Genomic DNA, 57,671 nt, shown 5'->3' with positions numbered 1-57,671 from the left:
GTACGGCGGCGGACGCGACCTGAGCCGGCTGGCGGAGGACGCGCGGGACGCAGAGGCGGCGTGATGGCCGGTCGGGTCTACCTGGCGGACACCTCGGTCTACGTCCTTCAAGGGCGCCATCCGTCCGTCCGACGGCGTTTCGAGACGTTGCTTGCGGAGGGACGCCTGGCCGCTTGCCAGATGACGTCGCTGGAATATCTGAACAACGCGCCCCATCCCAAGGGGTACGAGATCCTCTGGCAGGCTCTGCACGGGCACCGGTGGATGGACGTGACGGCGGAGGCCATGGACCGGGCCCTGGCCGTCCACCGGATGCTGGCGGCGGACAGTCAGCACCGCAACTTTCGGCTGCCCGACCTCATCATCGCGGCGACGGCGGAAGCGCACGGCGCGACGGTGCTTCACTACGACGCCGGCTACGACCGCATCGCCGCCGCCACGGGGCAACCCACCGAGTGGGTCGTCCGCAAGGGAAGTGTGTGACGAATCAAGCGAACGAAAGCGGCGCCCCGCACCGGCGCTCCAGCCGGGGCTTTCGCACACCTGTCCGGTAGCGTCTCCTGGTCCAAGATCTCGGCGTACGACAGGAGAAGCTCGCGCATGGGCAAGAAGACGATCCACGTCTCTGACTTCAGCGGCACGGTTCTGCAGCCGGGCGACGAGGTGGTGCGCGTCGTCGTGCTGGAGCACCCTGACCTGGTCGTCGGGCCCGTGCAACTGGAGGCCACCCCGGTCGAGGTGGAGAGCATCGACGACGCCGCGCTCGACGTGGCGGTGGTGGAGATCCACGACCGGCACGGCCGGGGCGAGCCGCGCCGGCTGGTGCTGACCGCCAGCGAGTTCGACGCGATGGCCACCGACGTGCCCATGGCGCAACTGCTGCGGACCGCCGAGCGGGTGAAGCCACCGAAGGCGCGCCGGAGCGCGGAGAAGATCGACTACGGCACCATCGAACACGCCGGCAGGCCGCACCGCGGCCGGGTCACCGAGGAGGAGGCCCGGCTGGTGCGGGAGCGGCTGGACGAGGTCAACAAGTGCCTCGCCGACGCCGGCATCCGCCAGGTCGACCCGGCCGACCCCGAGCACGCCGCCCGGTACGGCTTCCCCGCCGCCGACTGACCCTGGGACTCTGCCGGCCGGGTGCACCCCGCTGATCCCCGCTGCGGGGGATCCCACTCCCCCGCGCCGGGGTCAGCGCTGCCGGGTGGCCTCGGTGAGGGCCGCGGTGACGCTCGCCTCCACGGACGCCTTGTCCAGCCCGAGGCCGGCGAGCACCCCCTTGCCGTCCTCCTCCTCCAGCAGGGCGAGCAGGATGTGCTCGGTGCCGACGTAGTTGTGGCCGAGCCGCAGCGCCTCCCGGAAGGTCAACTCCAGGACCTTCTTGCCGCGCGCGTCGTAGGGGATGAGGTCCGGGACCTGGTCGGCCGCCGCGGGCAGGGCCGCGGTGACGACTTCGCGCACGCTCTCCAGGGGTACGCCCCGAGCCACGATCGCCTTCGCGGCCAGCGCCTCCGGTTCGGCCAGCAGTCCGAGGACCAGGTGCTCGGGGCCGATCTCCGCGTTTCCGGCGGCCCGCGCCTCGTTCTGTGAGCTGACCACCACGTTGCGGGCGCGATGGGTGAAGCGGCCGAAGCCGGCGTTGGGGTCGAGCGCCGCGGCGGTCTCGGCCTTGGCGGCGGAACGCTTCTGCGCCGCCTGCTTGCTCACGCCCATGCTCCGCCCGATCTCCGTCCACGAGGCGCCGGAGCGACGGGCCTGGTCGACAAAGTGGCCGATCAGGTGGTCGGCGACGTCGCCGAGGTGGTCGGCCGCCATGACGGCGTCGGCGAGCTGGTCCAGCGCGTCGGTGTGCACCTTCTTGATGGCCTCGATCAGATCGTCGAGCCGTACCGGGTTGCTGATCTGCACGGGATTCGTCATGCGTCAACCATAGGTTGACGCCATCGCCCCGTCAACCACCAGTTGACGCAAGCCGGCTCAGGGCTCGGACCAGGCGGTCTGCACGACTCGGGCGCCGTCGCGGCGGCGCACCAGCGTGCCGCGACCGGGTGGCATGGGACTGGGCCGCAGCCCACCCAGGAGGGCGCCCTCCTCCCGGTTGCCCGACATCAGCAGGCCCGGCGAGTCCAGCTCGCGCAGTCGTTGCAGCACCGGCTCGTAGAGCGCCCGGGCGGCGCCGCCGACCCGACGGGCGGTGATCAGGTGCAGGCCGATGTCGCGGGCCTGCGGCAGCAGGTCGTGCAGGGCGCTGAGCGGGTTGCTGCCGCCGGTCGCGACCAGGTCGTAGTCGTCCACCAGCAGGTAGAGGTCGGGGCCCTTCCACCAGGTGCGGGTCCGGAGCTGCTCGGTGGTGACGTCCGGCCCGGGGAGCCGGTTCAGCATGGCCTCCCGGACGGTACCGAGCACCTCGGTGAAGGCCTGGTTGGAGACCACGTATCCCAGCAGGTGCTCGCCCTCGACGGCGCCGAGCAGACTCCGGCGGTAGTCGGCGATCACCAATCGCGCCTGCGCCGGCGTCCGACGCGCGACTAGCTGACGGGCCACGAGCCGCAGCAGGTTGCTCTTGCCGCACTCGGCATCGCCGAAGACGGTCAGGTGGGGGTCAGCGTCCAGGTCGAGGTGAACGGGGGCGAGCGCGGCCTCGTCGACCCCGATCGGCAGGCCGGCGGCGGACGGGTCGGTCAGCCGGTTCAGCTCCGTCACCGACAGCCGGCGCGGCAGCAGCCGCACCGGGGGCGCGGACGCATCCGGCCACGCCCCGGCGATCCGGTCGGCGAGGGCGGCCGTCGACTCGGTCAGGTCGTCGACGCCGTGCCGGCCGTCGATCCGCGACAACGCGGTCAGGAAATGCAGCTTGCCGGGGGCCAGGCCGCGCCCGGGCGAGCGGGGCACGTTCGCCGCGGTCCGCCGGTCAATCTCCGACTCGATCGGGTCACCGAGCCGCAGCTCCAGCTTGGTGCCGAGCAGGTCGCGCAGCCCGATCCTGATCTCCGCCCACCGGGTGGCGGTGAGGACGAGGTGCACTCCGAAGCCCAGCCCCCGCTGCGCGAGGCCGACGACGGTCTCCTCGAGCTCCTCGTACTCCTGCCGGATGGCGCTCCACCCGTCCACCACGAGGAACACGTCGCCGAACCGGTCGTCGGCGAACTCCCCGGCCGCGCGCCGCCGTCGGTAGCTCGCCATGGACTCGATGCCGTGTTCGGCGAAGCGCGCCTCCCGCGCGTCGAGGACCGCGGACACCTCGGCGACGGTACGCCGGACCGCCTCCGCGTCGCGGCGGCCGGCGACGCCGGACACGTGCGGCAGCCGCTCCAGGCCACGCATCGCCCCGCCGCCGAGGTCGAGGCAGAAGAACTGCACCTCCCGCGGCGTGTGGGTCAACGCCAGCGAGGCCACGATGGCCCGCAGCATCGTGCTCTTGCCAGACAGCGGCGCACCGACCACCACGACATGCCCGCCGGCCCCGGCCAGTTCGAGCAGCAGCGGCGCCCGCCGCTGCTCCCTCGGCACGTCGACCACACCGACCGGCACGGTCAGGGTGCCGGCCGCACCGGCCGTGGTGAGGCCGCGATCCGGGTGTTGGGTCAACGGGGGCAGGAGCTCGTCCAGGCTGGGCGGGTCGGCCAGCGGCGGCAGCCAGATCTGGTGCGCGGCGAGCCCCTTCCCGCGCAGCCGGTCCACCACGATGTCGAGCAGGCTCCACCCGGCCAGCTCGGGCGGCACGGCGGCCTCGGCCTCGCCGGCGGGCAGCCCGGAGACGTACGTCGTCCGGAACCGGGTCATCCCCGCGCCGGCCTTCAGATAGCCGTGGCCGGGGGCGTTCGGCAGCTCGTACGCGTCCGGCACGCCGAGCACGATCCGGCTCTCTACCGCGGAGAAGGTCCGCAGACCGATCCGGTACGACAGGTGGGTGTCCAGACCGCGCAGCTTGCCCTCCTCCAGCCGCTGGGAGGCGAGGAGCAGGTGCACGCCGAGCGACCGGCCGAGCCGCCCGATCATCACGAACAGGTCGATGAAGTCCGGCTTGGCGGCGAGCAGCTCGCTGAACTCGTCACAGATGACGAGCAGGCTGGGCATCGGCTCCAGCTGCTCGCCGGCCGCCCGGGCCCGCTCGTAGGCTGACCGGTTGGGGAAGTTGCCGGCCGACCGGAGCAGCTCCTGGCGGCGGGCCAGTTCGCCGGTCAGCCCGTCGGCCAGCCGGTCGATCAGCGAGAGGTCATCGGCGAGATTGGTGACGATCGCGCTGGTGTGCGGCAGTAGATCCAGCGAACCGAAGGTGGCGCCGCCCTTGAAGTCCAGCATGAGGAAGTTCAGGTCGCTGGACGTGTGCCGGGCGGCCAGCGCCAGCACGATCGTGCGGAGCAGCTCGCTCTTGCCCGACCCGGTCGCGCCCACCACCAGCCCGTGCGGACCCATCCCGTCCTGGGCCGATTCCTTGAGGTCGAGGTGGACCTGCCGCCCGGTCTCGTCGATACCGACGGGCACCCGCAGGTGGTCCGGTCCGACCGGCGTCCGGTGCCCTTCGAAGCTCCACAACGCGGCATAGTTCGGCAGGTCGAAAAGGGCCAGTAGCTCGTCCCGCAGCCCTTCGGCGACCGGCCGGACCATTCCCGATCCGGCGCTCGAGGCCGGCATCCCCCAGGCCTCGGCGATCACCGCCACCAGTCCGCCGGCGCCGTCCGGCGTCCCGGCCTCGGCCTCGGGGTCGATCTCGCGGTCACCGGCGGCCAGCTCGGGCAGCGCGATCCGGAAGGTACGCCGGCCGTGGATGGCCCAGCCGGGCGTGTTCAACGGGAGGCGGGCCGCCTGGTCGGGGTTGACCAGCGACTCGTGCGGCTGCGACAGCCGGGTCTCGATCCGGGTCTGCGGCAGCTCCCGCAGTTCCTCCGGGATCACCCGCCAGCTGCGGTCGAGGACGACGACGTGGAAGCCGTACCCGAGGCCCTTGTTGGCGAGGTCGACCAACCGGGGGGTGAAGTCGGGCAGCAGGGTGGCGAAGTCCTGCCACCGGTCGACGACCAGGAAGACGTCGGGACAGGCCCCGGCGTCGAGGTCCGCCCGGCGGGCGCGCAGGCTGGTCGGCGACTCCAGCTCGTACCGGCGGAAGAGCTGCTTGCGGTCCAGGACGTCCTGCTCCAGGCGGTCGAGCAGCTTGCCCACCTCGGTCACCTCGTCGTCACCGAGGACCGTGCGGACGTGCGGCAGCCGCCCCATCGGCCCGAGCCAGTTCCCGCCCGACTCCAGGCAGTGGATCGCCACCTCGTCGTCGGAGTGGGTGAGCGCCAACCCGCCAATGATGGTGCGCAGCAGGGTGGTCTTGCCGGTGCCGGCGCGCCCGACGACGAGCAGGTGCCCCTCGGAGGACGCCAGGTCCAGCCAGACCGGCTCGCCGGCGGGCTGGTCGATCCGCTGGGCCTGGCCGACCGGCACCTTGAGCAGCCCGCGCCGACGCCAGTCGGTGGCGCAGAGCTTCACGTCGCCGGCCGGCTCCAGCGGGCCGAGCAGATCGCCGAGGCGTGGTTCCCGCTGGTCCCGCCGCCGCCGCTGACGGTGCTGCCCGTCCCGGGACAGGGCGATGTGTATCTCGTCGCTGGCGCTGCCGAACTGGCACGGCGTCTGCGCGGAGCGTTTCGGCAGCTCCAGGTGCACGTACCGCCACAGGTCGTCCGGGGTGATCCGGCCCTGCCCGGTGATGTCCGCGGCGCCGGTGCTCAGGCCCTGGATGATGATCTCGGTGAAGGCGGAGCGCAGCCGGGGCTCGGTGTCGGAGGCCGGCCTCCCGTCGTCGGCCCTCTCCACCGAGTTGGTCGCGGTGATGACGTAGCGCCCGTACCCGGTCCGCAGCTCACCGTCGATGGCCAGGTCGTCCGTGGTCTTCAGGCCGTGCCCCTCGAACGCGCCGCTGTAGCAGCAGTCGAGCAGGAGGACCGAGCTGGCCGCGTCGGACTCGTCGAGCAGTTCGCGGATGAACGAGGCGGAGATCGCGGTCGAGGAGAGGTGGTCGACCTCGGTGTTGGCGACCGCCAGGTGCAGGCGCCCGCGCTTGCTGCTGCGGACGCCGTGGCCGGAGAAGTAGAGCAGGACCAGGTCGTCCGGCCCGGCCGCCCGGAGCATCGACTCGATCGCCCGCTCGATGGAGCTCTTCGACTCGTTCTCCAGCAGCACGGTCTGGTCGAACGCGCCGACGTCCGCGTCGGCCAGGAGGCTGAGCAGGTCGCGCGCCTCTTCGCGGGGCGCGTAGAGGTCCGCCAGGGACTCGTCGATGTACCGGTCGTTGGCGATCAGCAGCGCCCGTCGCTGACCCACGACTCAGCTCCCGGTGGAGACGCCGTTCCCGGTTGGTCCCGCTAGGGCCGCGGTCGTGGAGCCGGTGGTGGTCGCGGAGGGCCCGGCCAGCAGCCCTGCCAACTGGTCGACGAGCTGCGGATCGACCCGGGTGGCTCCGGTGATGACCAGCTCGTTGTCACCGCTGCGGAGCATGATCGAGCGGGCCTTGATCCGGTCCGCGTACGCGATGGCGATCTGGGCCAGGGCCCGCATGGTGGTGGCCGAGAAGAGGCCGCCGACGACCAGCATCCCCAGCTCCCAGGCCTGCTGCGACTTGCCGTGCCCGTCGGCCGGCGACTGGGCGTACGTGATCCGCAGCCCCCGGACCGTACGCAGGTCGTCGGCGAGCCCGGCGGTGAGCGCGTCGATCCGGTCGGCGGGCAGCGCGGTGGACGGCTCGATCAGCAGGGAGAGTTCGGACACGGCGCACCTCCGGCAGGACGACAGTCTACATTCAACACCACCGACGCGGACGGCCCCGGCCCGTCCCGGACCGGGGCCGTCGGGAGACCACTAGGCGACGAAGCGGGTGCGATGGGCGGCGGCGGATGTGCCGCTGGCCGGCACCCGTGTTCGGGTGCCGGCCAGCGGCTTGGTGCTCTGTGTCAGTTGTTCCAGTGCTGGGCGACCAGGTCGGCGGCCTGCTGCTCCCACTGGGCGTAGGCGTGCGGGTAGGCCGACACCTGCACCGTCTGGGCGGCCTCGGTCAGCGGCATGTCGTGCCAGCCGTCGACCTGCTTGAGGCCCTTGAGGAACGCCATGGTCGAGTACTGCGGGTCGGTGATCTGCTCCGGGGTGCCCCAACCCGAGGACGGACGCTGCTGGAACAGGCCCAGCGAGTCGTGGTCGTTGCGCTCCCCCAGGTGACCCAGGTTCTCCAGCTTCGACTCCTGCAGGCTCGTGGCGATCGAGACCACCGCGGCCCGCTCGTCCATGCCCGACTTCTTCGTCGCGGCGATGATCGCCTTGACGTTGCCGATCTGCTCGTCGTTCAGCTTGATGTGGGACTGGGTGCCCTGCACACCGTGCGGAATCAGCTTGCCGGTGTCGACACCCGGCTTGTCCGCCTGCACCACGGCGACGGGCTTGGCGTCCACCGCGGCGGCGTGAGCGGTGGCCGGGCCGGCGAACACGCCACCGGTGAAGGCCAGACCAGCGATACCGAGCACGCTCTTACGCAGCATCGTGTTCATGATCAAAGCTCCAATTCGGGGGTCAGGCACACCCACCCGATAGGGGGCCGGGTAGATGCGCACGCACCACGGACGGGCGCTCAAAAAGTCTTCGGGGGAAAGATCCGACCGCCGGGCGGGGCTGCCACTCGCGGCGCCGGGACCGTGTGTAACGACCGGCGGCCCACCAGCATTCCGGGGCCCGTCCACCAGCCCCCAGATCAGGGGGCGGTCCTCGGTCGTACGCCAGGTATAACGACCCCGCCCCGGCCACGATTCCGGCCCCACAATGCCGCCGGTCACACCTGCCAACCGGACAATCCGGCACCAAATCGCCCAGATGGCTACGTCCCCGCCGCCCGGACAGCCGAATACGCCGGACACCAAGACCGCCCGGCGCCACGCCGCTCGCCGGATCGCATTCCGGACGGCACGAACCAACCGCCTGAATAGTCAGCTTCGCGGGAAGTAGGGGCCTGGCAGGGTTGTCAGGTGCGTCCCGCGATCGGCACGAGGGTCTCCCCGGCGAGGGCCGTTCCGTTGGCATCGAGTGGGGTCACGAGAACAGCAACGTCGGTTGGCGCGACGACAGCAGCAGGAGCCAGAAACAGCCCGGCGTGGACGTTTGCTCGCACGGCCGTCCCCTGCGACCTGACCGACACGGCTTGTGTTCCGGGCACCGGCACGTTGCCGACGAGCCCATTGAGGACCTCACTGACGCTGTACTGGTCGCCGCCACCGGCCGCTGCGACGGCTGCTTCGTGCCGACCAGAGGTGACGCTTTCGACGTACCAACCTGACGGTCCCGTCCAGAGACGCAACGTCTGGTTGCCTCCGAGGGAAGTCGTGTCGGCGATGGTGAAGCCGGCTGGCGGTTGCCACCCACGTTCAGGTTCCGGCGACCGCGGTGCGAAGACGATGATGGCGGCAATGGCCAGCGAGACAGCCGAGAGTCCGAGGATGCTTCGCGCGTTTGAGCGGGCCTTGGCGGCGTCCACGCCGCGATCGTCGCACCAGTAGGCCAGGGGCTCCAGACAGTGACAGCAAGGTCAGCCAGGATGAGTCAGTCGCCGGTCACTCTCGCGGTCGCGCGGGCGTCGAGTAGTCGGTCGAGGTTCAGGGCGGTGCCGATCAGGGAGAGGTGGCTGAACGCCTGCGGGAAGTTGCCGGTCTGCTCGCCGGTGGGGGCTATTTCCTCGGAGTAGAGGCCGAGGGGGCTGCTGTAGGTGAACATCTTCTCGAAGGTCAGCGTGGCGTCGTCGAGACGTCCGGACTGTGCGAGAGCTTGCACGTAAAAGAATGTGCACATGGTGAAGGTGCTCTCGTTGCCGGGCAGGCCGTCGGGTGAGGCGTTCGGGTCGTACCGGTAGACCAGGCTGTCGGAGACCAGTTCTGTGTCCATCGCCCGCAGCGTCGACTGCCACATGGGGTCCATGGGCGACACGAAGCCGAGGGAGGGCATGGCGAGCAGTGACGCGTCCAGGACGTCGGTTGCATAGTGCTGCACGAAGGCACGGCGTCCGGGGTGGAAGCCACGGGCCATGATCTGTTCGTAGATCTGGTTCCGGCTACTCACCCACCGGCTGGTGTCGCCCGGTCGTCCGCGTCGGTGCGCGAGGCGGACCGCCCGGTCGAGGGCTACCCACGACATCAGGCGCCCGTAGGTGAAGTCCTGCCGGCCGCCGCGGGTTTCCCAGATCCCGTCTTCGGGCTGGTCCCAGTGCTCGCAGAGCCAGTCCACCACTCGCACGGTGTCCATCCACCCCTGATGCGGGCTCTGCAGGCCGTGGCTGTCGGCGACGTGGAGGGAATTCAGTGCCTCGCCGTAGATGTCGAGTTGCAGTTGGTTGGCCGCCCCGTTGCCCACCCGCACGGGTGCCGATCCGCGGTAACCCTCGAAATGGTCGAGCACCTCCTCGGTGAGATCCGGTGAGCCGTCGACCCGGTACATGATCTGCAGCGGCACCTCCCGTTCCCTGGCCTCCCGGATCCGGTCGTCGACCCAGCGCAGGTACTGCCACGCTTCGTCGGTGAAGCCCAGCTTGAGCAGGGTGTGTACGGAGATTGACGCGTCGCGGATCCAGGTGTAGCGGTAGTCCCAGTTGCGCTGGCCGCCGATTTGCTCGGGCAGCCCCGCGGTGGGCGCGGCGATCAACGCGCCGGTCGGCGCGTACGTCATGAGTTTGAGCGTGATCGCGGACCGCTCGACCATCTCCCGCCACCGGCCGGTGTACCGGGAGCGAGCGAGCCACCGCCGCCAGAAGTCGCGGGTCTGCACGAGCAGCTCACGTACCTCGCCGGGACTGATCATGCGGGGCGGATCAGGCGATCCTGTTTCCAGGACCGCTCCGCCATAGTCGCCCTCGCGCACGGTGCCGACGATGGATATGCCCTCCTTGCTACGTTGGATCTCCACGCCAGCCTCGGGCCTGCCGTAGCTCACGGGACTCAGGGTCACCGTGAGACCAGGACTGCGGAAGATGTCACCGCCCGAGTGCACCTCGAGTTCGTGCGGATCCCGCCCATAGTTGAAGCGCGGTCGGCAGTCGAGACGGAACCGCATGGTGCCACGGACCATCCGGAGCATCCGCACCAGGCGGTGGCGGTCGGTGGGGCGATCTCCCGCGACGGGCATGAAATCCACGAGTTCACCCACGCCGTCCGCGCTGAGAAAGCGGGTGATCAGGATCGGCGTACCGGGCAGGTACAACTGCTTGCTCACGTACTCGACGCCATCCGGCGACACCTGGAAATGCCCACCCTTGCGCCGATCGAGCAGGCCGCCGAACAGGCTCGGCGAGTCGAAGCGAGGTGCGCAGAACCAGTCCACCGTCCCGTCCATCGCCACCAGCGCCGCGGTCTGCAGATCACCGATCAAGCCGTGGTCCTCCACCGCAGGGTACGAGTCCACTCAGCCCTCCCCACCCTCATCGCACCGACTGCGCCGACTACCCATGGCTGGACGGGGCACACATCGGGCTGAAACGACATCTGGGATGCCCAGAGGTCATGCGCTCCGCAGGTTGCGTCGGATTTCGGCGTACCGCCACCTGACGCCGCAACCCGACGTCGCCGGCTGCTGCGACGGAGTAGACGGCGAGGTGCATGCTCCGACATGATGAGGGATCTCTTCCCTGGGGCGCTTTATCCGTTCGTCGGGAACTAGGCCGCATTGCAGGCTTGGCTGGTCGTGCTGTTTTAGCGACCGGTTGGGGTTCGGCCGCGGTCAGGCACCGGCTGCGACTGCGACACCGAGGCACGGCAGTGTCACTCCTGTAATTACGTGCATGAGACGCCGGAATTTTGGTCTGGTGACCTGGGAGCGCCCCTTGTCGATGGCCCACACGAAGCAGCAGAACCAGGCGCCTGACACGGCCGCCCATACGACGCCGAGGGCGATGCAGGATGCGAGCACCGGGCCCTGCGCTGTGACGAACTGTGGCAGCAGTGATACGGCGAAGACACCCGCTTTGGGATTCCCGAGGCTGGTGGCCAGGCCGACGACCAAGGAGCGCCCGCCCTCTCCGGGTTTCCGTTCCTCGACCATCTTTAGCAGCGCGACAGCCGGCTGACGCAGCGACCACAGGGTCTGCGCGCCGAGGGCACAAAGCACGGCGGCACCGCCGATTCGGATGGCCAGGTACGCGCCAGGGTTGGCGAGCAGCACCGCTGACAGCCCCACTGCGGCGGCGATGGCCCATACCAGGATGCCCGTGGAGGCGCCCACGACGGTCAGCAGTCCTAGCCCTCACCCCCGCCGCCGTCTCCGGGCAGCTCGCCCGGGCAGAACGGGACTGGAAGGTGCCCCTGGTGGTCAGGGGTCCGCGAGGCGCCCGTCTGACTCCGCCCGGGCATGTTCTCGCCGATGCCGGCGACGTCATCAATGAGCAGTGCGGGCGGGTCGCCGATCGACTCACCGCCCTCATCGGCCCCCTGTCGCGGCGGCTACGGATCGGCACTTTTCAGACGGCCGCTCAGCACCTGCTACCGCCGGCGTTGACCGCGCTGCGTCACCAGCACCCCGATGCCGAGCTGTCAATCGTGGAGATCGCCTCCGACCATGGCATCGGCCTCGTTGAGGCGGGAGACCTCGACGGCGCCGTCATCTCCAGCTACCCGGCCGATATCACGCCTCCACCGACCGTTCGCGCGCATCGGCTGCTGACCGACCCGCTCGCACTGTGCCGGCCCGACGATCACCCGCTCATCCGTCGCCAACGGAAACCGCATGGGCTGCGGCTCGACCAACTTCGAGACCAACCGTGGATCGTCATCATCGCCGGGCACGCTGCCCGCCAGCAGTTCGACCAGGCCGCCGCCAACGCAGGCTTCACCCCACGGGTGCAGTTCGAGACAGAGAACTACAACGTCGCCCAATCCCTCGTCGGCACCGGCATCGGCGTCGCCATGCTCTCCCGACTGACCATCGCCCCCACGCCCGGAGCCGTCCACCGCGAGCTGACCCGGCCCCGCCTACACCGCCAGATCTACGCCGTCACCGCAGCCGACACCACCTTGACTCCGCTCGCACCGCGGTTCACCACCCTGCTGAGCCAGGTCAGCACGGAACTCGCCAACGCTTGGGCAGCACACCCAGTAGGGGCCTGATCCGCGTACGAGTCCTTTGAACATCCGCTCGCCGCGAATGTTCCGCGAGTCGCGCTGCGGCCGCGGTCACTTCAAGCTACCTCCCAGCTTGGCTAATTACTGTCGGTGACGACCGACGACCGGGTGGCGGCCGGCTGGGACGTAAGGGGCTGGAGCGGGTGCAACGAAGATCACGACGAATTCTGATCGGTGTGCTGGCGACACTGCTGGTGCTGGGCGGGGGGATCGTCGCCATCGGGGCCTACGGCCGTTCGCTCAACGACAACCTGGCCCGCACGGACGCCTTCGCCGGGCTCCCGGAGAGCGCCCGCCCGACGCAGGCGGTCACCGGCGCCATGAACGTGCTGCTGCTCGGCAGCGACTCCCGCGACCCGGACACGACCGCGAACTCCCGGACCGACACGATCATGCTGCTGCACCTCGACGCCGACCACAAGAAGGCGGAGGTCATCTCGATCCCTCGGGACACCTGGGTCTTCGTCCCGAAGTCGACCAACGGCCGGCACGGAGACACCATGGCGAAGATCAACTCTGCGTACGCCTGGGGCGGCACCCCGCTGATGGTGCAGACCGTGGAGACCTTTACCGGCGTCCACATCGACCACGTGGCACTGATCGACTTCGCCGGTTTCAAGCAGGTGGTCAACGCCCTCGGCGGCGTGGATCTGAAGATCGAAAAGAACATCACCTCGATCCACCCGCCGTACCGGACCTTCAAGAAGGGCACCCAGCATCTGGACGGCGCGGAAGCACTGGACTACGTACGCCAGCGTCACCAGTTCACCGACGGCGACTTCAGCCGGGAACGGCACCAGCGGGAGTTCCTGCAGGCACTGCTCGACCGGGCGGCGAGCATCGGCACCCTGTCGAACCCGGTCAAGCTCAACGCCTTCCTTCAGGCCGTCACCAAATCGGTAACCGTTGACAAGAACTTCGACCTGGTCGACGTCGCACTGGAACTGCGGGACCTGCGCAGCGAAGATCTAACCTTCCTGGGCAGCCCGAGCGCGGGGAGCGGCACCAGGAATGGGCAAAGTGTAGTGCTGTCGGACACCGCCAAGGCCCGAACGCTCTACCAGGCGGTCGCCGACGACACGGTCCAGGAGTACGTGAGGGGAAGCACGGCGCCGAAGCCGTCCCCGACCCACTCCGCCAACTCCCGTCTCTAACTCGGCCTGATCTGGGCCTTCGTTGGCGTAGTTCGGACAGCCGCAGGCTCCCCGCTACTCCCCATCTGGCCCCGCGGCGCCACGGATTCTGGATGCGTTCAAGAAGAAACTGGAGCATACTGCGCAGAGTGCCCACGACCTCGGACTTCGAGCGCATGCTGCGTGGGGCCGCGCTCCGCGTGACCCGTCCGCGGCTGGCGGTGCTGACCGCAGTGCACGCGCATCCGCACGCCGACACCGTCTCGATCTTCGGTGCCGTGCGCAGGGAGCTTCCCGAGGTATCCCACCAGGCCGTGTACGACGTGCTGCGTGCGCTGACCGCTGCGGGGCTGTTGCGGCGCATCGAGCCGTCCGGCTCGGCGGCTCGCTACGAGTCGCGGGTCGGGGACAACCACCACCACGTTGTATGTCGGTCGTGCGGTGCCATCGCCGACGTCGACTGCGCCGTGGGCGAGGCTCCCTGTTTGGCCGAGTCCGACAGCCAGGGCTTCCGGATCGACGAGGCTGAGGTCACCTACTGGGGCGTTTGTCCCGAGTGTCTCGCGGCACCACCAATCAGTTGACTGAACGAGACATCAAGACAGGAGAAGGACCGACGTGTCTGATCGCGGCAGCGAAAGCGAGAACCCAGTAATCCCCTCCCCGGCTCCCAAGCCGACCAAGCCCAAAGCGAACCAGGACTGGTGGCCGAATCAGCTGAACCTGCAGGTTCTGCACCAGCACTCGCCGCGATCCAATCCGATGGGCGAGGACTTCGACTACGCCGAGGAGTTCAAGACCCTCAACATGGAGGAGCTCAAGCAGGACATCCTCGACGTGATGACGACGTCGCAGGACTGGTGGCCGGCCGACTACGGCCACTACGGACCGCTCTTCATCCGGATGAGCTGGCACGCCGCCGGCACGTACCGCATCGAAGACGGCCGCGGCGGGGCCGGCGACGGCGCCCAACGTTTCGCCCCCCTCAGCAGTTGGCCTGACAACGCGAACCTCGACAAGGCCCGCCGGTTGCTGTGGCCGGTCAAGCAGAAGTACGGCCGGAAGATCTCGTGGGCCGACCTGCTGGTCTACACCGGCAACGTTGCCCTGGAGTCGATGGGCTTCAAGACCTTCGGCTTCGGCTTCGGGCGAGAGGACATCTGGGAGCCCGAGGAGATCTTCTGGGGGCCTGAGGACACGTGGCTCGGAGACGAGCGCTACAGCGGTGACCGGGAACTCGCCGGTCCACTCGGCGCCGTGCAGATGGGCCTCATCTACGTGAATCCGGAGGGTCCCAACGGCAACCCGGATCCGCTGGCGGCCGCCCGGGACATCCGGGAGACCTTCGGCCGGATGGCGATGAACGACGAGGAGACAGTGGCGCTCATCGCCGGCGGCCACACGTTCGGCAAGACCCATGGTGCCGCCTCGGCCGAGTACGTCGGCCCCGAGCCCGAGGGTGCTCCAATCGAGAGCCAGGGCCTTGGCTGGAAGAACACCTTCGGCAGCGGCAAGGGCAAGGACACGATCACCAGCGGGCTCGAGGGTGCGTGGACGCCCACCCCGATCACGTGGGACAACAGCTTCTTCGAGACCCTCTTCGGTTATGAGTGGGAGCTGACCGAGAGCCCGGCCGGCGCCAAGCAGTGGAAGCCGAAGGACGGCGCCGGGGCGGACGCCGTGCCCGACGCGCACGACCCGTCGGTCAGGCACGCCCCGATGATGGCCACGACCGACCTCGCGCTGCGCGTGGACCCGATCTACGAGCCGATCTCGCGGCGCTTCATGGAAAACCCGGATCAGCTCGCAGACGCGTTCGCCAAGGCGTGGTACAAGCTGTTGCACCGCGACATGGGGCCCGTCTCGCGCTACCTCGGCCCGTGGGTCCCGGAGCCGCAACTGTGGCAGGACCCCGTCCCGGCGGTCGATCACGAGTTGATCGCGTACGAGGACATCGCGGCCCTCAAGGACAAGGTCCTCGCATCGGGACTGTCCATCTCCCAGTTGGCCTCGACCGCTTGGGCGTCGGCGGCGAGCTTCCGCGGCACCGACAAGCGCGGCGGGGCCAACGGGGCGCGGATCCGCCTCGCGCCGCAGAAGAACTGGGAGGTCAACAACCCGGCCGAGCTCGCCACGGTGCTGCAGACACTGGAGCAGATCCAGCAGGACTTCAACAACTCACAGTCCGGTGGGAAGAAGGTCTCACTTGCTGACCTGATCGTCCTAGGCGGATGCGCGGCGGTCGAGCAAGCGGCGAAGAACGCCGGCCATGACATCACGGTGCCGTTCGTGCCGGGCCGTACGGACGCCTCCCAGGAGCAGACCGACGTGGAGTCGTTCGCGGTGCTCGAACCGACCGCCGACGGGTTCCGCAACTACCTCCGAGCCGGAGAGAAGCTCCCGGCGGAGGTCCGGTTGTTGGACCGGGCCAACCTGTTGACGCTCAGCGCTCCCGAGATGACGGTTCTGATCGGCGGCATGCGGGCCCTGAACGCCAACGTGGGGCAAGCACCACACGGTGTCTTCACCGACCGGCCCGGGTCGTTGACGAACGACTTCTTCGTGAACCTGCTCGACATCGGCACGGACTGGAAGGCATCCACCTCGGCCGAGAGCGTGTTCGAGGGTCGCGATCGTGCCACGGGCGAGGTCAAGTGGACCGCCACCACCGTTGATCTCGTCTTCGGTTCGAACTCCCAGCTTCGAGCGATCGCGGAGGTCTACGCCAGTCACGACGCGCAGGAGAAGTTCGTCCAGGACTTCGTCGCGGCGTGGGGCAAGGTCATGAACCTCGACCGGTTCGACCTCGCCTGATGCGACGGGGGCCCCGGTCACCGAGGACGTGACCGGGGCGCCTCCGTCGCCGCAACGGACTCGTGCGGTCCCGCCGAGCACCTGGGATCGCATCCGAGAGCACCGCTGAGCCGGGGGCGTTGCTGGCCCGACGCCGGCGCCGCTGTGGTGCCGGGCGCCGACCAGATCGCCCCAGCACAGCCGCCAAACGGCCACGAATCCATCGCCCGAGGACTCGGACGCGCAGAGCCATCCGCTTGACCCACGCCGGCAGCGACGGGCCGACGGCGTGCGGCCCAGCAGGGCGAGCTTGCTCCGGCCGCTGACATGAACGGCGCGAATGCGGGAAGAAGCGGTTCTCCGTCGTGAGCGGATCAGGTCGAGGAGGGCAGTCGTACGAGTGGGGCGAGCATGCGGGTGGTGATCCCCACGCACCTGTTCTGCAGCACCTGTGCGATGTGCTCCTGCGGGCTCTCTTCGGGCCGGGCCGAGGGGCCGGGCGCCGCGTACGGCTACGCCGGGATGGGCCCCTATCAGGCGCCCAGGCCGACCTGCGCCGCTTGCCGTGGGCCGACGCGAACCGCCCACAGGTGCCCGGGGAGCCCGGCGACGCGCACGAGGACGACTTCGTCCTGACTCGCCGGTGTATTGGGCGCGATCGCGCTCGGTCACCTTTGTCCGGTACGACGCCTTCTGACCGATTCTCCGATCGCACCACACGCTCGCCGGCGGATCCCGGAGATGCCGACGGTTAACGGGCGAACAGGCGGGGCGGGTGCGGAAGGGGGTCTTGTGACTGGGAAGGCGCAGGCGGCCGGCGTGGCGGCCAGGCCCGTACGAACCGCCGCGTGGTCGTGGTGGGCCGACGTGATCGCCTCGGCCGGCGCGTTCAGCCTGCTGATCGTAGTCGCGCTCTGGGTGCGGGGCGGTGGTGTGCAGGGTCTTCGTGGCTGGGCGGCGGGCCTGACGTCGGTCGGCCGGTTGACCGGGCTTGTCGCGGCCGACCTGCTGCTCATCCAGGTGCTGCTGATGGCGCGCGTGCCGTGGATCGAGGGCACCTACGGACAGGACACACTCGCCCGTTGGCACCGCGTCGTCGGGTTCGTGTCCTTTGATCTGCTGCTCGCGCACATCGTGCTGATCACGGTCGGGTACGCCGCGACGGATGGGGTCTCCGTGACAGGCGAGGCGTGGAGCCTCGTCACCACGTACCCGGGAGTGCTGCTGGCGGTGGCCGGGGCGGCCGCCCTGGCGATGGTCGTGCTCACCTCCCTGCGGGCCGCGCGGCGGCGGCTGCGCTACGAGGCGTGGCACCTGCTGCACCTGTACGCCTACCTCGGCGTCGGCCTGGCGCTGCCGCATCAGCTCTGGACCGGGGCCGACTTCACCAGCTCCCGGGCCGCGACGTTGTACTGGTGGACGGCGTACGCCGCGTGCGCCGGCGCGGTGGTCGCCTTCCGGCTCGGGCTGCCGGCCTGGCGGACGCTGCGGCACCGGCTCACGGTCGCCTCAGTCGTCCCGGAGGCTCCCGGCGTTCACTCGATTTACATGCGCGGACGCCACCTGGACCGGTTGCCGGTACGCGCCGGGCAGTTCTTCCAGTGGCGCTTCCTCAGCGGCCCGGGTTGGAGTCGCGGCCATCCGTACTCGCTGTCCGCGGTACCGCGTGAGGACATGCTGCGGATCACGGTGCGTTCCCGCGGCGAGGGCAGCGAGAAGGTATCAGAGTTACGGCAGGGTACCCGTGTGCTGATTGAGGGGCCGTACGGCCGGCTGACCGCCGCCCGGCGCACGGCTCCCCGGGTCACCATGATCGCGTCCGGGATCGGAATTACCCCGCTGCGGACGTTGTTGGAATCATTACCGTACGCGCCGGGCGAAGCCACGCTGCTGTTCCGGGCGCGCTCGGCAGAAGACCTGGTGTTTCGCCAGGAACTGGAGCGCCTGACGGCCGTCCGTGGCCTGCGCGTGGAGTACCTGTTGGGGCCGCGCGGGCGGGCGGGCTCGTGGTTGCCCGCCGGCTTCGCCGACGACGCAAAAGCCTTGCGTGAGCTTGTCCCGGACATCGCGCAGCACGACGTGTTCGTCTGCGGACCGGATGAGTGGATGCAATCGGTGGTCCGGGCGGCGCGGCAGGCAGGCGTGCCGGCGGAGCACATTCATCTTGAGCGCTTTACCTGGTAACTCCACCACCCATCCTCATGGGCACTCACAATCCTGAGGAGGACGACATGCGCAAGATCACTATGTGGTTCCTCGCCACGATCGCCGTGGTGGTACTTCTCTTCAGCTACCGGACGTCGACCGGACTCGGCGGCTCGCCTTCGGCCGGGACCTTTGGCGGCGCAAGCGCGCCGGCCGTGGAGACCGGCCCCGGTGCGGCGGCGGACCCCAAGGCGTCACGCGGCACCGTCACACGGTCCGGTTCCACCACCGTCGCCGACGGTCCAGTCGTGCAGACGAAGCGGGGGCCCGTCCAGGTGCAGGCCCACCTCAGCGGCGGCCGGATCACCGACATCACACCGGTGACGGTGCCGGACGAGAACAACCGCTCCCGCGAGATCAACAAGCATGCGGTGCCGCAGCTGCGCGCGGAGGCGCTCGCCGCGCAGAACGCGCAGGTCGATGCGGTGTCCGGGGCGACGCTGACCAGCGAGGGCTACACGAAGTCGCTCCAGGCCGCGCTGGACTCCGCTCAGTTCAAGGCCAAGCCGTGACCAGGCGGGCGTTCGTCGAGCAGATCATGGGTCTGCCCGTCAGCGTGCATGTGCGCGGTCCCGGTGCCGACTCCCCGGCGGCGGCGAACGCCGTCGCCGGGGCCTTCGCCGAACTGCGCGCGATGGACGCCGTCTTCAGCCCGTACCGCCCGGACAGCCGGCTGAGCGCGCTGAACCGGGGAGAGCCGGTACATGATCCGTTGGTCGACGCCGTACTCGACCTGTGCGAGCAGGCGCGGCAGCGTACGGGCGGCTACTTCAACGCGTATCTTCCCGAACCCGGCGGTGGCACCCGCTTCGACCCGTCCGGCCTCGTCAAGGGCTGGGCCGTCGAGCGCGCCGCGGAGCACATGGAGGGGTACGAGTTCTACCTGAATGCCGGTGGGGACATGACGGTACGCGGATCCTGGCGCGTGGGCGTGGAGGATCCGGCACAGCCCGATCAGCTCCTCACCACCATCGAGGTCGTCGACGAAGCCGTCGCGACCTCGGGCAGTGCACACCGCGGAGCGCACATCGTCGATCCGCACACCGGCGCCCCCGCTCGGGGCCTGCGCTCGGTCACCGTCACCGGCCCGTCCCTGACCTGGACGGACGTGTACGCGACCGCAGCGGCTGCCCAGGGACCTCAGGCGGTGACATGGCTCGCCACGCTACCCGGGTACGAGGCCCTGCTCGTCGGCGACGACGGTGCCCTACTGGCCACGCCCGGCTGGCCACTACCCGCGTAACCTGGGCCATCGCTCCCCGACCATCACCAAGTCTCCGCGGGTCAAATCTCGGGCAAAGCCGGCAGGACGGGCGGGAAGATGACGACACGCGGTGCCAGCCCGCTGAGAAGGCCCGGGGAGCCGCGGCGGGCGAACTTCCTGGAGCTGTTTCTTCGACCTGGTGTTTGTCGTCGCGCTCGCCCAGCTCTCGCAGGCCCTGACGCAGGCAACTGAACATGTCGATGTCGAGCACCTGATCGGCCACGATCTTCTTCAAGCGCACGACGTACACGAGCGATGCTGGCGGCGATGACGGCGACCGCTGTGGCGACCTTCATTGGGTCCATCAGCCGGCCCCCGGAACGAGCCGCACCGAGGCGAGCACCTCGCGCAGCTGCTCGACCGTTACCCCGGGCTGCAGCAGCGGGGCGAGCGCCTCCGCAAGAGCTTGCTCGTCGACGTCGGCCAGGGGCCGCGCCTGCAGCTCCTTCACGCCGCGGTAGGTGTCCTGCAGCGCCACGCCGACGGTCGGGCCGGTGCTGCCGAGTATCCGGCCGAGTAGCCGGGTGGCCACGAGGTCGGCGTCCGCGTTGGTCAGTGGCATGTCGTCTCCTTGTCCCCATTGGCCGTAGTCAGCTGCCTTGGCGCGGCACAGGTCGACGGTGCCGCCGGCGAGGGCCACGTGATTGCGGTACTGCTCGAGATGGTTGCCGGGCACCCACACGCCACCCGACCATGCGTAGGTCTGCCAATACCACGCCGCGACCCGGTCACGCCGGGCCCATTCGATCGCCCGCCGGCCGCCGTACACCCCGACCCGGCCGGCGCCGATGACGCTGGCCGCGCCGCGCAGCGCGTCGGCGACCACCGACCACTGTCCCGAGGTCACGTCGAAATCCACCGACAGGTAGATCGGCCGGTCGGCAGGCATGCCCACCGCACGGAAGTGCGCGTCGGCCTGACGCGCCCAGTCGATGCCGGCCGACCGGCCGCCAAGCAATCCGTCGGCTGCGCCTTCGGCGTTGGCCACGATGGACAGCCCGGCCTTGATGAGTGCGCTCGCTTCCGCGGCGTCGATGTGCTTCCAGCTTCCGCCGGGCCCGCCGTACCTGACAACGAACTTCTTGCCGGCCGCGACCAGCCCGGCAACGCTCGGCCGGTCCCCGGAGTAGTCAACACCCTCGATCACGAGTCACCTCTCGCTACGGTGTCGTTTGAACGACAGGCTCCGCTCGCAACCTGAATGCACGCTGATTGCCGTGACGCCGATCGATCTGGACCGGCCGCCGCTCGGTCGTCACCGGCGTAATCGACGCCTTCGATCGCCATCACACCCTCGACCAGGATCTTGCTGACGGCCATCGACGGCCCAGACGGCCCCGAGACGGCCCAGGGAATTATTGGGCTACCTTTCCGAGGTGGTCACTCAGCGTTAGGTGACACGAGGCCCAAGCCACGGGGGTGGAGGCGGATGAACTCGCGCCACCCTGTGTCTGTTTCCTCGGCGGCCACCTGCTGGAACGTGGCTACCAGGGACCTGCTAACGGCGTCGAACAGGTTCTGTAGCGGCGCGACATCCTCCAGCGCACGCATTGCCGAGTCGGGGTCGACCGCGTCGCTGTCACTGTGCTCCAGGAAGGTCAGACATGCCAACAAGCTATCGATCAACGCCTTTTGGAGATTGTCTGGCATGAGGCGACGCTACAGGTGCCACTTGGCGTTGAACTGTCACCCGCCTGTTGCCCTATTCGGCGAAGCTGGTCAACCCGCGTTGAGCTGCGTAAGCCCATGGTGTCGATGGTCTTCCTTGGTCATCGCTGGTCCGCCCTTGACGGCGTGGCGACGGCCTGGACCTGGTCCTCGTCGACTCGCATGAAGCCGGCTCCCCGGCCGCCTCACTCCCTTGCGAGTTACCGGCGTTTGGCAGGCGCGTCGAAGTGAACGCACTCGTGGGTGGCTTTTCGACCGATGTATGAGACCGGCAGCGGGAGCCGGGCCGATGTGACCCGGCTCCCTTGCTGATCAGTACGGGCGGAGCGACGTGAAGAACTGCCTCAGTTCGCCGGCGAGCAGGTCCGGTTCCTCCAGCGGCATGAAGTGTCCGCCCCTACCTGGCTCGCTCCAGTGCCGGATGTCGGTGCAGGCGCGTTCGGCGATCTCGCGGGGGAAGTTGGCCTGCGAGGGTTCGGTGCTCACCGTGAACGCGGCGGGCACGGTGATAGCGGGTCGTGGGCTGTTGTGACCAAAGTCGAAGTACTGCCGGAACGAGGAGCCGATTGCGCCGCTGGTCCAGTACAGGGTGATGGTCGTGAGCAGGGTGTCCCGGTCGAACCGGCTTTCCAAGTCCCCGTGGTTGTCGCTCCAGTCTCGGTACTTGTCGACGAGCCAGGCGGCCAGTCCGGCTGGGGAGTCGGTCAGTGCCGCGGCGATGGTGTCCGGCCGGGTGCCCATGATGGCGCTGTAGCCGCCGTCCGTCTCGTCGTACGCCGCTTCGGCATCGAGATACGCCTGCTCGGCGGGCGAAAGCGGATGGGAGTCGAAGCTGGCCGGGAACGGTGGGTGGATCATGTGAATGCCGGCCACCTGCTCGGGGTACAGCGCGCCCAGCCAACCGGTGACGACACCGCCGACATCGCCACCGAAGGCGCCGTAACGCCGGTAGCCAAGGACGTCCGTCATCAACAGGTGCAGCGTCTGCGCCATCGTAGCGCGGGTGAGCGGACCCTTCGGCAGCTCCGAGTAGAGGAAGCCTGGCAGCGAGGGCACCACCACGTCGAACGCGTCGGCGGGGTCGCCCCCGTACTCGGCGGGGTTGGTCAGACGATCGACCAGCGGCAGCATCTCCACGAAGCTGCTGGGCCAGCCGTGGCTCAGGATCAGCGGCAGCCGTGCGGGCGCGCCTGCCGGACGCACCCCTGGCACGCGAAGGAAATGCATGCGCCGGCCGCCGATCTCGGTCTGGAAATGGGGCAATGCGTTGAGTTCGGCTTCGCGAGCGCGCCAGTCGAACGTATCGACCCAGTAGGAGACCAGGTGCCGCAGGTAATCGGGGTCCATGCCGGCCTGCCACGGCCGATCGCCACTACGGTCCGTGAAGCGGGTACGGGCCAGCCGAGCCCGCAGGTCGTCGAGTACCTCGTCCGATACATCGATACGAAACGGGGAGAAGGTCATTGTTCCTCCGGTTAGGAGGGCGCTCCCCGACGCGAGGTCAGCGGACAGGGATGGCCGGGTGGAGCGCCCAGACGTGACATTGGGTTCTCACCGGGCTCACCTCCCCTCATCGCTGACAGCGGTCACCATACACGAACTTTTCTGCCGCTGACCGCGCGCCTCTGACCGACTGTCGAGTCCGGCCCGGCGTCCGGCTGAGTAGTAACTCGGTGTGACAGTGGCAGCCCATCGCGCGGGAACCCGGGTCGCGGTAGACCTCCGTCAGCGGTTCGACGTCCTCGTCACTCCACGTCCGCAGGAGCAGGGCGGCGGCGGCGGCGGTACTGCATCAACCCGCAACTCGACGGTCATGGCGGCCGCTACGTTGGTGTCCGGGCACTCAAGGCCCGGATGGTCCAGTGGAACACCGGCCCCAGGCTTTCGGTCGCCGGCCAGCCGTTGATCACAGAAAGCAGCTGCAGGTACCGCTCCCTGCGCGGGTCGCTCGCACACTCCAGCCGGACCAACAACCAGCGCCGAAGGTCGACGTCGTCGGGGCGACCGCAATCGCGCGCGTACTGATCCATCACCGCTGCGACGACAGGATCGGCCTGCGGTGACACCGGGTCGATGCCAGCCACCAGGGCTGGCACGACCTGGTCCCGGACCATCGCGACAGCATCACGGCGCACGCCCAAAGTGTTGCCATGGGCACGGTCGGCCGCGTGTTGCTCAGCCACACGCCGCATGCCGGCGCGAAAGTCCGGGTCCTGGGACAGTTCGGCCAGCTCGACCCACGCCTGGACCTGCTCGGCCTCGGGGTTGTCGGGCAGCTCGGGCGTCATCGAGCGCATGATCCCCGCGAACTCAGGGTTGGCTTCCAGGCCGCCGAAGGCAGCGTCAAGAAATTCGCTGATCAGGCGCTGCCGTTCATCCTCGGAGAGCTTAGCCAGCTTGTGCATGAGATCCATCTCCTCAGGGGTGGACCCGCGCTTGGCCACTGCCGTCAACACCGCGCGCCGTCGGCGCAGCATTCGGATCTGCACCGCCAGTGCTTCGGCGTGCGCTGCGGCGACCTCTTGGAGCGAGATCTCCCGGTCCACGACCTTGCGGATCGTGGCAAGGTCCAATCCCAGGTCGCGCAGCGTCCGCACGAGGTCCAAGCGTGCGACGGCCTCGATCCCGTAGAGGCGGTAGCCGGTCGGGCTGCGGTCAGTCGGCGGCACGATCCCGCGGTCGGAGTAGAACCGGATGGTCTTGACCGTCAGCCCGGTCCGCCGCGCCAGATCGCCGATCGTGTAGAGCGTGTCGCCGTTCATGCCATCACCCTCGCGCCTCCCCCTGATGGAGACTCAAGCCGTTCGCCCGCCACCAGCCCCTGCTCGTCCACACCTGCGGCAACTTTGTCGCGGTTTCTGCCAATCGCCAAAGCGGAGATCGTCTACCCATACCTGTCACGCACGTCCCGAGACCCGACACGGCCGACGGCCGGCCCGATCGAACGCATGTTCGACTAGGGTGCTGGGGGTGGACACGGCCGCTGGTGGAATGGGGCATGGGGCCGCATGGCCCGGCGGGACCGGCCGCCACCTGCACTCAAGCACGAAGCCCTTCCGCCAGGCCCACGGCAGGGATCCTGCGTGTCGGGTACAACAAGTGCACCCGGAGTCACCTCACCGTCCCGGGCGGGCGCTTACGTCCGGACCACTTACCGGTCCGTTGCCCTGCCAGGGCCAGCGTCCGCCGAGCTCCACCTGCAGCGAGAGGCTGAGGAAGGTCCGGACCAGCACGATCAGGGCCAGCACACCGACGCTGTTGAAGGTGGGTGAGACCGCCACCGAACGGATGATGTCGCCACCGACCAGGAACTCAAGGCCGAGCAGGATGGCCCGCCCGACGCCCTGCCGGTACGGCGGGTAGACGTCGACCAGCCGACGGGTCCGCCACCAGCCCAGCGCGAAGACGACGGTGGCGATAGTGACGCCCACTGCGATAACCAGTACTCCGGCGAGGTCCAGAAGCGTCCCGATCGTCTGGATGATCTCCTTGGTCAACACCCGACACCCCCGCACGGCACCCTGCGGAACTACCATTCCGCATCTCCTGCCACCGTCGGGTCCGTTTCGGCAGTTCAGCGCTATCTCTGCTGCTGGCTGGGTGTTCCGCCGCGAGGATGACCCCCGTCGGGGGAGCCGGATACACCTCGTCGTCTCGTGCCGATCGTTGCCGACCACGGTCGAGCGGCTGACGCTAAGCGTCCTCTGCCGCCTCGTACCCGCCTGGATCAAAGCGCTTGCTGCCTCGTTGCTGCCTCCGGCCTCGGCCTGGTCGTCGCCGTAGCCATGAACCTATGGTGTTGGAGTGACCCGGTCGGACAACGCGGGCGCGTACGGGTCAGCGGCGCGTCGCGGCCTCGGTCGGCCCGGTTCGGGCTGGTCGGTTGCTGTACCCCGCTGCTGTACCGGGCTCCGGGTGCTGTGCGTCGCGTCGTCCGTTGTCCTGGTGCGCTCGATCCGTCTCGCGCCATGATCGGCAGCGCGAATCGCTTAGGCTTGCCGCGTGGCAGGCATCGCCCAACTCAGCGGCATCGCCCTGGAATGCCCCGATCCGGCCGCGCTGGCAGGCTTCTACAGCGCGGTCACCGGCTGGCCGATCGTGTACGCCTCCCCAGATTGGTACTCCATCGGGCCGGGTCAGGACGCGTCACTGCACCTGTCGTTCCAGTTGGCGCCGGGCCACCAACCGCCGGCCTGGCCCGACCCTGCCTCGTCCATGCAGTTTCACCTGCACCTGCGCGTCGACGACCTGGAGGAGGCGGAGCGGATGGTCGTCGAACTGGGCGCGACGAGGTTGGCCGGGCAACCAGATCTGGCGCGCTTCCGCGTCTTGGCCGACCCAGCAGGCCATCCGTTCTGCCTCTGCCCCCGCCCACGCCCGGCGTCGACCGAGGCGGCCGGCTGCGCTACCACGTAGGAGACTGAGCCACCGCCTCGGTTGCAGCAGTCCGCTGCTGGTTCGGCTCGTCGTGCTGCTTCATGGGGTTGGATTCAGGTAGGAGCCAAGGCTAGGAGCGGCAAGCGGTTTAGGAAGGGAGTAGCTCCACTCGCGGCTGGATCGAATGTTTGCGTAGCAGGGTGCGCTCCACCAACGGGCTGCCTCCGTGCTGGCGCAGCCGTCGGACAGGACCTTGTCGGCGACCTGATGCTGGGGCGACTCTGGAAGGCTGCGCTCACGTCGTTGGAAGCGCCGCGGGTAGGTAGGTCACGTGGCCAGTGGCCACCGGTCCGACGTCAGACGGGAGGTGTTGGTGGTGGCGGAGACCGACGCTCGGCGGGGCGCCTGGGGTAATGGCCGGTTCGGGATTGCGTGGCGTGCCACAGCGCCGTACCGGCCATTGATGATGCTGATGCTGGTCAGCTCGACGGCGTCGTTCGCGGCGCTCGGCGCTTTGTCGTTGTTCGCCCGGGACGAGCTGGGCGCCTCGGACACCATGGTGACGGTCAATTTCGTCGTCGTCGCGCTAGCCAGCATGGCGGTGATGCTCGCAACGGGCCACGTCTCCGACCGTGGTGGCGTCCGACGAGTGATCATTCCGGCGAGCCTTGCGTGGCTGGGCATCGGCTACGCGATATTGGCGAGCGTGCGGTCGTACCCGGCGATGCTCGCCGTCGGGGTCGTCTTCTTCTGCGCGGTTGGCGTCCCCAACGCGCAGTTGATGGCTTACGCGCGTGACCTCGTCGAACGCCGAGACGGCACCGCCACCTCCACCGCCGTGATTGCCATGATGCGCATCGTTTTGTCCATCGGTTCGTTCACCGGATTCGGCATCGGCGGTCTCGGCCTGGCCTATCTCGGGGCGCGTCCGCTCTTCCGGGTCGTGGCCGTCGTCTGCCTCGGCTGTCTGGCGCTGTCGTGGTACCTGCTGCGCGGGCGCGGCGCCGTCGCCACCGCGGAACCACAGCCGCTCATGGATGAGAACAACGATGGCAGGCACGGTGTCCGGGAGAGGACAGCCGGTGGTCAACGGCTACTGCTGATCCTCGTGGTCGTCATGGTGCTGTTCTCCAGCGGACGCGTCATGGTGCTGTCCCAGCTACCGATCCTAATGACCGTGTCCCTGCACGGCCCGCTGCAACTGACTGGATTCGCGCTCGCGCTACCGCCACTGTGCGAACTGGTCCTCATGCCGACGATGGCGTTTGCGGCCGTGCGCTGGGGACGCGGCAAAGTGTTCCTGGTGGGCGCTGCCGCCAGCGTGGTCTACTACGGCGGCCTCGTCGTTGTCACCACACCTGGGCTGCTGATGCTGCTGCAGGTCGTCTACGCGGTTTTCGGCGCCGCCACGGTCATAGCCGGCATCGACCTCGCCCAGCGGTTGATGGCAGGTCGTGCCGGCATGGCCACGTCGATATACCTCAGTCATGAGAACGTGGCGACCATCAACGGAAGTCTCGTGGCCATGGTGTCCGTTGCCACGCTGGGACACCAGATCGGCTTCCTCGTCCCGGCAGCGCTGTGCCTGGTGGCTTTCGCCTTTAGCACCTGGGCGTTCGCCCGGCACCCAGACACGTTCGACCTACGCCGCAGGCCACCGAGCGGACAGCGCCCTCGGATACCCGCCGGGACGGCCTGACCTCACCGACCGACCATGCCGACCCTTACAATCCGTCGGCGAAGGTCTCCCGGCCCCAGTGGCCGAGCCGGACGAATACCCCCCGATCTCGGCGTGAGCCTGCAGCTGATCAAGCGGTGCTGCCGCCCTCTCCGAGCCATCGACGGATCGCTGGAAAAACCCACTCGCCCTGCGGGCAGATGCGGATGTCACCCCCACCGCCATCAACGAATGGTTGTGATTGCCCCGCCGGCTCTGCCCGGGATGTCGGAGGCGTCGAGCAGTTCCTCCACAAGGTCAATGACCAGCTCGGGTCGTCCGATTAACGGTGAATGACCTGACTGCCACTCGCGAATGGAGTCGCAGCGCGCAGCCATCATCCGTTGCAGGCCGGCGTCGATTGCCCGATCTTGTGTGCAGACGACGTAGGTGGAGGGTCTGTGCTTCCAGCTGTGATGCTCAGGGACGCCCCGCCCGCCGCCAGACGCTTGAGCGCGCAGCAGCCCAACCGCCCAGCCAGCGAGGTGCTCAGGGCAGTCGGCATAAAGGACATCCGTGGCGGTGATGTAAGCCGTGAACCAGCACCACACCGGCCACTTCAACCACCTCCCTGCCACGCCGAGATAGCGATCTTAAGCCACTGGGCACAACCGCTGATCCATGTGGAACGCGCCCGAGCGCCACCGGCCAGCCGTCGGCAAGCGACTTTCGGCATGAGGGGAAGCCGTCGACTAGCGAATGCTCTCCCCGCTGCTCACGTGCACGTGAAGGTGTTTCGAGTCCTGGTACCCACCGAGATTAGTGAGCACCCTGGCCGCCCCGTGCTCGTCCTCAATTTTGGCAGCGACAATGGCCACCACGGCAAGGAACTCTCGCACCAGAGGCTCGTCGGCCGTTGTTAGCGTTGTCAGAGACTTAACGTGTCGCTTCGGCACCACCACGATGTGTGTCTGCCAGAACGGACGGGTGTGGTGATAGGCGAGCACGCCGCGAGTCTCGTGGATCACGTCCAAGCTGTCGATGTTCGGCAGGGCCACATCGCAGTAGAAGTCATCACCCTCGTACGTCTCATGCAGGGAAGCCATGCCGTGAGTCTGTCAAAGCCCTGACCTTCGCCGCGAAGTGCCGGCACGGCGGAACATCCGCACATCGGACGTTTCGCCGGCGGCCAACCTGCCGCCCCTAGACCGCTGGATCTGTCGCACATCAGTTGGCGGACATGTGTCGCGGACCTGTTGTCGGATCACACACACGTCGGGACCATGTCGTGCCCCGGCTGATGCTTCACGCATGCGTCCCACCTGATGCTTCACGCGTGCTGTAGCGTTGCCCTTCGCCGGCCACTCGCACATGGGAGCACGCAGGCCCGGGCAATGTCTGCCGCGAGCACGTGCAACTGCGGACGCCCTTAGGCGAACAGATGAACCGGTATATGCAGGCTGGGCACCTTGTCCCGGATCAGCTGACCACGAAGGCCATCGCTGACGCCCTAGCCGACGTGGATGGCGGCTGGCTGCTGTGCAACTACCCGCTCAACTCTGCCTGGGGTGGGGTCACGGGGCGACCCCACCCGCTAGCGGACGGCTCACTCGTTGTGGAGCACCTCGGCGATCCTCAGGCGGGCCGCGCGGCGGGCCGGGACCAGTGCGCCGACGAGCGCGATCAGGACACCGGCGATGGCCAACAGGATCAGTGTCGGCGCGTGCCACACGTCCAGGACGATGGCCGGGATGGCGACTTTGGCCGCATCGGCGGTGAGCGGGACGATGGACCGGTGCGCAACGATCCCCAGCGGGATGCCGAGCACCCCGCCGGCCGCGCCGAGCAGCGCCATGGAGGTCAGCACCATCGTCACCACCTGGCGCGGGGTCATCCCGATCGACTTCAGCATGCCGAGGTCGCGGCGGCGCTCGTGGACGTTGAGCACGACCGTGTTGAAGACACCTAGCGCCGCGACCATGGACAGCAGCAGCGCTAGCATCGCCGAGAAACTGATGACGGTCACCGCGAAGTCGCTTAGCTGCGAGGTGTCCCAGGCGTCGATCCCCGGGTCGGCGGCCTTGACCGCTGCGACGTACGACGCGACGTCGCCGCCCCGTACCAGCTGGACCTGGTAGTAAACCTCCCACGGCTGGACGACGCGGTCCGGGGCCAGCTCGGTCAGGATCCGCCAGTCGACGAAGGCGGCGGGTGGACCGGGGGCGCCGTCCATCGTCTCGCCCACGATCGTCAGCACCATCCGCCGCCCGTCGAGCTCCAGGGTGACCCGCTCGCCGACCGCCAGCCCCCGCTCGCGCAGTACCTCCGACGGCACCACCGTCTCGTCCGTCCGCCTCACCCAGCGGCCCGCGGTGAGCTCGTCCTCGTAGCCCATCGATGAGGAGTCGCCGCGCACGAAGTTCACCGGCAGCGGCTGCGTCTGCCCCAGCGCAGGTACCGGCATCCCCAGCATGGCCGTCACGCGCGCCACGTCCGGCAGGCCGCGCAGCAGCTCCTCCACCTGCGCGTCGGTCCGGTTGGTCGTCGACGGCACCGCACCCGGGTCGGGCGGCTGACCCTCGGGGGCGACCCGGCTTCGGCCGTCAGACGGCCGGACGCCGATCTGCCCGGACGCCCTGTCCTCGATGGCGGAGATCCGGGTCAATGTGTCGGCCAGCCCGGTCGCGAACGTCACCGTGGTCACGCCCAGCAGGACGGCCGCGACCGTGAAGGCGGTCCGGCCCGGCCGCGCGAACGGCAGCCCCAGCCCGAGGCTGACCGATCGGGGCAACCGGGCACCGGCCAGGCGGCGCTGCACCCGCAGGCCGCGACCGGTCCGGGGTGCGCTGCCCGCGCTGATCGCCCCAGCCGCCGACAGCCCCCGCGCCCGCATCGCCGGCACCAGCGCGGTCACGGCGACCAGGAGCGGCACGCCCAGCAGCGCGGCCGCCCACACCCATGGGCCGGCGCCGATGCCGCCACCGAGCCCGAGCCCCTCGAACCCCTCGCTGAGCAGCGGTTGAGCGGCGAGGACGCCGGCCACGGTACCGAGGACGCAGCCCACGACGGCGGGCACCGACACCATGACGAGGTACACCGCCACCACCTGCCGCGGCGTGAACCCGAGCGCCTTGAGCACCCCGATGTGCCGGAACCCGGAGACCACCGCGCCGCTGACCACGTTGCCCACGATGACGATCGCGACGACGAGCCCGAGCACGCCGAACGTGGCGAGCAGCGGCACGTACACGCCGATGTCCGACGCCACCTTGTCCTTGACGACGAGGTACGGCTGGGCGGCGATCAATGCGGCGGGAGCCAGCCCGCTCGTGATGGCGGCGAGGTCCGCCTCGACTGCGGCCTTCGTCGACACGTCCCCGGTGAACCGGTAGAGCATCTGCACCGCCGCCGGCTTCAGCGCGACCACCTGCTCCGGCGTGACCCAGGCGTCCGCGGTCTGGCCGAGGCTGTACGCCCGGCCGACCACCGCGAACGTCTTGCCGCCGAGCGTGACCTCGGTGGGCAGGCCGCCCGGCGGGCCGGCGCCGTCCATCGGCGGCTGGTTGAGCACCACTTCGCCGGGTCCGGTCGGCCAGCGCCCCTGCCAGAGGTCGAGCCGGTCAACCTGGCCACCCGGGTCGGCGCGCCCCACGACGGTGAGCGGCCCGCGCGGACCGGGCCCGCCGCCCGCGCCGAGGTCGAGCGTCACCTGCCCGAACGGGCCCGCTGCCGCCGCCACGCCGGTACGCCGGCCGGCGAGCTCCGCGTCGGTGACCTTGGCCGGGTCGAACACCGCGATCGCGTGCGCGCCCCGCTGGGCGGCGAAGGCACGGTCGAAGGGCGCCGAGGACGCCTCCAGCAGCACCAGCGCGACCACCATGGTCGTGGTCGACAGCAGCACGACCAAGCCGATGACGAACGTCTGCAGCCGGCGCCGCCGTACCGCGGCTTGGGCCGCCCGCCACACGGCGCTCATACCCGGTCCAGGGTGCGCTCGTTGGCGATCCGGCCGTCAGCGAGCTCGACAAGACGGCTCGCGCACCGGGTGGCGAGCCGTTCGTCGTGCGTGACGATCAGCAGCGTCTGCCCGATCTGGTTGAGATCCAGTAGCAGGTCCATCACCTGCTCGCCGGCGCGGCTGTCCAGCGCGCCGGTCGGCTCGTCCGCGAGCAGCAGCGCCGGGCGGTTCATCAGCGCCCGCGCCACGGCGACCCGCTGCCGCTCGCCACCGCTCAACGCCGCCGGGTACACGTTGCGCCGGTCCGCGATGCCCAGCTCGTCGAGTAGCTCCAGCGCCCGCCTGCGCGCCGGCCCGGCGGCGGTACCGGTCAGCTGCGCCGCGAGCGCCACATTGTCCAGCGCCGGCAGGTCATCGAGCAGGTTGAAGAACTGGAAGATCATGCCGATGCGGTGCCGGCGAAACAGGGCCAGCCTGGTCTCGTTGAGCCGCCCCAACTCCTCCCCGTGGACGTGCACCGACCCGGACGTCGGCCGGTCCAGCCCGGCGATCATGTTCAGCAGGGTGGACTTGCCGCAGCCGGACGGTCCCATCACCGCGACCGCCTCGCCGGTGCGGATTTCCAGCGACACGCCGTCCAGCGCGATCGTCTCGCCATACTCCTTGCGCACGCCATCCAGCCGTACGACGCAGGTGTCAATGGTCATGGCAGCAAGCTATGCGGGCCGGTACCGGCAAAGCATCGGCCCACGGATGCAACCCGGCGGCAGCGTCATCCCGGGGATGTACGCGGCTGGACACCGGGGATGATGCCGCGACGGGGCGAAGCTGCGAAGGTGGTGGTTGTGCAATCGGGGACGGTGTGGCTCGGCGGCGCTCTCACGGTGGCCTGCGCGGTCGCCGCGTGGCTCGGCGTGGCGTTCCTGTGGGCGCGCCGCCGGCACCACCGCGCGCTAGAGGAGCGGGGCTGGCTGCTCGAACGCGAGCGGGAGAGCGCGGCCCGGACAGCCGTCGACGCCGAGCGGGCCCGGATCGCCCGTGAGCTGCACGACATCGTCAGCCACAACGTCAGTCTCATGATCGTCCAGGCGGCGGCGGCGCGCGAGGTGCTCGCGAGCATGCCGGAGGAGGCCGCGGCGGCACTGTCGGCGGTCGAGTCCGCCGGCCGGGACACCATGACCGAGCTGCGGCATCTTCTCGGATTGCTGGCACCGGCCGCGGACGGCGACGACGAGCGGGGCGACGACCAAAGCGGCCTCGCGCCGCAGCCCAGCCTGAGCCGGCTCAGCCCGCTCATCGACCGCATCTCGTTCGCCGGCCTGCCGGTGGACGTGCGCATCTCGGGCGAACCGCGACCGCTGCCGACCGGGATCGACGTCACCGCCTACCGCATCGTCCAGGAGGCCCTGACCAACGCACTGAAGCACGGTGCCGGCGGGAAGGCCGAGGTGACTATCCGCTACGCGGAGCGCTCCCTACGCATCGAGGTGCTCAACACCGGCCCGAGCGTGCTGACCGGCGACGGGACCGGTGCGCGGGCTACCGGCGGCGGTGACGGCGCGGGCCGTGGGGCTGCTCGGGCTACGGCAGCGGGTAACTGTCTACGGCGGGGACCTCGACGCCCGGCGCCGGCTCGGCGGCGGGTACCGCGTCCGCGCCCGCATCCCGGTGGAGCCGGGATGATGCCGGTTGCGGGCTCGGCGGGTGTCGCGGGGCCGACGGGTCCTGGCAGGCCGGCGGATGGTGTCGGGCTGACGGGAGGCTCCGGCGCGGGGCCGGCTGCCGGGTCGGACAACGAGCTTGCGACGCCCGAGCCGCGACCGGCGCCAAGGGTCCTTATCGCCGACGACCAGGAGCTGATCCGGACCGGCTTCCGGCTTATCCTGACCGTCCGGGGCATTGACGTGGTCGGCGAGGCCGCCGACGGGGCCGAGGCGGTGGCGGCCGAGCGCCGGCTCCGGCCAGACGTCGTGCTCATGGACATCCGCATGCCGGCGATGGACGGGCTCGAGGCGACCCGGCGCATCCTCGAACACAGCCCGCGCTGCCGAGTGCTCATGCTCACCACGTTCGACCTCGACCGCTACGTCTACGCCGCCCTGGCCATCGGCGCGAGCGGCTTCCTGCTCAAAGACGTCACCGCGGACCATCTCGCGGCGGCGGTACGGCTGGTCGACACCGGTGACGCGCTCCTCGCGCCCTCGATCACCCGGCGGCTCGTCCAGCGCTTCGCCGCGGGCGACCAGCGCGTCGGCGAGCGCCCGTCAACGCCCGCCATCCACCGCGATCTCGCCGTCCTGACTCCGCGGGAGCTGGAGGTGCTCACACTCCTCGGCCGCGGCCTGTCCAACACTGAACTGGCCCAGCAGCTGACCCTCAGCGAAGCGACCGTGAAGACGCACGTGGCGCGGATCTTCGCCAAGCTGACGCTACGCGACCGGGCCCAAGCGGTGGTGCTCGCGTACGAGACCGGCCTGCTAAGCCCCGGCGACGCGTGATGCGGGTGGGTCGGGCCGCGCTGATGCCGCGTCATGGTGGGCACCAGGTCAGGGCCTTGATCGATTCGGCGGCCACCGTTGATGTCAAGGACTGATGTCAGCGCTGCACCTAGGCATGTGCAGGACGATGCCTCTCAGAAGGTGTGCATCGGGTCAGCCGGGTCCTGCAGTCTGCGGCCGGGCAGGATAGGAGCCGGGCGGGGGGTGGTGGTCGGCACCGGCCGACAGTCAGGAAGGAGGCGAGCCTGATGTCGTCATGGGAGTCGTTCACACTTGCTGAGCAGACCCTGCTGCGGCGCGCGATGTCGGACAGCTGGCTCGCCGGGACGGTGCAGGCCCACGGGGTGAATCTGCGGTGGACCGGCGCTGACGGGGCTCCTCCGCCGCGCAGCTATACCGAGCACGAGCAGCGCGCACTGGTTCCGCTGCTGTCCGCGGTGGCCACGGATCTGGCCGACCGTGGACTGCTGACCATCCATGAGTCGGCCCGTGCGGTCTCCTCCGACTCCGAAGCCGGCGTGGGTGGCAGCCGCCTGAGCGCGATCCTCGCAACCGCGGACAACTGGATCTGGTCACGACGTCGCCCGTCCGAGATCCAGCTGTCCGCCCCTCGAACCGTGCACGAGCGGTGGTTCGACGACGCGTACCCGAAGGCGGACAACAGCGGCCTCCCCCGATGGGATGAGCTGAGCCTGGATCAGCGCAGGGTCCTGGTCTGCGCCGCTGAGGCCAGCGGGATGCTGACAGGGCCGTTCGGTGTCTTGGACGGCCCACCAGCTGAGCTCGACGCCACACGGCGCCTGGACTGGATCGATCGGCAGCTGGCCCCCCTGGCGCCCTTCGCCCGCGACCGCTTGATCGAGGTTCGCCGCTACCCCGACCCGACCAGCGACGAATTCACGCTCATCGAAGTGGACCGCCTGCGCGACACGCTGGCCGATCCCGCCCTCTGGTCGGATGACCTCGACTGGGGTGTCGGGGTGGGATGCGTGTTCACCTACGCCGGACTAGCGGCATGGCGCGGTGCCTGGAGCAGCGCCTGGAACGCGCGCCTGACGTTCGAGTGACCTATGAGGCACGCTCGGGAGTATCGGGCCTGCCAGAAGTGCCGCGTCGCGTCACCGGGCCGCCAGCTCGGCTTAGCTCCAGCCGCGGAGGGCGCGGCATCACCGTCACAGGTGTCTGCGACCAGCTGACGTGGAAGAACATGAGGTCAAGGCACCTTCTGATCTACGCGCCACGCCCGCCAGGTCGCCCGGCGATGGCTTGGTGAACGCTCATGTGTCTCGATGTGCGGTACGGTGACCCGGTTCCTCGGATTCGGCTGAGAGGCGCTTGAATGAGCCAGCAGTCACCGGCCGTAGGGTCTCCGGGATACGGCGACTCTGCGCATTACGACGAGAAGTACCTTGCCTGGCAGAGCCAGAGCATCGACATCAAGGCGCGCAGGAAAGTCAGGACTTTCCAGCGGTACGTGAAGCCGACCGACACCGTGCTGGACTTTGGATGCGGCGGGGGCAGTCTCATCGGCGGCCTCCGGGCGACGCGCCGGATTGGTGTGGAGATCAACGATGTGGCCCGGGCCGTCGCCGTGGAACAATACGGCATCGAGGCATACCGGTCTCTTGCGGAGGTGGCGGACGACAGTGTGGACGTGGTCGTCACCAACCACACCCTGGAGCACCTGGCCTCGCCCTATGAGGCCCTTCTGCAGATTGCACCGAAGCTGAAGCCGGGCGGCAAGCTGGTGATCGTCGTGCCGATCGACGACTGGCGGGCCCAGCGGCGCTGGTACCCCGGTGATATCAATCGGCATCTTTTCACCTGGACGCCGCTGAACCTCGGGAACCTCTTGGATGAGGCGGGCTATGCGGTGCAAGAACAGCGAATTATCCGAAGGACGATCATGCGTGGGCACGATCTCTATGCGAAACTGCCCGAGCCGATCTTCGACTTCGTGCGCTGGGTCTACTCGGTCGTGCGCCATCGCCAACACCTGTTGATGGTGGCAACCGTTAAGCAGTGAGGTCAGGTCGGGCCGATCACCATCACCGCCCTCAGCGTCGGCGGCAACAACTCCCCTTCCACCTCCAGCTCGGCAAGCAGAACGGCCTCACCCATGGGTGCCGTCCGGGCGGAGCACGGTCGCATACGAGTGCCCGCCGTCGCGGTCGAGGATGTCCCAGAGGTTGATCCGGTCACCGTCGGACAGTTGCAGCGCCAGCCGCGCGGCGGGTACGGGCCCGGCGACGCGAGGTCGGCCGGGCCCGCGTACCGGTGATCAGTTGACCCCGACCGGCGTGCCGTTCACCGCGGGCCGCTCCACGGTCGGGCCGGTGGCCGGCGCGACCCCGGTGCGGACCGCGTCCAGCAGCGCCATGCCCTGACCGGCCAGCGACGCGACCACGCTGCTGAGCCCCTCGGCGCCGTTCAGCACGGTGACGTTGGCGCCCTGCAGGCCGGCGGCGGCCGCGCGCAGCAGGTCGGGCAGCTGCTCGATGACCCGCTGGTCGAGGGCGATCCGGTCCTGCGCGGCGGCCGCCTCGGCGGAGAGCTTGGTGGCGTCGGCCTGCGCCTGGGCCAGGGTGCGGATCCGCTCGGCCTCGGCCTGGGCGGGACGGATCACCTCGGCGATCAGCTCAGCCTGCCGCAGCTCGGCGTTGCGCTCGGCGACCCGGGCGCGCTCGACAAGCACCTCCTGCTGTGCGCGAGCCGCCGCCAGCGGGCCGGCCTGGGCCGCCGTCTGCTGCGCCTGGTCGATCTCGGCCTGGTACTGGGCCCGGGCGATCGCGGTCTGCCGGGCGTACTCGGCTTGGTGCCGCACGCTCTCCTGCTGCGCCATGGCGCTGGCCTGATCCGCGGCGGCCTGCGCCACCTTGGCGTCCTGGTCGACCTTGGCCTGGTGCGGCGCGGCGAGCGCGCGGATGTAGCCGACGCCCTTGTCGTCGATGCTGCTGATCTGGAGCGAGTCGACGGCCAGGCCGATCCGGGCCATTTCGGTCTTGCTGGCGTCCACGATGGCGTCCGCGAGGGTCTGCTGCTCGCGGATGATCGACTCGACGGTCATACTGCCGATGATGCTGCGCAGGTGGCCGCTGAAGATCCGCCCGACCAGGGTCGGCATCTGGCTCTGGTCGCCCTGAAAGCGCCGGGCGGCGGCGGCGATGGACTCGTGGTCGTCGCCGACCTTGAACGCGATGACGGCCTGCACGGTCAGCGTGATGCCCTGCTTCGTGTAGCAGTCCTCGACCACCTCGGCCTCCTGCATGGCCAGCGTGAGCCGGGTGGCCTTGGAGAAGACCGGCACCACGAAGACGCCGTGACCCGTGACGATCTTGAATGGCAGCGCCTCCGCTCCCCGCTGCTTGCGTCCGCTGATGAGCAGAGCCTCGTTGGGTGCGGGCACGCGGTATCCGAACACTGGACGACCCTTCTGTCCTACCGGGAGCCCTCGCCCCCGGCCACGGTGGGCCATGGCTCGACGTCGACCTGGCGCGCGCCACGGTTGTTGATGATCAGTACCTCGGCGCCGGCCGGAACCGGCGTTGACGCGTACGCGAGGTAATAGTGCGCGATGCCGTCCACGACGACGCGGACCTCTCCTGGGCGGTCACCGCCGCGCAGCGCGTGCACCACCCGCGCGATCCGGCCCACCAGCGTCCGACCGTCCACCATGCTCCCCGCGAACGTGCGTCGACGCTTGTCCGCGCCGCCCGCGGATCATTCTCCGCCCGGGCCGGGCGCCAGGGAAAGGGAGACCGCGTCGCTCGTCCCCCGGGCGGGACGACCGGAACCACGCTCCTGTACGAGCAGGGCGTTCCCATCGAGAAGATCCAGGACATCCTGGGCCATAGCTTCCCGAACATCACCAAGGTCATCTACGTTGAGGTCACCCGGCAGTCCCAGCGGCCATCCGTCGACAAGCTCGGCTTTCTCTTCGACGTCTGACGTTGGGGTCGGAAAGAGGGATCAGGCCCGGTCCATGAGGACCGGGCCTGGGATGTTCCTGCTGGTGCGCCGCCAGGGACTCGAACCCCGAACCCGCGGATTAAGGGCACAGCCCCAGCCATGATGGTGCCATAGCCGCCTCGGCAGCTATGACGGTCGGTTCTCGGCTGTGGTCGGTGCGACTCGCCTCGGTTGCTGTCACCGTTGCTGTCACGACGACCAAGCAATGACCAGTCCGTATGGAAGTAGTTACTCCCCCGGACGACACAGGCGCTGTGTCCATTCGGAGCGACGCGACGGACCGATCGGCGGGCATCGCATCACCGACAGTCGATGCCAAGGGAATACCCAGTGTGTTTCGCTGACTACGGGGTTCTCTGAGCGGCGATCGACGGAGTATCCATGAGCCGAAACCTCGTGGTCTGTCTTGATGGAACGCGCAACGAGCCGGAGACCGGAACCACCAACGTGATCCGGCTCTACCGGATGGCGGCCAAGAGCGACAACCAACTCGTGTACTACGGCCCGGGCGTAGGCACCATGGGCGCCCGGAGCGCGACTACGCGGTTCGGAAAGACACTCACCCGGGCGGCCGGCCTCATCGTCGGCGACGGGGTGAAGGAGAACATCGAGGAGGCGTACCGCTTCCTGATGGAGAACTACCAACCGAACGACCGGATCTTCATCTTCGGCGGTACATCGGGCCGACCGACGAAATCCATCCCAGCGTGCCCCAACGCATTCGCAGCGACCAGCGCGGGCGCAAAGCCGTACCGTCCAAGGATTCCGCAGGTGACGGCATGAGAAACTTCCTCGACCAGGTTTTGGCTGGTCCCACTCTCAGTGATCCAGTGTGGCAGGGTATTGGAGCAATAGCTGCGGTAGTTAGTGTTGGCTTATACCTATGGTTTGAGATCTGGCGCCGTCATCAGTGGCAGCCTGGTCCGACTACAACTTCTGCGCGGGTACGCCATTTCCAACTAGACGAGCCTTCCGAAGAAAAAGCATTCTACGCGGAGTTGGCCGACTCCATCAGCAAAGCAAAGCAGTCGATCTACCGTTCGGGGCGTGGATTCAATCACGATGCTCACGAATCATATGGTGTGCAGTTGATTTCGGCCGAGCGAGAAGCGTTGAACCGAGGCGTGGAGGTCAGCCGGATTCAAACGAGCGAGCCAGTCATAGAGTCCTGGGCAGATGGCTTTGCAAACTTGCTGGAGATGTTCCCACAAAAGCTCAAAGTTTTCGCCGACCCGGCCAGCCCCCCTCTGGTGAACGTAGGAGTAATCGATCCGCTTTCTAATCAACCGGTCATTCAACTCCTATTCGAGACGAACGAGCCGGACTCCAACGGCTCCCGCTCCCAAGGGGCGACAGCGATCTTCCTGTACGGCCAGAAGAGCCTTGCTGTAAGCCTGGCGTACCAGTTCAGCGCTAGAACTGCCAAGCTTGCCCCCATGACCGCTGCAGCTATGCGAAATCTCGCTCGGTCTTACATCTATTTCGCTTACGGATCTAACACGTCAACCGGGCAGATGAGAGCGCGAGTTCCGGGGGCGCGCCCCATCGGGAAAGCCGTCTTGTACGGCTGGAAATTGAACTTCCGGGTGTCCGCGCCACACTTCGATGATGGATTTGCCGCTGGTGTCGAACGGTCGTCCGACGATGACTTCGTCGAAGGAGTGGCCTACTCTCTCTCAATTTCAGACAAGCGAAGTCTTGATGAGATTGAGTTCGGTGGCTACAAACCGGCCATTGTGAACATAAAAGTCGATGGGGAGCATGTGGAAGCGTACGTGCATGTACCCCTTGCTCTGTCAAAGAGAACCGACGCGCTCCCGCCCATACCATACATCGAATTGATGATCGCAGGAGCCAAGGAGTACGGACTCTCGAATTCGCTTGCCCGACTTGAATCGATGAGAGAACGCGCCTACCGCAAAAAAGCCAGTCAAGTAGCCGGAGTCCAAGTTCAGTACAAGGGGCTGCTCCAGCGGATGGCGATCCCTGACCTCTTCGGTGTGAACGAGGATACGAGGCACCGTTCGTTGTCATCAGATGGCGTCTTGTACTGCAGAGCAGGGAGACTCTGCTGCCTTGTGTCGTCTGTTGGCGGCCGCTGCTGGTCGTCTCGCTGCCTGATCGCTGCCTCTCCCGCTTCAGCCAGGGCCGGTGAGGGCCCATGATGGAGTTCTGGAACCCCACACGATCACATCGCGGCAGATCGGGTCGTCGTAGCGACCGCTCGGCGGCGTGTCCGTGCGGGCGATACCGTATCGACCCATGGATCCCAGGGAACGCATGCGGGACATCATGAGTTCGATGTCGCAGGGCGGGGGTCGGGCCACTCTTCGACGCGATGGCGGAGGACGTCACGTGGCGCTGGATGGGGGTCAGTCAGTCCCAGTTGGTCACAGAGACGTTCGGGCCGAATGTCGAGAGCTCGTGACACGAGCTCGGTCGATCACGTCCTGCTCGACGCCCGCCGCGGCGCGTCGTCGCCGACTCATGCGGTCGCCTGGCACACGCTTGCGGACGCGCGCTTTGCCAGCGGCACGAGTAGCCCTGTGTCAAGCGGGAGGGGCGAGGACGGCCTGCAGAGCTCGGTGGCGGGTGGGGTCGTAGGCGACACGGTCTTGCCAGCAGCGCCAGATCACGTGCAGCCAGGCGCGGGCGAGGATTCGAGTGGCGTGGGGGTGGTCGTGGCCTCGAGCCCGGGCCCGCCGGTAGAGGTCGGCGGCCCAGGGGTTGGCGTGGTGGGAGTCGCCGGCGAAGTCGATGACTGCTCCACGGAGTTGTTTGTCGACGGCCCAGCGAAAGCTGACGACTTTCACCTTCCCGGACTGCCTGGTCGAGGGCGCGGCGCCGGCCAGGCAGGTGAGTGCCTCGGGCGTCGGGAAGCGGCCGCGGGCGTCACCGATCTCAGCCAGAAGCCGGGCCGCTCGCACGATCCCCGCCCGGGGCAGGGACGTGAACACTGCCGCGTCGGGATGCTGCAGCAGCTGGAGCTCAATCTGCTCTTCCAGCGCGTTGATCTGCTCCCGCAGGGCGGTAAGCCCAGCCACCAACGCAGCGGTGACGTGCGCCCGGGCGGTGGCTTCAGGACCGGTGGTCCCGCGGGTAGCCGCACGCAGATGGGCGTGCAGCAGCCCGGCTCGTGCCGGGTTGGGGTAGGAGACGCTGCGCAGCCAGTTCTGCAGTCTGCGTGGCGACAACCAGTCGACCTTGTCCTGAGTCGCGAACCGGGTGAGGAAACTCAGGGTGATCGCGGAGTCGATGTCGCGGAACAGCCCGATCACGGCGGGCAGAACGTGTTCGAGGTGGGCGCGGAGCTGATTGGCCATCGCGACACGGGCGGCGATGAGGTCCTTGCGGGCGCGGACGGTCATCCGCAACGTGAGTGTCGCGGGAGAGTCGACGGTGAGGGGACGCAGGCGATGGCGGTCGGTGCGGACGGTGTCGGCCAGGACGTAGGCATCGAAGCGGTCATCCTTGTTGCCGGCTGCGCCGTAGCGGCGGCGCAGGTGCTTGATCTGGTTCGGGGCGATCACGAAGACCGTGAGCCCCGCATCGAGGAGGGCCTCGACGATGGGCCCGTCGGGGCGTTCGATACCGACCTCGAGCACAGCGGCTTGCTGCAGGCATCGCAGCAGCTTCCGCAGCCCCGCAGCGGTGTGCTCGACGAGCATCCGTTGAACCTCAACACCGTCGGGGCCAACGACCGCGAGGGCGTGCTCACTACTGGCCCAGTCGATGCCCGCAGTGGGTCGACGCATCGAGGAGTCGTGTCCGACACTCATAGTGTCCTCCTTGCTGTTGCAGCAGCAGGTGGGCACCCAGTGGTCTCAGGACACGGAAGCCGGTCGCTCACTGATCGGCGCTCGACGGCGCTCAGCCCTGTCGCCAGTCATACGTGTCCTGGGACCACCGGGCCCCGCGGAACTCATGCCGGACCTCTGACGGTCAAGCGTGCAAGGCGGTGGCCCGGTGGAGACCAGGTGCGCCGACGACCCGAGATCGCCGGCACCAGACACGGTGCCCGACGAGACCGCCGACAGGAAGAGTCTGCGCAGTGAGCGTGCGCCTGTCAGCCATCATGTGCGGACGGCGGCAGACATCTCGACCACGCTTTTGAGCGATGTGGAGATGGAACAGCTCGAACTCCTCGCCCGGTATCTCAACACCGAGCTCGACCAGTTCGAGCAATGGCGGTCGAGTCAGCCTACGGGCCGTGTTCACGGACATCTCAAGCCGGTTCGAGCGTGCGTTCGACCAGGCTCGTGCTGGTGGAGGTACGTGGTCGTTGGTGGAACGGGAGCTGGGGCCGCATGGCCCGGCGGGATATCTGGCTGGTCTGCCTCCGGCTGAGCACGGGAGACAATCTGGGCACGCAATCGGACAGCAGCCGCGCGCCGACGCCCACAGGAGCCACACCATGACACGGACCGAGAAAGCGAGGTGCCGATGAGTGAGCCGGCCGACCTGGACGCCCTGCGACGGCTCATGCCGCCGCCGGCGGACGGTGGTACGAGGGTCGACTGGGACGCCGTCACCGCGTCCTGGGGCAGGCCGTATCCGCCTGACTACCAGCGCTTCATGGAGGTCTACGGCGCTGGTGCGGTGCAGAACTACCTGTCGATCAACAAACCTGAGCCCAAGGTCCCGCTGTCCGAGGCGCAGCGGGACGGGATGGTGATCGAGACGGCGAACGCCGAGGCCGACTGGGAGACTGAGGACAAGGCGCCCGAACTGGAAGGCACCTCTCCGATGCTGATCAACTGGGGTGTCGACGCCACCGCCGACATGCTGTGCTGGGATGCCTCGGACAACGATCCTGCAAAGTGGCCGGTCGTGGTCTACAAGCGGAACGGCTCGCTGTGGAGCCGCTACGACTGCGGCATGGTGGAGTTCCTCGTCCGGGTGCTGCGGGCTGACTTTCCCGAGTGTCCCCTCGGCGGCCTGTTCCTGTGGGGCGTCGGTGAGGCGGCCTTCGAAAAGAGGGGCGGCTGACCGCGACCCTGCTCCGCACAGGGGCGCCCACGAAGGCCTGGACCGGGCACAGCCCCTGTTGGTAAACCGGTGAGGCCTGCTTGTGCTGGGACGCCTCCGGCGAGGATCCGGCCGCCTGGCCGGTCCTGGTGATCAACCGGGGCAGGATCGAGTTCAGCCGCTACGACGCTGAACACTCTGGGATTGTCTGTGAGCTGGAAATAGCTCACCCAGCCAGCGGTGAAGCGGCGGGCCGGCCACCGGTTAATGCGTGTCCACGTCCGCCGCGCAGTCCCCCGGCACAGCGCTCTCCCGGATCGCGGTCTGCGTGCCGAGGGGCTCACGCAGTACGAACGCGCGGCACACGGGCTCTCGGTCGGTGAGGAACCGCGCCACGATCCGGGTCTCGCCGTCTGTCCGGCGGGCGAACCACTGCCGCGGCGCCCCGGGGGCGGCCGCGATCTCCTCGTCCGTCAGCCGCCCGTCCGCGGCGGCGGCGCGCAGGCCCGCGGCGAAGCGGTCGGCCTGCAGGCGGACCCGGTCTTGGGACTGCCGCTGGATCTCGTCCTCGTGCTCCGGCAGCTTCACCGAGAACACCCAGGCCACCAGCCCCGCCACCGCGAGGAAGGCGAGGACGGCGAGCAGCCCGGAGGCCCCGGCCAGCCGCGCCGTGAAGCACGCCGCCGGACCGTTCGGGTGGTGCCTGGTCATGTCAAGACCCCTTTAGACCCTGTGTCGGTTGGGGTTGTTGATGGTCAACAGGTTGAGTCGGTCGGCGCGGCGGTAGCAGATCAGAGCACAGGCCAGGCGCAGGAATCTGAGGAAGTGAGAAGCCTTGCGCTCGTAGCGGCGGACCAGGCGCCGGTACCGGGTGGACGCAGGCGTTGAAGCGGTCGATGGAACGACGGGTACGTGCTCGCATGCGCGTAACGCTAGGTCGCCGTGGACCGGCGGCCCCGAACTGAGAGTGCGCGAGGGCTCGGTAGGTTGTCGGTCATGACGAAGGTACGGCTGGAGCCGATGACCGAGGATCAGTACAAGCCGTGGCGGGCCGAGGCCGAGGCGCACTACGCGCAGAGCGTCGCCGCGTCGGGCCAGTCGGCGCAGGACGCGGCCCGCAACGCCGCCGACACCTACGCGCAGCTGCTTCCCGACGAGTCCGCCACCCCTGACCACCATTTCTGGTACGCCTACGACGGCGACCGCCGGGTCGGTTTCCTCTGGGTCAAAGTCACCCACGACACCGCGTTCGTCTACAACGTCGCCGTCGAACCCGACGTACGCCGCCAGGGCTACGGCCGCGCGATCATGCTGGCCGCCGAGCGCTGGTGCCACGACAACGCGCTGACCAGAATCGGTCTGCACGTCTTCGCCCACAACACCGGCGCCCGGGCCCTCTACGAGCAGCTGGGCTTCACCGAGACCGGCCGCAACATGGCCAAAGACCTGTGACCGCGATCCGCCCGACCGCCCGGCTTCTCGACCTCCTGCGACCCGTCGGAGGTGCTGATTCTCGGTAGTGGACTCGTGCGGCTCCGAGGTCGTCTCCGTCACGAAGCGGCCGGTGCTGGCGCTGCGGTGCACCTCGCGGTCGCCTGCGCTCCCGTCGACGTGCTCGGTCGTGGTGCCCGGGGGTCGCGCTCGGCCGTGCTCTCCTTGACGAACTGCCCGCTGCGCGTGCTCCGGTTGACGTCGCGTTCCATGAGGACCTCCCTGTCTCGGCTGCGTCGTACTCCTTAGCCTTGCTGGCGCCGTTGCTGTCACTCACCCCGAAACGACATCTGGGCACCCACCCTCAAAGGGTGAACGCCCAGATGATTGCTGGTGCGCCGCCAGGGACTCGAACCCCGAACCCGCGGGTTGAGAGGACTTGGGGTCAATGCTCTTCGCCATCATGGCAGCCCTGCACAACGCCACCATCGGCGCACTACGCCTGGCCGGCGTCACCAACATCGCCGCCGCCAACCGGCGATGCGTTCCCGGGGCGGCCGGCCGAGCAATTCCGGCTCTCGCTGGAGACCGACCGCGGCCGTCACTCGCGCTGCCGCCTGGATCTTGGCCGAGCACCCCGGCGGAATCGGCTCGGTCGGCCATCTCGGCCCGTACGCTGGTGCTGGGGCTTCGGGCTGCGCTGGGAGGGCGCCGTGGAGAACATGCCGAGGCGGGCGACGCCCGCGGATCCGCTGCCCGGGATCACCGTCGACGTGCGAGCGGCCGGCGAAGAAGTGGCTACGCTCCCTCCGGGGCTGGGTCCGGACGCGATCGGCGTGCTCGACGGGCGGACCTTCATGTACTCGGACGCGTCGGGCGACGTCCCGCCGGGCTCGATCGGCGGCCTGCTGGTCGAGGACACCAGGTATCTCAACCGGTGGCTGCTCACGATCAACGGCCAGCGGTTGGTCACCTTGGGTTCGGCGGTGACCGACTACTACTCCGCCGACTTCTTCCTGACCAACCCCGGCCACCCGCAGCTTCCCGCGAACGCGATAGACGTGCGGCGGCGGCGTATCGTCGGTCGGAACGGGCTGCACGAGCGGATCGACATCACGTCGTTCGCCGCCAGGCCGGCCAGGGTCGAGCTGCGATTGCAGGTCGGGACTGACTTCGCCGACTTGCTGGAGATCAGGGGCAGCGGGGTACGCGACCGGTCCGCGAAGATCACCCGCGAGCACGCCGCGGATGGATCACGGCTGCAGTTCTGCTACGCCAACGGTGGGTTCACCGCGGACACGGTGGTGCACGCCCGCCCGCCCGCAACCCTGGTTGACGGTGACGACCTCGTCTGGGATCTCGACCTGCACCGCGGTGAACGGCAGCGGATCGACCTGCACGTGCCGCTGGCGCTCGGGCCGATGGATCTGCCGTCCGTGCACATCCGCTTCGACGAGGGCGAGCCGCGCGATGACCCGACGAGCCGGTGGCTCGCCGAGCGGCCCAATATCGAAACTGACTCCCAGCTGCTCGCCGGGATGCTGTACAAGGCGTCGGACGACATCCCCGCCTTGCGGGCGAGGGCCAAAATCGGCGGCGAAGAGGTGCTTCTGCCGAGCGCCGGAGTGCCGTGGTTCCTCACCCTCTTCGGCGGGACGCGCTGATCATGGCGTATCAAACCATCGTCCTGAATCCGTACCTGGCCCGCGGCACCCTGACCGCGCTGGCCCGGTTCCAGGGCAGCAAATGCGACGACTTCACCGACGAGGAACCGGGCAAGATCCTCCACGAGGTCCGCGGCGGGGAATTGACCCGACTGGGCGAAAAGCCGTACGGCCCGTACTACGGCACCGCCGACGCCACCCAGCTGTGGCTCATCCTGTTGTCGGAATACTGGCGGTGGACCGGCGACGACGAGTTCGTCCGTGCCTTGCGGGACAACGCGCTCGCCGCGCTGAACTGGATCGACCGGTACGGCGACCGCGACGGCGACGGGTACGTCGAGTACGCCACCCGATCGCCGGAGGGTCTCGGCAACCAGTGCTGGCGGGACTCCTGGGACGGGATCCAGTTCGCCGACGCCGAACTCCCCATCCTGCCGATCGCGACCTGCGAGATCCAAGGCTACACGTACGACGCGAAGCTGCGGATGGCTGAACTGGCCGACGGCCCGCTGGCCCACCCCGCGCTCGCAGCCCGGCTGCGGGCGGAGGCCCGGCAGCTGTTCGAGCGATTCAACCGCGACTTCTGGATCGAGGAGCGCGGCGGCTACTACGCCGTCGGCCTCGACGGCGACAAACGCCCAATCGACTCGATGACCTCGAGCATGGGCCACCTGCTCTGGAGCGGCATCGTGCCGGCGGACCGCGCACCGATCGTGGCCCGGCAACTCATGTCCGAGCCCATGTTCTCCGGCTGGGGCATCCGTACCCTGTCCACAGATGACCGCGGCTACAACCCGATCGGCTACCACAGCGGCACCGTGTGGCCGCACGAAACGTCGCTGATCGCCGCCGGGCTTACCCGGTACGGCTTCCGCACGGAGGTGAACCGGCTGGCGCTCGCGATGCTCGAGGCCGCCGCAGCCTTCGACTTCCGGCTGCCCGAGACGTTCGCAGGCCATTCACGTACCCACGGAAGGTTCCCGGTGCCGTACCCAACTCCGTGCAGCCCGCAGGCGTGGGCGACCGGCGCGCCGGTGCTGATGATGCGGGCGATGCTCGCTGCCGAGGCGCGCAACGGTGAACTCGTAGTAGATCCTTGCCTGCCCGACGAGATCGGCCGGGTACTGATCACCCGGCTACACGCCTTCGGCAAGCGCTGGAACATCGAAGCCATCGGCACCATCGGCCACGTACGGCTGACGACCTGACCTGCCGGCGACGCCGGCACCGCGACCGCTGACGATGATCAGCTTCCCGGTGGCCGGGTCCGGGGCTGGCTCGTCCTGGTCCTCGCGCTGCAACTGCAAGTCCGCGCCGTCGAGGAGCCCTACCTCATCGCCACCCACGGCGACGACTACCGCCGCTGCGCAACCAGGGTCGGACGTTGCCTGCCCGGCGTCGGAAGGTATGCCCCATGACCGACAGCTCGTCGGGAGCCACTAATGGTGCGCCGTTGTTCGTCATCGTTGCTACAGGCGCCGCTACACCCTGCCGTCGGCCTCAGGCGAGCAGCGGTTCGAAGATGTCGCGGCCGAGCGTGACGGCCTGGTCCTGGTCGAGAACAGTGGCGGCCAGGTTGGGATGGGCGGTGATCCACGCCTGAGCGCTGGAGGCGCTCGTGAAGAAGTTGATGGTGGAACAGCAGGTGTCCACGGAGCGACCAGCTTCTCCGGTGGCCGCGTACACGATCACCGCTCCCGCCGGGTGGTACGTTGCGGCACCGTTCGTGATGGTCACGCGGACCGGTTGGCCGGTGTGCGGATCGGCGGAGGTGATCGCCGCGTCGGTGCCGAGCATGAACGGCATGCCCAACGCGTCGATGGCACACATCGCGTACACCTCGACATCGCCGAATGACACCACGTGCGGCGTTGGCGTTGGGGAGAACGGGTAGGCCGCGACCAGACGCCCGGCGCTGTCGACGGCGACAAGGTCTTCCCGGGCAAGTTCCCGCAGCGCCTTCGCGGTGTCCAGGTCCGCCGCGCTGAGGCCCGTGCGGATGTCGGGGTCGGTGGGGGCAGTCCCGGTGGCGGCGAAGTGCTGCAGGATCGCCCGGTGCACCTGCCGGAGGCTGTCGGGGAGCTGCTCGGCGCGGCGGGGCCGGTCTGTCCGGATCGCGTTGCCCGGCTGCGCGCAGCAAGCCCCCCGGCTCTGCTCCGTCGCGGCGGTAGCGGGTACGGCGCCTGTCGCCTGGCGCAGGGCAGCGCGGATGCGCTCGCCGGTGGGGAGATCCAAGCGACAGGCCGCCGAGCCGTCGCCGGCGCCGCCCATCACGTCCACACCGTTGACCAGGATCGACGGCGACGGATAGTCCCCCACGACCTCGGTGACCACCGCGAGGGGCAGACCGAGGTCGGCCAGCGCGGCCCGCAGCTCGTGCCGAGCCGGGGCGAGGTTCGGACAGTCCGGCACGGAACGAAGCTCAACAGCCACCCGGCCCTCTGCTGCGCGATCTGCTGCTGCGCTCATCACAGCCCTCCTAGCAACCGGCTCCCGGTGGCATCACGCACACCGCTGGCCGTCACGGCTCTACCCGTACGAGACTGAACCTTCCAGTGCAGGGGAAGGTCAAGGCGCGACGACAGGAGCCACCAGATGCGGATCGGGGAACTCGCCGAGGCAACCGGCACCACCACCAAAACTCTCCGCTTCTACGAAGCCAGCGGCTTGCTCCCACCTCCCACCCGCACCCCCGCCGGCTACCGCACCTACGAGGATCAGGCCCCCGCCCGGCTCGACTTCATCCGCCGCGGCCGCGCCGCCGGCCTCACCCTCGCCCAGATCCGCGACATCCTCACCGTCCGCGACACCGGCCAGGCCCCCTGCGGACACGTACGCCAACTACTCGCCCAACAGCTCGACGCCATCGACGCTCAGCTCGCCGAGCTGCACGCCCTCCGCGCCACCGTGGCCCAGCTCCACGACGCGGCCAACAACGCCGAACCAGAAACCTGCCCACCAGAGCAGGTGTGTCGCTACCTGTGACCCGCATCGTGCCGAAGGGAATCTCTGTGACCGTCGCCGCCGAAACCGTCCGGGAATCCGACCACGAACACTGCGGCTGCTGCGGCCGCCAGCTACCCAGAAGCGAGGTCGTCGAGCTGGGCAACACCCCAGGGGTGTTCATCTGCGTCGGCTGCGCGATCTGGGCCGCCCGCCGCATTGGTCCGGCCGCGACACTGCGTCAGCTGCGGTTCACGCCGCTGGGGGCACTGATGCGCCGGCTCGCCGGCAGCCGCACCGACGCCGGACCGCAGGCAGCCATCCCGATCCTGCCCAGCACCGACCTGGACCGCACCGCGGCGTTCTACACCACGGCCGGGTTCACCGAGACCGGCCGCCACCCCGGCTACCTGCTGATGCGCACCAGCGACGCGGAACTGCACTTCTCCCTCGAACCGGACAGCCCGGCACCCGGCCAGTGCTTCATCCACGTCACCGACGCACTCAAGCTCTGGAAGCAGCTGCGCCACCGCGCCACCGCCGGCGTAAGCCCGATCGCCGATCAGGACTACGGGCTGCGCGAGTTCGTCCTGACCGACCCCGACGGCAACCGAGTCCGCTTCGGCTAGCTCATCTACGTTGAGGTCACCCGGCAGTCCCAGCGGCCGTCGGTCGACAAGCTCGGCTTTCTCGCCTGACGTAGGGGTCAGAAAAGGGTCAGGCCCGGTCCATGAGGACCGGGCCTGGGATGTTCCTGCTGGTGCGCCGCCAGGGACTCGAACCCCGAACCCGCGGATTAAGAGAAGATCGCGGATGGCTGGTCACGGTACGGCGCCTCTGCTCAGACCGTCCGCCGCCGTCGGCTCGTGTCGGCGTCGGCCGCCGGTCTTGGCTGTACGGATGGCTGTACAGGCATGAGCGGGGAAGGTACAAAGACAACTCGTGCCCGTCATCACGGTTCGGCGAGCCTTGAACCTTGTTCTGGCCCGACCTATGAAGGTCGAGATCGACGGGCAGATCGTTGGGCGCCTGGAGCGTGGCGCCAGCCAGAGCTTCGACGTGGCACCAGGCCCGTATGTGGTGCGGGTCCATCTCGACTGGCGAAGCAGCTTGCCGATCCACGTGGACCTTGACGACGACGAAACGATCACGTTGGAGGCGGCGGTAGGCGAGCGATCCTCAACGTTCAGGGCGAGGTTCTTACGGCCGAAGGCTGCGCTCGACTTGCGGCTGGTGTGACCTACGCATTACGAGATCAAGATGGGCGACCCATCGACCTGGGCACATGGTGGTCTAGCAACGGAAATGCCTTCTGACATCTCTCACCGCTCCCCCGCTGTCCCTGGACCTCTTGCGGCTTGACGGCCTGGTCTCGGCGGTCTCGCGTGGCCTCGGCTGGCCCCCGCTGTCCTGGCCCAATGGCACGCTGGGTCACTCCTGGGTCCTCGACCAGCGCTACCAACTTCGGGTCGAGCGCCATTCGTCCGCAGCCTTCCGCCCGGCCTTCGCCGCCCGCCCTATCCAGCTCACGCCTCCGGTACGCGAGGAGCTGTTGCACCGTAACCCCGCGCTTGCCGTCCGGGCCCCGTCGATCCGACAGCAGGAGCGGCGGGCACTGACGGTCGAGGAAGCCCGGCGCCTGATCGAAACAATCCGGGGTGATCGTCTCGAAGCGCTGTGGGTCTGCGCCCTGACCGTCGGTCTGCGGCGCGGCGAGCTGCTCGGGCTGCGCTGGAGTGACGTGGACCTCGCGGCTGGCACCCTCACCGTTCGGCAAACCCTGCTCCGCGCTGGCGGACAGCTCCACTTCGCCGAACCGAAGACGGAACGCTCACGGCGAACGGTGCCGGTTCCCGAACAGACCATGGCGCTCATCCGCGCCCATCGGCGCCGGCAGGCTGCCGAACGGCTCCAGGCGGGCGAGCGCTGGCACGACTTCGGCCTGATCTTCGCCTCTACGATCGGCACGCCCACGGAGCCGCGCAACGTCGACCGCGTTTGGCATGCGACGCGAGCGCAGGCCTGCCCTGGCTACGGCTGCACGATCTCCGGCACGCCTGCGCCACGTTCCTTCTCGCGTCGGGCGCCTCACCTCGGACGGTGATGAAGACCCTCGGCCACAGCCAGATCACATTGACGATGAACACATACGCGCACGTCTTAGCCGAGGTCGAGCGGGCGGCCATGGACGCGGCCGCCGACCGGCTCTTCGGTTGACCTCGGCTGTACCGATGGCTGTACCGCTGAAAACCGCGAAGGCCCAGGAACAGCCGAGATGGGCTGTGGCCTGGGCCTTCAGTGGTGCGCCGCCAGGGACTCGAACCCCGAACCCGCGGATTAAGAGGCACGTGCAAAGTCGCGGGCAAGAGACGTCCGCCCCGGTGGCCTGGGTGGTCGAGGCTGGCACCGACCGGTGCTCTGTGCAGCGGTTGCTGTCTGGATTGCTGTCGAAAAGAGTGCGGTTGGTAGTCTGCGCTCAGTGTCAGGGGGTTGGTGCGCTGTTGCGGTGGTTGGATCCTGGTGGTTGGTGAGGCCCGACTCTGGCTACTCCTCCTACCCCAGGCGCTGGTCACTGCTGGCCCGGCTTTGGTGCTAACCGACGCTAGTACTCCAGCCGGGGATGTTGACCTTGGCTGAGCTGTGGCGTGATGCGGCGCGGGAACGAGGGCAGCCACCGTCGATCATGGACGGTTGTGTGGACTGACCATGACGCAGCGGTGGCTGCCGGATACAGGGTAGACGCCCAGCGATGGCGGATGTTGTTCGACGACCTGCTGTTCACTGTCGGCCAACGTTTCCGCAGGCCGGAGCCCCGGCGGCGGGTACGGGACTTTGTCCGAGGCCTGCTGGCGCCGCTACCGCGTAAGAACTGCTGGACGATCGCTGAGCACGCCGGCGACGCCGGTCCGGACGGGATGCAGGACCTACTGACCCGGGTGAAGTGGGACGACGTGGCGGTCCGCGCCGACGTGCGTGAGTTCATCTGCGAGCAGTTCGGCGACACCGAAGCGGTACTGGTCATCGACGAGACCGGTGATCTGAAGAAGGGCCGGCACACCGTCGGCGTTCAACGGCAGTACTCCGGCACCGCCGGGAAGATCGAGAACTGCCAGCTCGCCGTGCATCTGGTCTACGCCACCGAGGTGGTTCACGCGATGCTCGACGCGGCCCTCTACCTCCCGAAATCGTGGTGCGACGACCCGCAACGCCGGGCTGAGGCGGGTGTCCCGGAGCAGGTGCGGTTCGCGACCAAGCCACAGCTGGCGTCCCGGATGATCGAGACCGCGGTCACCGCCGGGCTGCCCTGCCGCTGGGTGGCCGGCGACGAAGCCTACGGCGCTGACCCGCGCCTGGCCGCCCAGCTTCGTCAGTTGCAACTGGGCTACGTCCTGGCGGTGGCCTGCTCACATCAGGTGACCACCAGCCTCGGTGTCTACCGCGTAGACGCGCTGGCCACGGGACTGCCCGCTTCTGCCTGGCAGCGCGTGTCCGCCGGTCGAGGCGCCAAGGGACACCGCTACTACGACTGGTCCTTCACCGCCCTACCCGCCCACCGCGACCAGCACGGAGGACACCACTGGCTCCTGATCCGCCGCAACCGGACAACCGGCGAGCTGGCCTTCTACCGCTGCTGGTCACCCGAACCCGTCCCGCTGCACACCCTCGTCACAGTGGCCGGGCGGCGCTGGAAAATTGAAGAGTCGTTCCAAGCCGCGAAGACCGGCCTCGGCCTCGACCAGCACCAGAACCGCCGCTGGACGTCCTGGCACCGCTGGACCACCCTGGCGATCCTCGCCCACGCCTTCCTCGCCGCTGCCACCGCTCACCGCGACCGGCCCGACCCGGCCGGGCTGATCCCGCTAACCGTCAACGAGCTACGCCACCTGTTCAACGTCCTGATCATCGAGCCCACCCGCCGCCACACCGATCCCTTGCTCTGGTCGGTCCGCCGACGCCGCCACCAAGCCCGCGCCATGAAAAGCCATTACGCCCGACAAGCCCTCATCGAGCCGTGATCACGATCCCCGGCTGGAGTACTAGGCGCCGCTATGCCCGCTCTACTCGTCAGTCGCAGGCACCTCGTGAATGTCCTCCCACTCCGACACTTGCCCCCACTGGTCTCGCGTGAGCCAGTCAGGATCTAACTGATGCGCTTCGGCTGCAGCCAGACGAAGCGCCGCCGTGACAAAGAACTCCAAACAGAACGTAAATTGATCGTCGTCGGGCCCGTAGCCCTCGCGCGCCGTGTAGACCTGCCTCCCGTCGCCATGAGTGGATGAACTGGGTAGAAGCAGGTCGAACCGTAGGTAGGTTGGGAAGTCGAGGACACCGGAGTCCCCACGAGCTCGTGGGGATCGCCCTTGTCTTACAACGGGTTGCGTCGAACTGCCACGGCCTTTCGGCGACCCAAACCGAACGCCTCAAGGGCAAACCTCTTCACCTCATTCAGAGAACCTACGGCTGTCGTTCCATGACCCTTCGGTCGCATTCGCGATTCGCTCACCAGCCGGCCTTATTTGACGTCCAGTCGATCGAGAACTCGCTTTTGACAACCAGTCTTTGCCCAGTCCTGCTCTCGCACGCTTCTTGGCGATTTGGAAATGAACGCCGCCAACGTACATCTCACAATTTGGCGAAGAGGTTTCGGCAACACTCGAACGAAATTATCTATTTAGAGATCAGGACTTTCCTGGGCAGCGTAGTCGCCGACCGCCACATCGTCGAGAAATGCCGACCAAAACCCGTCTGGATCCGCCGTCGCAATACCATCGATTTCCACCAGTATTTGGCGAAGTTCCGCCTCTGCCTCCTCGGCCATTTCCAGATTTCGGTTGCTCGGGTAGAACGGATATCTGGCATCAACCTGAAGCAACGACTCACGGAATGCACCCAAAGAGGTATTGACCACAGTGTGGCTCGAATCCCCCCGCCAGAGCAGCCAGACATTTTCTGACTCAAAATCTAGGTACAGTTCAGCGCCTTCTCTAGAATATCCAATCACAATCCCACCCGTCCGACCACCAGCGACTTCCGCGGATACCGGCACGGGCTGAAGCGAAGGCTTGAAGATATTTATAGCGATTTTTGGCAGGCCGATCCGGCAGAGGTCGCCCCAGATAGCTTCCGAGCATCCGTGGGGCGCCTCCCCCTCATAGGTAACAAACTCCACACCTAACTCCATTGCCCTCATCCGAAAATGTCATTAATGAGGCCCTTAAGCGCAGTTCTCGCTGCGGGTCGCGAAGCCGGATTTGCGAATGGGATACTGTAAGTCCAGGTAGATTGAGATTGGCAACTTGCCGGGTGCGTAACTGAGGATAGGAAAGTGACTGCTTCGGTCGAGATGGTCAAGCACTAATTGGAGTACGGTCTCGTCAACGTCAAACGTTGCGGCGATCGTGGCTAACTCCGGTGCTCGCCATTCGGATAGGTCGTCTTCCATCACCCTTCCAGACTGCGGGTAGGCATCATTGAGACGTTCACCATGCCACACCGGCAGCGCCACTCGCATCCGAGAATGGACGTCATGCGGGCTCGGGCCTGGTGCATTAGCGGGTCAGGGTGCTTCACAACATGAGACCTCGTCTACACGGTATAGGCAGGTTGCCGCTACGTCGGACCGGTAGGTCGGCCGACGTGCGAAGTAGTCGTAACTCTTCAGCCAGCCCTATGGCCATCCCGGCTGCCGTCGACCCGCCGTTCAGGGAGCGGGCCGCCGCCCGGCCCGCCACGTCAAGACGGCCTTGTCGGAGGTTCGGACGCTGGCGGGTCGGGTGGCGGTCTGCTCGGCTTGCCCGGGTCGAGGGCCGCCGGGATGGCCTACCGCAACCACCCACGGACCGTGACCCGCCGGCGCAGCCCCGGCCATCCTGGAGCCGGAGCGCCCCCGCCGGAGGCGCAGTAGCCGCAACCCCGCGACCGCCGGCAGCTCGCCGACGCGGCCGGCGTGCCCTCCCTTACGCCGCGCGGGCTCGTGGCCGCGCGGCCCGGCCGGCTGCCGGCCCACCATCTCACCGGGCAACGCTCCTGTCGTTCTACGGCGGCCCTCCGGGCACTCCCGCTGTCCGCGCCAGCCGCCGGGCGTCAGGCGTGACGGCCGTAGAGCGACAGCGGCAGCGGCCGGCGCGCGCCCAGGCGGCGGCGCGTGCGGCCCGTCAAGGGCCGCCTTGAAGACGTACAGAAACTTTGCACAACATCGCCGGCAGCCGGCAGCCGGACTAGACACCGCCGGCAGCCGGCAAGACTGGACGATCTTGTGTCCGACGCCGGCAGATGCTAGACACGGCGGCCTCGGCTAATGCTTGTCTCCGGCCGCTCGGTCCTCGCTTCGCCTTCGGATACACGCGGGAGGGATCCGCCCGATCGTGCATCCCCCGGGTGATAAGCGAAGAAGATAATCCTGTGAGGCATATCTCGTGGCCCCGGCCGGTATTGACCGAAGCGACGCAGCGCGCGACCTTGTTCGAGATCTTCTTCGACCTGGTCTACGTCTTCGCCCTGACCAGGGTCATCGCGTTCATGGGGCATCCGCTGACACCCCTCACCTTGGCGCAGGGGCTCATCCTTCTACTGCTGTTCTGGGTCACCTGGACGAACTACACCTGGCTGGGCAACCAGGCCCGCGCCGACCTCGGCCCGGTCGCCGCCGGCACCACCCTGGCGATGGCCGCGATCTTCGTGGCCGCCCTGGTCATACCCGACGCCTGGCAGCACGGCGCGACAACGACGGGCGCCCGGCTGACCCTGGCCTTGGCCTACATCATCCCCACAGCACTGCACCTCACTCTCTACTTCTATGCGGCGACCGGGGACCGGCAACTGCACACCACCCTCGGCATCTACGCCACAGCCGTGGCGTTGGCCTGGATACCGCTCGTCCTCGGCGCGGTACTCGGCGGCACCGCGCAGACCCTGCTGTGGGCGGCGGCTTTCCTGATCAACTTCACCGGAGGAGGCGTCCTCGCCTCCCGGGTCAGCGGGTGGCCAGTGCGTAGCCCCAGCCACTTCACCGAACGGCACGGCCTGGTATTGATCATCGCACTCGGCGAGTCACTGGTATCAGTGGGAGTCGGGGCCGAGCCGGCGGTGACCCACGCCCCGGTACTCGTAGCGGCGCTACTCGCCTTCACCTCGACGGTCTGCCTGTGGTGGCTCTACTTCAAGCGTTCCGCGTCGGCCGCCGGCGTAGCACTGGCCAGGGCATCCACCAAACGGCGCAACCAAGCAGCCGTCAACGCATACAGCTGGGCGCACATTGCGCTGATCGCCGGAGTCATCTACATCGCGCTAGGCATCGAGCAGGTCCTCGTGCACCTGACCCACAACCAGCCCCGACACGCCGCCGGAACGCCGCTGGACTGGACCTCCACCCTCGCGCTGTACGGCGGGGCATTCCTCTACCTCGCTGGCCGGGTGACGTTCCTCCGATTCACCGTCCGGTCCACCCCGCCAGGGCATCTCGTCGCTCCCGGCGTGGCACTGTTGCTGTTGCCAGCCGCCCGGATCCTGCCTGCCCTGGCCGCGCTCGGCCTGCTCACCGTCTTCCTCGTCGCCCTGGTCGTCTACGAGTGGCTCGGCGGACGCGAACAAGACCCGACCGCAGATGAAACCACCAAGCTCTGACCCCGTTCAATTACCGCCCGCATCAACATCATCGGCCTCGCCGTCCCACCATCGCCACCGCACCACGGTCGGTATTCGATCATGATCTGGCGTCAAGGATCGAGCGAGGCCGTTTCGCCAAGCCCTCATCCGCCTCGACGGCGTCCACCCCACCGACCCCACCGCCGTCATCCCCCCACCGGCCGGGTTCACCGCCTCCGACCTCGACGACGCCATCCGGCACGCCGCCGCCCAGGTCGACTACACCACCCCCGGCCACCCCGACCGGCCCGCCGGCTGGCCCGTCGTCTGGGGCCGACAGCTCGACATCCGCCCCATCTCGCTGACTGGTCGTGGTGAGGTCACCGATGGCATGGTCGCGGGCTACCTTGCCAAGTACGCCACCAAGAGCACCGAGGTAACCGGGCACCGCTCCGTCCGGCTCGACGCCGACACCATCGGCGACTACGCCGACCCCGACGGCGACCACACCGCCCGCCTCATCGACGCCTGCTGGCGCATCGGCCGACCCACCAGCACACCCCGGCCGCTGCTCGACCGGCCCCGGGACCACCGGCCCCGGCCCGGCTTCGTCGACCGCTGGGAGTGCCCCGACTGCGGCACCCACACCCGATACGCCGCCTGCCCCGTCTGCATCGCCGAACGTCAAGCCGTCCTTGACGCCGAGTCGACGAAACCGGCGACGACCAACCCTTACGCCCGGCTGCGGCGGTGGGCGCACATGCTCGGCTTCGGCGGCCACTTCCTCACCAAAGCCCGCCGCTACTCGGTGACCTTCCAACTCCTGCGCGACACCCGCGTCACCTACCGCCGCAACGAGGACCAGGACCAGGGCGCCGGCGAGGAAATCAAGGCCGTCGACCACCTCGACGACACCACCCTCATCGTCGGCACCCTCACCTTCGCCGGCGTCGGCTGGCACACCACCGGAGACGCCCTCCTCGCCAACACCGCCGCCGCCCTCGCCCGCGAACGACGAACCACCGGCCGCGAAGAACTCGCCCACGAACTCGGCACCACCCCCGCTGGCACCGACTCGGTCGCCGCGTGACCTATCAACTTGTGAGAGGAGATCAATGGACACTTCCAAGCTCTTGGCCGTGCCTGAGGCCGCGGCCCGGCTCCGGGTCAGCAAGTGGATGCTCTACAACCTGATCCGGTCGCGTCGCCTGCGCTCGGTAAAGATCGGGGACCGTCGGTTGATTCCGGTGGCCGCGCTGCGAGCGTTCCTGGCTGCGCTTGAGGAGGATGCTGCCTGATGGGTGCCGTCATCGCGTTTCCGGCTCCCGAGCCGGAGGAGCCCCGGCGTCGTCGCTCCAAGAAGCGATCCAATGGCCAGGGGTCGATCTATCAGCGCAAGGATGGCCGATGGGCAGGGGCCGCCTACGTCCTCACCGC

General features: G+C 68.3%; 53 protein-coding genes and 3 pseudogenes (2 of these 56 running past the window's edge). 35 read left to right on the top strand and 21 right to left on the bottom strand.

The genetic code is table 11. From position 1 onward, the window contains the following. The 3 genes from GA0070624_RS10660 to GA0070624_RS10650 all read left to right on the top strand — a co-directional run. A protein-coding gene (locus tag GA0070624_RS10660; protein WP_091348580.1) for a type II toxin-antitoxin system VapB family antitoxin crosses the window boundary here: on the top strand, positions 1–64 show its end. Its footprint begins 191 nt before the window's first position; 64 of the gene's 255 nt are visible here — the last part of the coding sequence; its start codon lies beyond the left edge, outside the window; it ends in the stop codon at positions 62–64. Then, complete coding sequence (locus tag GA0070624_RS10655; RefSeq protein ID WP_091348576.1) at positions 64–483, top strand: PIN domain nuclease; 420 nt, start codon at positions 64–66, stop codon at positions 481–483. The genes GA0070624_RS10660 and GA0070624_RS10655 overlap by 1 nt, the downstream gene beginning before the upstream one ends. Before the next feature lie 117 nt (positions 484–600). Further along, a complete protein-coding gene (locus GA0070624_RS10650) occupies positions 601–1,119 on the top strand; it encodes a hypothetical protein (RefSeq protein ID WP_091339661.1) in 519 nt (172 codons plus the stop codon). Positions 1,120–1,191: 72 nt separating this feature from the next. Here GA0070624_RS10650 and GA0070624_RS10645 read toward each other — a convergent pair whose 3' ends face one another. From GA0070624_RS10645 to GA0070624_RS10620, 7 genes are all read right to left on the bottom strand, one after another. Further along, positions 1,192–1,920: a Clp protease N-terminal domain-containing protein gene (locus GA0070624_RS10645; RefSeq protein WP_091339658.1), complete on the bottom strand. Its 729-nt coding sequence runs from the start codon at positions 1,918–1,920 to the stop codon at positions 1,192–1,194. Positions 1,921–1,977: 57 nt separating this feature from the next. Beyond that, entirely contained in the window at positions 1,978–6,306 is a 4,329-nt protein-coding gene (gene eccCb / locus GA0070624_RS10640; RefSeq protein ID WP_091339655.1) for a type VII secretion protein EccCb, read from the bottom strand. A 3-nt stretch (positions 6,307–6,309) separates the two neighbouring features. Next, on the bottom strand, positions 6,310–6,750 hold the full coding sequence (locus GA0070624_RS10635) for a hypothetical protein (protein WP_091339650.1): 441 nt from the start codon (positions 6,748–6,750) through the stop codon (positions 6,310–6,312). A gap of 182 nt (positions 6,751–6,932) precedes the next feature. Then, on the bottom strand, positions 6,933–7,520 hold the full coding sequence (locus GA0070624_RS10630) for a hypothetical protein (protein WP_091339648.1): 588 nt from the start codon (positions 7,518–7,520) through the stop codon (positions 6,933–6,935). Between the two features lie 467 nt (positions 7,521–7,987). Next, complete coding sequence (locus tag GA0070624_RS33885) at positions 7,988–8,497, bottom strand: hypothetical protein (RefSeq protein ID WP_141714988.1); 510 nt, start codon at positions 8,495–8,497, stop codon at positions 7,988–7,990. Positions 8,498–8,562: 65 nt separating this feature from the next. Continuing rightward, positions 8,563–10,410 (bottom strand): glycoside hydrolase family 15 protein, encoded by a 1,848-nt coding sequence (locus GA0070624_RS10625; RefSeq protein WP_091339645.1) that lies wholly within the window; start codon positions 10,408–10,410, stop codon positions 8,563–8,565. A 315-nt stretch (positions 10,411–10,725) separates the two neighbouring features. Next, positions 10,726–11,235 (bottom strand): LysE family translocator, encoded by a 510-nt coding sequence (locus GA0070624_RS10620; RefSeq protein ID WP_281181048.1) that lies wholly within the window; start codon positions 11,233–11,235, stop codon positions 10,726–10,728. Here GA0070624_RS10620 and GA0070624_RS35665 point away from each other — a divergent pair. From GA0070624_RS35665 to GA0070624_RS36365, 8 genes are all read left to right on the top strand, one after another. Further along, a complete protein-coding gene (locus GA0070624_RS35665) occupies positions 11,169–12,107 on the top strand; it encodes a LysR substrate-binding domain-containing protein (RefSeq protein ID WP_091348573.1) in 939 nt (312 codons plus the stop codon). The genes GA0070624_RS10620 and GA0070624_RS35665 overlap by 67 nt on opposite strands. A 191-nt stretch (positions 12,108–12,298) precedes the next feature. Then, a complete protein-coding gene (locus GA0070624_RS10610; protein WP_245718740.1) occupies positions 12,299–13,276 on the top strand; it encodes an LCP family protein in 978 nt (325 codons plus the stop codon). A 155-nt stretch (positions 13,277–13,431) separates the two neighbouring features. Beyond that, on the top strand, positions 13,432–13,839 hold the full coding sequence (locus tag GA0070624_RS10605) for a Fur family transcriptional regulator (RefSeq protein WP_281181047.1): 408 nt from the start codon (positions 13,432–13,434) through the stop codon (positions 13,837–13,839). A gap of 34 nt (positions 13,840–13,873) precedes the next feature. After that, positions 13,874–16,069, top strand: a complete 2,196-nt coding sequence (gene katG / locus GA0070624_RS10600; protein WP_091339636.1) for a catalase/peroxidase HPI — start codon at positions 13,874–13,876, stop codon at positions 16,067–16,069. A gap of 771 nt (positions 16,070–16,840) precedes the next feature. Further along, entirely contained in the window at positions 16,841–18,232 is a 1,392-nt protein-coding gene (locus GA0070624_RS10590) for a ferredoxin reductase family protein (protein WP_245718739.1), read from the top strand. A gap of 47 nt (positions 18,233–18,279) precedes the next feature. Further along, complete coding sequence (locus GA0070624_RS10585) at positions 18,280–18,765, top strand: FMN-binding protein (RefSeq protein WP_091339630.1); 486 nt, start codon at positions 18,280–18,282, stop codon at positions 18,763–18,765. After that, entirely contained in the window at positions 18,762–19,496 is a 735-nt protein-coding gene (locus tag GA0070624_RS10580; RefSeq protein WP_218105143.1) for an FAD:protein FMN transferase, read from the top strand. The genes GA0070624_RS10585 and GA0070624_RS10580 overlap by 4 nt, the downstream gene beginning before the upstream one ends. A gap of 160 nt (positions 19,497–19,656) precedes the next feature. Further along, positions 19,657–19,788, top strand: a complete 132-nt coding sequence (locus GA0070624_RS36365) for a hypothetical protein (protein WP_281180961.1) — start codon at positions 19,657–19,659, stop codon at positions 19,786–19,788. Between the two features lie 33 nt (positions 19,789–19,821). Here GA0070624_RS36365 and GA0070624_RS10575 read toward each other — a convergent pair whose 3' ends face one another. From GA0070624_RS10575 to GA0070624_RS10555, 5 genes are all read right to left on the bottom strand, one after another. Continuing rightward, a complete protein-coding gene (locus tag GA0070624_RS10575; RefSeq protein WP_091339626.1) occupies positions 19,822–20,664 on the bottom strand; it encodes a DUF1906 domain-containing protein in 843 nt (280 codons plus the stop codon). Between the two features lie 233 nt (positions 20,665–20,897). After that, a complete protein-coding gene (locus GA0070624_RS10570) occupies positions 20,898–21,167 on the bottom strand; it encodes a hypothetical protein (RefSeq protein ID WP_091339622.1) in 270 nt (89 codons plus the stop codon). A gap of 330 nt (positions 21,168–21,497) precedes the next feature. Further along, positions 21,498–22,649, bottom strand: coding sequence for an epoxide hydrolase family protein (locus GA0070624_RS10565; RefSeq protein ID WP_091339618.1), 1,152 nt, complete (start codon positions 22,647–22,649; stop codon positions 21,498–21,500). Positions 22,650–23,008: 359 nt separating this feature from the next. Further along, positions 23,009–23,947: a MerR family transcriptional regulator gene (locus GA0070624_RS10560; protein WP_091339615.1), complete on the bottom strand. Its 939-nt coding sequence runs from the start codon at positions 23,945–23,947 to the stop codon at positions 23,009–23,011. Positions 23,948–24,301: 354 nt separating this feature from the next. Beyond that, complete coding sequence (locus tag GA0070624_RS10555) at positions 24,302–24,721, bottom strand: DUF1622 domain-containing protein (protein ID WP_245718738.1); 420 nt, start codon at positions 24,719–24,721, stop codon at positions 24,302–24,304. Positions 24,722–25,187: 466 nt separating this feature from the next. Here GA0070624_RS10555 and GA0070624_RS10550 point away from each other — a divergent pair, with 466 nt between their 5' ends. Both GA0070624_RS10550 and GA0070624_RS10545 read left to right on the top strand, forming a co-directional pair. Beyond that, positions 25,188–25,601, top strand: a complete 414-nt coding sequence (locus GA0070624_RS10550) for a VOC family protein (protein ID WP_091339611.1) — start codon at positions 25,188–25,190, stop codon at positions 25,599–25,601. 337 nt (positions 25,602–25,938) lie between these two features. Then, a complete protein-coding gene (locus tag GA0070624_RS10545) occupies positions 25,939–27,261 on the top strand; it encodes an MFS transporter (protein ID WP_141714986.1) in 1,323 nt (440 codons plus the stop codon). A gap of 203 nt (positions 27,262–27,464) precedes the next feature. On the opposite strand, the gene GA0070624_RS10540 is transcribed toward GA0070624_RS10545, so the two are convergent. Together GA0070624_RS10540 and GA0070624_RS10535 are read right to left on the bottom strand one after the other, a co-directional pair. Then, on the bottom strand, positions 27,465–27,842 hold the full coding sequence (locus GA0070624_RS10540; protein ID WP_218105142.1) for an alpha/beta hydrolase: 378 nt from the start codon (positions 27,840–27,842) through the stop codon (positions 27,465–27,467). Between the two features lie 129 nt (positions 27,843–27,971). Beyond that, entirely contained in the window at positions 27,972–28,325 is a 354-nt protein-coding gene (locus GA0070624_RS10535; protein ID WP_091339604.1) for an HIT domain-containing protein, read from the bottom strand. Positions 28,326–28,600: 275 nt separating this feature from the next. Here GA0070624_RS10535 and GA0070624_RS36805 point away from each other — a divergent pair. Further along, positions 28,601–28,765, top strand: a pseudogene (locus tag GA0070624_RS36805) (nucleoside monophosphate kinase); the annotation flags it as partial. 60 nt (positions 28,766–28,825) lie between these two features. Here GA0070624_RS36805 and GA0070624_RS10525 read toward each other — a convergent pair. Together GA0070624_RS10525 and GA0070624_RS10520 are read right to left on the bottom strand one after the other, a co-directional pair. Next, positions 28,826–31,195: an ABC transporter permease gene (locus GA0070624_RS10525; protein ID WP_091339601.1), complete on the bottom strand. Its 2,370-nt coding sequence runs from the start codon at positions 31,193–31,195 to the stop codon at positions 28,826–28,828. Beyond that, positions 31,192–31,884 (bottom strand): ABC transporter ATP-binding protein, encoded by a 693-nt coding sequence (locus GA0070624_RS10520; RefSeq protein WP_091339600.1) that lies wholly within the window; start codon positions 31,882–31,884, stop codon positions 31,192–31,194. The genes GA0070624_RS10525 and GA0070624_RS10520 overlap by 4 nt, the downstream gene beginning before the upstream one ends. A 177-nt stretch (positions 31,885–32,061) precedes the next feature. Between GA0070624_RS10520 and GA0070624_RS10515 the strand changes: the two are divergent. From GA0070624_RS10515 to GA0070624_RS10500, 4 genes and pseudogenes are all read left to right on the top strand, one after another. Further along, positions 32,062–32,860, top strand: a pseudogene (locus tag GA0070624_RS10515) (sensor histidine kinase). A gap of 155 nt (positions 32,861–33,015) precedes the next feature. Then, the gene (locus GA0070624_RS10510; protein ID WP_245719138.1) at positions 33,016–33,675 is read left to right on the top strand and encodes a response regulator; all 660 of its coding nucleotides are present in this window, start codon (positions 33,016–33,018) and stop codon (positions 33,673–33,675) included. A gap of 248 nt (positions 33,676–33,923) precedes the next feature. Further along, on the top strand, positions 33,924–34,742 hold the full coding sequence (locus GA0070624_RS10505; RefSeq protein ID WP_091339596.1) for a hypothetical protein: 819 nt from the start codon (positions 33,924–33,926) through the stop codon (positions 34,740–34,742). Positions 34,743–35,014: 272 nt separating this feature from the next. Continuing rightward, a complete protein-coding gene (locus GA0070624_RS10500) occupies positions 35,015–35,701 on the top strand; it encodes a methyltransferase domain-containing protein (protein WP_091339592.1) in 687 nt (228 codons plus the stop codon). Positions 35,702–35,956: 255 nt separating this feature from the next. Here GA0070624_RS10500 and GA0070624_RS10495 read toward each other — a convergent pair whose 3' ends face one another. Continuing rightward, positions 35,957–37,081: a flotillin family protein gene (locus GA0070624_RS10495; RefSeq protein ID WP_245718737.1), complete on the bottom strand. Its 1,125-nt coding sequence runs from the start codon at positions 37,079–37,081 to the stop codon at positions 35,957–35,959. Positions 37,082–37,242: 161 nt separating this feature from the next. On the opposite strand from GA0070624_RS10495, the gene GA0070624_RS34670 reads away from it, so the two are divergent. The 3 genes from GA0070624_RS34670 to GA0070624_RS10480 all read left to right on the top strand — a co-directional run bounded on the left by GA0070624_RS34670 (position 37,243) and on the right by GA0070624_RS10480 (position 39,809). Beyond that, positions 37,243–37,623 (top strand): site-specific integrase, encoded by a 381-nt coding sequence (locus tag GA0070624_RS34670; protein WP_176731654.1) that lies wholly within the window; start codon positions 37,243–37,245, stop codon positions 37,621–37,623. Positions 37,624–38,025: 402 nt separating this feature from the next. After that, positions 38,026–38,427, top strand: a complete 402-nt coding sequence (locus tag GA0070624_RS10485) for a T6SS phospholipase effector Tle1-like catalytic domain-containing protein (RefSeq protein ID WP_091339584.1) — start codon at positions 38,026–38,028, stop codon at positions 38,425–38,427. Continuing rightward, positions 38,424–39,809 (top strand): gamma-glutamylcyclotransferase family protein, encoded by a 1,386-nt coding sequence (locus GA0070624_RS10480; RefSeq protein WP_091339580.1) that lies wholly within the window; start codon positions 38,424–38,426, stop codon positions 39,807–39,809. Before GA0070624_RS10485 ends, GA0070624_RS10480 begins: the two co-directional genes overlap by 4 nt. Before the next feature lie 384 nt (positions 39,810–40,193). On the opposite strand, the gene GA0070624_RS10475 is transcribed toward GA0070624_RS10480, so the two are convergent. Beyond that, positions 40,194–41,423, bottom strand: coding sequence for an IS110 family RNA-guided transposase (locus tag GA0070624_RS10475; RefSeq protein ID WP_218105121.1), 1,230 nt, complete (start codon positions 41,421–41,423; stop codon positions 40,194–40,196). Between the two features lie 664 nt (positions 41,424–42,087). Between GA0070624_RS10475 and GA0070624_RS10470 the strand changes: the two genes are divergently transcribed. Beyond that, entirely contained in the window at positions 42,088–42,633 is a 546-nt protein-coding gene (locus GA0070624_RS10470) for a hypothetical protein (RefSeq protein WP_141714985.1), read from the top strand. Positions 42,634–42,876: 243 nt separating this feature from the next. Here GA0070624_RS10470 and GA0070624_RS10465 read toward each other — a convergent pair whose 3' ends face one another. Next, entirely contained in the window at positions 42,877–43,323 is a 447-nt protein-coding gene (locus GA0070624_RS10465; protein ID WP_091339574.1) for a hypothetical protein, read from the bottom strand. 285 nt (positions 43,324–43,608) lie between these two features. Between GA0070624_RS10465 and GA0070624_RS10460 the strand changes: the two genes are divergently transcribed. From GA0070624_RS10460 to GA0070624_RS35655, 3 genes are all read left to right on the top strand, one after another. Beyond that, positions 43,609–44,064: a GNAT family N-acetyltransferase gene (locus GA0070624_RS10460; RefSeq protein ID WP_091339570.1), complete on the top strand. Its 456-nt coding sequence runs from the start codon at positions 43,609–43,611 to the stop codon at positions 44,062–44,064. A gap of 701 nt (positions 44,065–44,765) precedes the next feature. Next, positions 44,766–45,707, top strand: coding sequence for a glycogen debranching N-terminal domain-containing protein (locus tag GA0070624_RS35660; protein ID WP_091339567.1), 942 nt, complete (start codon positions 44,766–44,768; stop codon positions 45,705–45,707). A gap of 2 nt (positions 45,708–45,709) precedes the next feature. Beyond that, the gene (locus tag GA0070624_RS35655) at positions 45,710–46,915 is read left to right on the top strand and encodes an amylo-alpha-1,6-glucosidase (RefSeq protein WP_091339564.1); all 1,206 of its coding nucleotides are present in this window, start codon (positions 45,710–45,712) and stop codon (positions 46,913–46,915) included. A gap of 292 nt (positions 46,916–47,207) precedes the next feature. Here GA0070624_RS35655 and GA0070624_RS10435 read toward each other — a convergent pair whose 3' ends face one another. Further along, positions 47,208–48,176, bottom strand: a complete 969-nt coding sequence (locus GA0070624_RS10435) for an alkylmercury lyase family protein (protein WP_091339561.1) — start codon at positions 48,174–48,176, stop codon at positions 47,208–47,210. A gap of 126 nt (positions 48,177–48,302) precedes the next feature. Here GA0070624_RS10435 and GA0070624_RS10430 point away from each other — a divergent pair, with 126 nt between their 5' ends. From GA0070624_RS10430 to GA0070624_RS10410, 6 genes are all read left to right on the top strand, one after another. Next, positions 48,303–48,692, top strand: coding sequence for a heavy metal-responsive transcriptional regulator (locus GA0070624_RS10430; RefSeq protein ID WP_091339557.1), 390 nt, complete (start codon positions 48,303–48,305; stop codon positions 48,690–48,692). A 26-nt stretch (positions 48,693–48,718) separates the two neighbouring features. Beyond that, on the top strand, positions 48,719–49,279 hold the full coding sequence (locus tag GA0070624_RS10425) for a bleomycin resistance protein (RefSeq protein ID WP_141714984.1): 561 nt from the start codon (positions 48,719–48,721) through the stop codon (positions 49,277–49,279). Between the two features lie 313 nt (positions 49,280–49,592). Next, positions 49,593–49,889: a hypothetical protein gene (locus GA0070624_RS10420; protein ID WP_141714983.1), complete on the top strand. Its 297-nt coding sequence runs from the start codon at positions 49,593–49,595 to the stop codon at positions 49,887–49,889. A gap of 112 nt (positions 49,890–50,001) precedes the next feature. Beyond that, complete coding sequence (locus GA0070624_RS36360; RefSeq protein ID WP_218105141.1) at positions 50,002–50,754, top strand: site-specific integrase; 753 nt, start codon at positions 50,002–50,004, stop codon at positions 50,752–50,754. After that, a complete protein-coding gene (locus tag GA0070624_RS36355; RefSeq protein WP_218105140.1) occupies positions 50,649–50,867 on the top strand; it encodes a tyrosine-type recombinase/integrase in 219 nt (72 codons plus the stop codon). Before GA0070624_RS36360 ends, GA0070624_RS36355 begins: the two co-directional genes overlap by 106 nt. Positions 50,868–51,367: 500 nt before the next feature. Continuing rightward, the gene (locus GA0070624_RS10410) at positions 51,368–52,666 is read left to right on the top strand and encodes an IS701 family transposase (protein ID WP_091339545.1); all 1,299 of its coding nucleotides are present in this window, start codon (positions 51,368–51,370) and stop codon (positions 52,664–52,666) included. 656 nt (positions 52,667–53,322) lie between these two features. On the opposite strand, the gene GA0070624_RS10405 is transcribed toward GA0070624_RS10410, so the two are convergent. Then, on the bottom strand, positions 53,323–53,820 hold the full coding sequence (locus tag GA0070624_RS10405; RefSeq protein ID WP_176731652.1) for an SUKH-4 family immunity protein: 498 nt from the start codon (positions 53,818–53,820) through the stop codon (positions 53,323–53,325). Between the two features lie 1,289 nt (positions 53,821–55,109). On the opposite strand from GA0070624_RS10405, the gene GA0070624_RS10400 reads away from it, so the two are divergent. The 4 genes and pseudogenes from GA0070624_RS10400 to GA0070624_RS10385 form a co-directional block, all read left to right on the top strand. Further along, positions 55,110–56,273, top strand: a complete 1,164-nt coding sequence (locus GA0070624_RS10400) for a low temperature requirement protein A (RefSeq protein ID WP_176731651.1) — start codon at positions 55,110–55,112, stop codon at positions 56,271–56,273. 121 nt (positions 56,274–56,394) lie between these two features. Continuing rightward, a pseudogene (locus GA0070624_RS10395) lies at positions 56,395–57,324 on the top strand (replication initiator); the annotation flags it as partial. A 25-nt stretch (positions 57,325–57,349) separates the two neighbouring features. Continuing rightward, entirely contained in the window at positions 57,350–57,532 is a 183-nt protein-coding gene (locus GA0070624_RS10390; protein WP_091339534.1) for a helix-turn-helix domain-containing protein, read from the top strand. Further along, a protein-coding gene (locus GA0070624_RS10385) for a tyrosine-type recombinase/integrase (RefSeq protein WP_091339530.1) crosses the window boundary here: on the top strand, positions 57,532–57,671 show its 5' portion. Its footprint extends 1,123 nt past the window's final position; only the first 140 of its 1,263 coding nucleotides appear in the window; it begins with the start codon at positions 57,532–57,534; the stop codon falls past the right edge of the window. The genes GA0070624_RS10390 and GA0070624_RS10385 overlap by 1 nt, the downstream gene beginning before the upstream one ends.

The organism is Micromonospora rhizosphaerae, assembly GCF_900091465.1.
Lineage (GTDB): Bacteria > Actinomycetota > Actinomycetes > Mycobacteriales > Micromonosporaceae > Micromonospora > Micromonospora rhizosphaerae.
The sequence above is the reverse complement of the archived record's forward strand: the minus strand, read 5'-3'. Positions and strand labels throughout refer to the sequence as shown.

Coding starts and splice junctions, on each gene's coding strand:
- GA0070624_RS10655 (WP_091348576.1), top strand. CDS start 64: ATGGCCGGTCGGGTCTACCTGGCGGACACCTCGGTCTACGTCCTTCAA.
- GA0070624_RS10465 (WP_091339574.1), bottom strand. CDS start 43,323: ATGACCAGGCACCACCCGAACGGTCCGGCGGCGTGCTTCACGGCGCGG.
- GA0070624_RS10555 (WP_245718738.1), bottom strand. CDS start 24,721: ATGGTAGTTCCGCAGGGTGCCGTGCGGGGGTGTCGGGTGTTGACCAAG.
- GA0070624_RS10630 (WP_091339648.1), bottom strand. CDS start 7,520: ATGAACACGATGCTGCGTAAGAGCGTGCTCGGTATCGCTGGTCTGGCC.
- GA0070624_RS10475 (WP_218105121.1), bottom strand. CDS start 41,423: ATGAGTGTCGGACACGACTCCTCGATGCGTCGACCCACTGCGGGCATC.
- GA0070624_RS10430 (WP_091339557.1), top strand. CDS start 48,303: ATGCGGATCGGGGAACTCGCCGAGGCAACCGGCACCACCACCAAAACT.
- GA0070624_RS10565 (WP_091339618.1), bottom strand. CDS start 22,649: ATGACCTTCTCCCCGTTTCGTATCGATGTATCGGACGAGGTACTCGAC.
- GA0070624_RS10505 (WP_091339596.1), top strand. CDS start 33,924: ATGTCGTCATGGGAGTCGTTCACACTTGCTGAGCAGACCCTGCTGCGG.
- GA0070624_RS10390 (WP_091339534.1), top strand. CDS start 57,350: ATGGACACTTCCAAGCTCTTGGCCGTGCCTGAGGCCGCGGCCCGGCTC.
- GA0070624_RS10485 (WP_091339584.1), top strand. CDS start 38,026: ATGAGCCGAAACCTCGTGGTCTGTCTTGATGGAACGCGCAACGAGCCG.
- GA0070624_RS10585 (WP_091339630.1), top strand. CDS start 18,280: ATGCGCAAGATCACTATGTGGTTCCTCGCCACGATCGCCGTGGTGGTA.
- GA0070624_RS10645 (WP_091339658.1), bottom strand. CDS start 1,920: ATGACGAATCCCGTGCAGATCAGCAACCCGGTACGGCTCGACGATCTG.
- GA0070624_RS10460 (WP_091339570.1), top strand. CDS start 43,609: ATGACGAAGGTACGGCTGGAGCCGATGACCGAGGATCAGTACAAGCCG.
- GA0070624_RS10480 (WP_091339580.1), top strand. CDS start 38,424: ATGAGAAACTTCCTCGACCAGGTTTTGGCTGGTCCCACTCTCAGTGAT.
- GA0070624_RS10470 (WP_141714985.1), top strand. CDS start 42,088: ATGAGTGAGCCGGCCGACCTGGACGCCCTGCGACGGCTCATGCCGCCG.
- GA0070624_RS10435 (WP_091339561.1), bottom strand. CDS start 48,176: ATGAGCGCAGCAGCAGATCGCGCAGCAGAGGGCCGGGTGGCTGTTGAG.
- GA0070624_RS10605 (WP_281181047.1), top strand. CDS start 13,432: ATGCTGCGTGGGGCCGCGCTCCGCGTGACCCGTCCGCGGCTGGCGGTG.
- GA0070624_RS10560 (WP_091339615.1), bottom strand. CDS start 23,947: ATGAACGGCGACACGCTCTACACGATCGGCGATCTGGCGCGGCGGACC.
- GA0070624_RS10535 (WP_091339604.1), bottom strand. CDS start 28,325: ATGGCTTCCCTGCATGAGACGTACGAGGGTGATGACTTCTACTGCGAT.
- GA0070624_RS35655 (WP_091339564.1), top strand. CDS start 45,710: ATGGCGTATCAAACCATCGTCCTGAATCCGTACCTGGCCCGCGGCACC.
- GA0070624_RS10570 (WP_091339622.1), bottom strand. CDS start 21,167: ATGCCAGACAATCTCCAAAAGGCGTTGATCGATAGCTTGTTGGCATGT.
- GA0070624_RS10520 (WP_091339600.1), bottom strand. CDS start 31,884: ATGACCATTGACACCTGCGTCGTACGGCTGGATGGCGTGCGCAAGGAG.
- GA0070624_RS10650 (WP_091339661.1), top strand. CDS start 601: ATGGGCAAGAAGACGATCCACGTCTCTGACTTCAGCGGCACGGTTCTG.
- GA0070624_RS10500 (WP_091339592.1), top strand. CDS start 35,015: ATGAGCCAGCAGTCACCGGCCGTAGGGTCTCCGGGATACGGCGACTCT.
- GA0070624_RS35660 (WP_091339567.1), top strand. CDS start 44,766: ATGCCGAGGCGGGCGACGCCCGCGGATCCGCTGCCCGGGATCACCGTC.
- GA0070624_RS10525 (WP_091339601.1), bottom strand. CDS start 31,195: ATGAGCGCCGTGTGGCGGGCGGCCCAAGCCGCGGTACGGCGGCGCCGG.